The following is a 56,853-nucleotide window of genomic DNA, read 5'->3' as shown; positions in this document are numbered from 1 at the left end:
GGCCAAGCTGGTGCGCGACGACATGCTGGCCATGATCCTGCGCGGCGAACTGCAACCGGGCCAGCGCATCAACGAGCCCGATGTCGCGTCGCGCCTGGGCATCTCCCGCGTGCCTGTGCGCGAAGCCCTGCGTGAACTCGAAAGCACCGGCCTGGTGGTCGCGCGCAAGCATGCCGGCGTGTTCGTGCGCGAACCGGACGCCGAGGAAGTGCGCGAGCTGTACGAGATGCGCGGGCTGCTCGACGGCTATGCCGGCCGGCGCGTGGCGTGCCTCGCGACCGCCGCGCGCATCGCGCTGGCCGATGTGCTGGATGCCTCGATCGTCCGCATGAACGACGCCTTCGCGGCGCACGACGTACAGCGCTACTACCGCGAGAACCTGCACTTCCACTGGACCATCGTCGATGCGGCCGGCAACCACGCGCTGGCCGCCACCTACCAGGGCATCGTGCAGAAGCTGCACCTGTCTCGCCTGAAGAATCTCTCGCAAGACACCGGCATGCGAGCCTCGATCGCTGACCACACGAAGATCGCGCGCGCCTTGCGCAAGGGCGACATGGCGCGCTGCGAGGACCTGATGGCACGCCACGTGGGCGACGCCTACGACCGCCTGCAGCGCACGAGGCGTTGAACTCCGGCACAGCCGCATTCATCGAGCCAAGGAGACAGTCCATGCAACGCCGCGCCTTCAGTCTCGCGCTTCCCTCGGTCGCCTTGCTCGGGCTTCATGGATTGGCCCGGGCACAGTCTTTCCCGGCCAGGCCCATCCGCTACATCGTGCCGGTCTCGGCAGGCGGCGGCAGCGACATGGTGGGCCGCACGGTGACCGAGCGCTGGGGCAAGTTGCTGAACCAGGCCTTCGTGGTGGACAACCAGGGCGGCGGCGGGGGCGTGATCGCATCGCAAGCCACGGCGCGCGCGCCGGCCGATGGCTACACGCTCATGCAGGGTTACGTCGCCACGCACGGAACCAGCCCGGCCACGCGCAAGCTGCCCTACGACGCGGTCAAGGACTTCACGCCGATCGGCATGATCGGCGGCACACCCAACGTGCTCGTCATCAACGTGGACGTGCCGGCGAAGGACTTCACGCAGTTCATCGCGCATGCCAAGGCCAATCCCGGCAAGCTCAGCTACGGCTCGGCTGGCCAGGGCTCGCTCACGCACCTGACGATGGAACTGTTCAAGGCGCAGACCGGCCTGGAGATGACGCACGTGCCCTACCGCGGCATCGCGCCGGCCTTCACCGACCTGCTCGGCGGGCAGACGCAGGCGATGTTCCCCGGCCTGGCCGCGGCCATGCAATACATCAAGTCGGGGCGCGTGCGCGCCATCGCCGTCACCGGCAAGACGCGCCACCCGCAGATACCGGAGGTGCCGACGCTGGAAGAACTTGGCCTGGCCGGCTTCGACGCCATGCAGTGGTATGGCGTGGTTGGCCCGGCGGGCATTCCGCCGGACGTGGTGCAGCGACTCAACGAGACGCTCAACGCCGTGCTCCAGGCGCCCGACATGGGCGAGAAGCTGTCGATCGAGGCGATCCAGCCGATGCCGATGTCGTCGCAGGAGTTTGGCGACTACATCCGTGCCGACGTCGCGCGCTGGACGCAGCTCGCCCGTGAAAAGAACATCCAACTCGATAACTAGGCACCCACCCCGATGGCTCGCAATACCCAGGTCGCGGCAGACCACGACGCCCCGCCCATCACCCGCATCCTGGCCGAGTTCGTGGCAGGCCATCCATCGCGCGGCTGGAGCGATGCAGTGGACCACGAGGCGCATCGCACTTTCCTCAACTGGCTGGGCTGCGCGGTGGGCGCCGCGCGGCACGAGGCCGTCGAGGCTGCTTTGGCGGCGGTGCGGGAGCTTCAGCCCGCGCCGCAAGCCACCGTGCTCGGCCGCGCGGACAAGGCCGACATGGCCAGCGCGGCGATGCTCAACGGCATCAGCTCGCACACCTTCGACTTCGACGACACGCACCTCAAGACCATCATCCACCCGGCAGGTCCGGTGGCCTCGGCGCTGCTGGCGTTGGCCGAGCACATCGGTTCGAGCGGACGCGAGGTGCTCGACGCGCTGGTGCTGGGCATCGACGTGGCCTGCCGCCTGGGCAACACCGTCTACCCGGACCACTACGACCGCGGCTGGCACATCACCGGCACCACCGGCATGCTCGGCGCGGCCGCCGGTTGCGCGCGCCTGCTCGGCCTCAATGCGGAGCGCACGGCCATGGCGCTCGGCATCGCGGCGTCGCAACCGATCGGCCTGCGCGAACAGTTCGGCACCATGACCAAGCCCTTCCACCCCGGCGGCGCAGCGCGTGCCGGCCTGATGGCCGCGTTGATGGCCAGGCATGGCTACACCGCGAGTCCGCGGGCGCTCGAGGCGCCGCGCGGCTGGGCGCAGGTCGTGTCGACGAAGCACGCGTGGAACGAAGTCACCGACGCGTTGGGCCAGCGCTTCGAGATCTCCTTCAACAGCTACAAGCCCTTTGCCTGCGGCATCGTGATCCATCCGAGCATCGATGCCTGCGTGCAGCTGCGTGAGCGCGGCATCGCGCCGGACTCGGTCGAGCGCATCGAACTCAAGGTGCACTCGCTGGTGCTCGAACTGACGGGCAAGAAGGAGCCTGCCGATGGCTTGCAAGGCAAGTTCAGCGTCTACCACGGGTGCGCGGCCGGGCTGATCTTCGGCCGTGCGGCGGAGGAGGAGTTCGCCGACGACATCGTGTCGCGTGCCGACGTGGTGGCGCTGCGCCGCAAGGTGGTGGCCACGGTGGACGACAGCATCGGCGAGGCGAGCGCGGACGTGACGGCGGTGCTTGCCGACGGGCGGCGGGAGCATGTGTTCGTGGAACACGCGATCGGCTCCTTGCAACGTCCGATGAGCGATGGGGACCTGGAGCGCAAGTTCCATGGCTTGTCGGATGCAGTGCTGGGTGCTCGACAGTGCGACGGCCTGTTGAAGGCTTGCTGGTCGCTGGGCGAAGCGCCGGATGTGCGCGGCTTGTGCAGTCTGGCTCGGCCGCAGGGCGATGGAAGCGTGGAATGAAATTGCTGCAAGGTTCACGACGTCTGCTGCCGGTCGAGGCTCTTCAGCTCGGGCGCGATCACGCCGACGGCGTACTCTGCTCCGCGAATGTCCCCCGGCCTGCGGCCTCCTCCTTTATTTCGCTGCGCAGAGCACACCATCGACGTGATCTGGATGCGCAGTTGTTGATCGATCAACGCAACACGTTCGGATTCGCGGGCACACGCCGCACGTTCTGCGCTTCAGCCGCGCTCATGCTGGTCGGGTGCGCAGCCACGCGACGTGACCCGCGGGCGGGCGCCATCGCCGAACTCGGCAGCACGGGCACGCTGCGCGCGGCCATCAACTTCGGCAATCCGATCCTCGCCAGCCGAGGTGCGGACGGCGCGCCGCGTGGCGTGTCGGTGGACCTCGCGCGCGAGGCGGCGCGACGGCTCGGGCTGGCTGTCGAACTGATCCCCTTCAGCTCGGCCGGCAGCGTCGTCGATGCGGTCAAGACGCGCACGGTCGACCTCGCTTTCGTCGCCATCGACCCGGTCCGCGCGGCCGACATGGAGTACACCGCGCCCTACGTGATCATCGAGGGCGCCTACCTCGTGCGCAACGACTCCCCGCTGCGGCGCAACGAGGACGTGGACCGCGCCGGCACACGCATCGCCGTGGGCCGCGGCAGTGCGTACGACCTGTTCCTCACGCGCGAGATCAAGTCGGCGACGCTGGTGCGCGCTGCGACCTCGCCTGCCGTCACCGACCTTTTCCTATCGCAGAACCTGGAGGTTGCCGCTGGCGTCAAGCAACAGCTGGAAGCGGACGCCAAGCGCGTCGGCGACGTGCGCTTGCTGCCGGGTCGCTTCATGGTGATCGAGCAGGCCATCGGCGTGCCCAAGGGCCGCACCGCCGCGCAGGCATGGCTCGGCGGCTTCATCGAGGAGATGAAGGCTTCCGGCTTTGTCGCGGCCTCGCTGCAGCGGCATGGCATCGAAGGCGCCGCGGTGGCGCCGACGCGTACCGCAACCTGAACCGCCCCCTCCACCTCTTGCCGGGATGCCCTCATGACCTGTTCGCGACGCGTGGCGATGGCCGCATTGGCCGCCAGCTTCACACTGCCACTTCGCGCTCTGGCACAGGGCGCATGGCCGACCCGGCCGATCCGGCTGGTCATTCCGCTTGCACCGGGCAGCGCCGTCGACAACGCGGCCCGCGTCGTGATGCAGAAGATGTCGGAAGGGCTCGGCCAGGCCTTCGTGATCGAGAACATCCCCGGCTCGGCCGGACTCATCGGCGCCGAGAAGGTGGCGCGCGCCGCGCCGGACGGCTACACGCTGGGCGGCTTCAACGACAGCGTGCTGACCATGGTGCCCAACATGCAGTCGCACATGACATGGAACGCACTCACCGACTTCGAGCCGGTGTCGCTGGTCGGCACGGTGGAATGGGGCCTGGTCGTGAAAGCCGACGCGCCCTGGCGCTCGCTCGCGGACTTCATCGCGGCGGCCAAGGCTGCGCCCGGCAAGCTGAGCTATGGCTCGGGCGGCAACGGCAGCCCGCAGCACATCGGCATGGCGCTGCTGTGCGGCCAGGTCGGCATCGACCTGCTGCATGTGCCTTACAAGGGCGCGACGCCCGCCGCGATCGCGGCCGCGGCGGGCGAAGTCGATGTGTGCATGCAGGGACTGGGCACGGTGGTCTCGCTGCTGCAGGCGGGCAGGCTGCGCCTGCTGGCGGTGTCCTCGGCCACGCGGCAGCCGCAGTTTCCGGACGTGCCGACCTTTGCAGAAGCCGGCACGCCGGGCTTCACCTTCAACTCCTGGTTTGCGCTGGTGGCCCCTGCGGGAACGCCTAAGGAAATCGTGGCTCGCCTCAATGCCGAGATCGCCAGGGTGCTGGCTGATCCGGCGATGAAGGAGAGGCTGTCGTCCATCGGCGTGACGCCGCGCGGCATGCCTGCGGTGGAGTTCGGGGAGGCCCTCAAGACGCAGTACGCGCTCTACCGCAAGCTGATCACGGACCGCGGGATCAAACCCGAATGAAAGGCCCCGGCGAGACCATCATGAATACCTTTCGCGTTTCACAAGTCGCGCTGCAGCGCTTCATCGAGGCGGTCTTCGTCAACGAGGGCTTGCCGCCGGCCGATGCCGCCACGGTGGCAGGCCTCATGGCCGAGGCCGACCTGCAAGGCAGCGACGGGCACGGCGTGATCCGGCTGCTGCCCTATCTCAAGCGGCTGCGCGCGGGCGGCATCAACAAGCATCCGGACATCCGGGTCGTGCATGAACGCGCGGCGATGGCAGTGGTCGATGGCGACAACGGAATGGGGCACCTGGTCGTCACGCGGGCGGTGGACATCGCCATCGAGAAGGCGCGCAGCGCCGGCGTGGCCTGGGTGGGCACGCGCTTCAGCAACCATGCGGGGCCCGCCTCGCTGTATGCGCGCCGGCCGCTGCAGCACGACATGCTCGGGCTCTACTTCGCCGTCGGCAATGCCAACCACCTGCCGCCTTGGGGCGGCACCGAGGCGCTGCTGTCGACCAACCCGATCGCAGCCGGCATCCCGGCCGGCGACGAGCCGCCCGTGGTGCTGGACATGGCGACGACGGTGGCCGCGTACGGCAAGGTCAAGGCGCTGGCCAAGCGCGGCGAGCAGATGCCGCCGGGCTGGATGGTGGACCGGCAGGGCGAACCGCTGCTCGACCCGGCGCGCTCGAACGAAGGCTTCCTGCTGCCGATCGGCGGCTACAAGGGCTATGGGCTCGCGCTCATCGTCGGCCTGCTGGCCGGCACGCTGGGCGGCGCGGCGATGGGCCGTGACGTCATCGACTTCAACGCCGACCATGTCTCCGTCACGAACACCGGGCAGGCGATCCTGGTCATCGACCTGGCGGCCTTCGGCGACCCTGCCGTGTTCAAGCAGGCGGTCGACACGCTGGTGCGCGACATCCGCGGCAGCGAGCGCATGGCGCACGTCGAGCGCATCTGGCTGCCAGGCGAACAGAGCTTCGACAAGCGCCGCAGGCATGCGCAGGAGGGCACCCCGCTTGCGCCGGCGCTGCTCGACGAACTCGACGCACTGGCCGCGGACATTGGTATCGCGCCGCTCGCGCGGCTTGCGCCGGCCTGACCCTCCCCTTGTCCACCCCCTCCCCCGCACACCAACCAAGAGGACTTTCTTTCCATGAATCGTTCGATCAAGTTCACCGCCGCAGCCGCCCTTCTCGCTGCGCTGGCCCTTCCGGCCCTGGCACAGAACGTCAAGGTGACGCCGCTGGGCGGCATCGACGGCGAGTTCTGCCCGCAGGACCGCGCCCTCGTCTTCGAGGACCCGAACGGCACGCGCATCCTCTACGACCCGGGCCGCACGGTGGCCGGCGCAAACGATCCGCGCCTGGGCAAGATCGACATCATCCTGGTCAGCCACATGCATGGCGACCACGTCGGCAATGCCCACAACAAGGAGCCGAACTCGGGCACCTGCGCGAGCCCTGACCTGTCGGTCTCGGCCCTGCCGAACACCCTCGCCGTGGAGATTGCGCTCGCCAAGAAGTCGAAGATCGTCACCGGGAGCGAGATGCCGCCCTTCTTCGCGGCCAAGCTCAAGGCCAATGGCGGCGATCCGGCCAACGCGATGCTGGCTCGCTTCGGCGGCAGCGTGGTGGTGGGCGGCGTGCGCATCGCGACGGTGCTGGCGCTGCACAGCAACGGCGTGGACCCGGACTTCATCGGCGGTGACCTGGGCAAGGCCATGAAGGACGCGGGCATCGCCGGCAACGTCGGCTCCGCGACGGGCTATGTGCTCACATTCAGCAACGGCCTCGTGGCCTACCTCTCCGGCGACACCGGCATCCTGGCCGACCAGGAACGGGTGGTGCGCGATCTCTACCACGCGAAGCTCGCCGTCATGAACATCGGCGACGGCTTCACCACCGGCCCGGCCGAGGCGGCCTACGTGATGAACGAATTGGTCAAGCCCGCCTCCGTCATCGTCTCGCATGCGAACGAAGTGGGCACCGTGGGCGGCAAGGTGCGCCCGGGGAGCAAGACGGAGGCCTTCCTGAAGGCGGCGAAGATGCCGGCCTATGTGCCGCTGTCAGGCAAGACGCTGGTGTTCGATGGCGACGGGAAGGCCGTGGCGACAAACTGAACGCTGAGGAAGGCGGCGCCACCCCGCCGGGGCCGCGGTACTGCGGAGTTCCAAATACACGAAGGCGTAACTCTGAAGTCCGTTATCGTTCGCCCCTCTCGACGGCATGTGGTCCGTCGCCGGATTGGGTTGAACCTTGGCGCTTCTCGACTTCGACGTTCTCATCATTGGCAGCGGACTTTCTGGCCTTAGCGCCGCGGTTCATCTGGCCCGCACGCACCGTGTGGCCGTCATCACCAAGCGTGCCCTCGGCGACGGCGCGAGCCAATGGGCACAGGGCGGCATTGCCGCAGTGCTGGCTCAAAGCGACAGCATCGATTCGCATGTGCAGGACACGCTGGTCGCAGGCGCGGGCCTGTGCGACCTCGCGGCCACGCGCTTCGTCGTGGAACACGCGCCCGAGGCCATCGCCTGGCTGCAGACGCTCGGCGTCCCGTTCACCGAGGAGAACGGGTTGCTGCACCTCACGCGCGAAGGCGGCCACAGCGAGCGTCGCATCGTTCATGTGACCGACGCCACCGGCGCGGCGGTGCAGCGCTGCCTCATCGATGTGGTGCGGCACACGCCCAACATCACGCTCTTCGAAGGCCACATGCTCGTCGACCTCATCACGGGCGCCAGGCTCGGGCTTGCCGATGCGGGATGCATGGGCGTCCATGCGCTGGACGTGGCTGCCGGCGAAGTCCTGACCTTTCGGGCGCCACACACCATCCTCGCCACGGGCGGCGCCGGCAAGGTCTATCTCTACACGACCAACCCGGACACGGCCACGGGCGACGGCATCGCCGCCGCGTGGCGCGCCGGCTGCCGCGTGTCGAACATGGAATTCATCCAGTTCCATCCCACCTGCCTGCACCACCCGTTCGCGAAGTCCTTCCTCATCAGCGAAGCGGTGCGCGGCGAGGGCGGGCAACTCAAGCTGCCTGCTTCGGCGGGCGGTGCGCGCTTCATGCCCGAACACGACGAGCGGGCTGAACTCGCGCCGCGCGACGTGGTCGCGCGCGCCATCGATTTCGAGATGAAGAAGCACGGGCTCGACTGCGTGCACCTCGACATCTCGCACCAGAGCCCGGCCTTCCTGGAGGCGCACTTCCCCAACATCCTGGCGCGCTGCGCGACGCTCGGCATCGACATCACGCGCGAACCGATTCCCGTGGTGCCAGCGGCCCACTACACCTGCGGCGGCGTGGTGGTGGATCTGGCCGGACACACCGACGTGCCTGGCCTCTACGCCATCGGCGAAACCGCCTGCACCGGCCTGCATGGCGCCAACCGCCTGGCCAGCAACTCGCTGGTCGAGTGCATGGTGTTCGCACGCGCGGCTGCGCAGGCCATCGCCACCGAGCCGCCACGCGCCCTGCCTGACCTGCCGACCTGGGACCACAGCCGCGTCACCGATGCCGACGAGGTCGTCGTCATCTCGCACAACTGGGACGAGTTGCGCCGCTTCATGTGGGACTACGTGGGCATCGTGCGCACCAACAAGCGACTGGAGCGTGCGGCGCATCGCATCGCCCTGCTGTCGCGGGAGATCGACGAGTTCTACGGCAACTTCCGCATCACGCCCGACCTGCTCGAACTGCGCAACCTGGTGCAGGTGGCGGACCTCATCGTGCGCTGCGCGCTTGCGCGGCACGAAAGCCGCGGGCTGCACTTCAGCCGCGACTATCCAGGGCTAGCCGATGTCGCCGAGCCGACCGTGCTGCTGCCCGACGAGCGCTGACCCCCGCCTCCCTTCCGTCCACTTTCCAATCCTTGAAGAAAAGGCTGCCACGCCATGTTCCGCACACTCCTGAAATCCAAGATCCACCGTGTCGCCGTGACCGACTGCGAGTTGCACTACGAAGGCTCCTGCGCCATCGACGAAGACTTGCTGGATGCCGCCAACCTCTCCGAGAACGAGCAGGTGTACATCTGGAACATCAACAACGGCGAGCGCTTCGTGACCTATGCGATCCGGGGCGAGCGAGGCACGGGGATCATCTCGGTCAACGGCTCCGCCGCGCGCAAGGCCTCGGTGGGCGACCTGATCATCATTGCCGCCTTCGGCCTCGTGCCGGAGGACCAGGTGGGCTCGCACAGGCCGAAGCTGGTGTTCGTCGATGGGGCCAACCGCATCCAGGAGCAGCGCGGCCATGTCCCCGTGCAGGCGGCATCCCATGACACGGTCCCGGCCTGAACACCACGCCCAGTGCATCCGCGCATGTCGATTGCCATCACCCCCGAAGGGACCCGTCCCGACGCCACCCTTCCGCCCCCATCGCCACCTTCGCCGCGCAAGCCCCTGAGCCTGCCGCGCCTGGCAGACATGCACGCACGCGGCGAGAAGATCACGATGCTCACCGCCTACGACGCCACCTTCGCTGCGATGGCAGATGCAGCGGGCGTCGAATGCCTGCTCGTCGGCGATTCGCTCGGCATGGTGTGCCAGGGCCTGCACAGCACCGTGGGTGTCACGCTCGACACCATGCGCTACCACACGGAATGCGTCGCGCGCGGCCTGCACCGTGTGCAGGGAACGGCGTGGCTCATTGCGGACCTGCCCTTCGGCAGCTACCAGGAATCGCGCGAGCAGGCGCTGCGCAGCGCGACCGTCCTGATGCAGGCGGGCGCGCACATGGTGAAGCTCGAGGGCGGCGGATGGACGGCAGAGACGATCCGGTTCCTCGCGGAGCGCGGCATCCCGGTCTGCGCGCACCTCGGACTCACGCCCCAGACGGTGCATGCACTGGGCGGCTACCGCGTCCAGGGCAGGAGCGAGGAGGCAGCAGCGCAACTGCGCCTGCATGCGCTCGAACTGCAGGACGCCGGCGCGGCCATGCTGGTGCTGGAAATGGTGCCCGCTGCGCTGGCCGGAGCACTCACGCTAGAGCTGTCCCGCTGCGCCACCATCGGCATCGGTGCCGGCAAGGCCACGGCCGGACAGGTGCTTGTGTTGCACGACATGCTCGGCATCCACCTCGGCAAGCCGCCGAAGTTCGTGCGCAATTTCATGGCCGAAAGCGGCGGCATCGCGCAGGCACTGCAGGCCTACGTGCGCGCCGTGAAGGACCGCAGCTTTCCCGATGACCGGCTGCACGCCTGGTAAGCATCCCCCTCCTTGAGACACCCGCAACCCATGCATATCGCAAGAACCATCGAAGACCTGCGCGACCGCCTCGGCGCCTTTCGTCACCCAGCCTTCGTGCCCACGATGGGCAACCTTCATGACGGCCACCTGGACCTGGTGCAGCAAGCCAGGCCGCTGGGCGACGTCACTGTGGCCAGCATCTTCGTCAACCGCCTGCAGTTCCTGCCGCACGAGGACTTCGATACCTATCCGCGCACCTGGAACAGCGATTGCGACAAGCTGCGCGCAGCCGGCTGCGACCTGCTGTTCGCGCCCGACGAAAAGGCCCTCTACCCGGAGCCGCAAGCCTGCAAGGTGCATCCCGATCCCGCGCTGGGCGACATCCTGGAAGGCCACTTCCGGCCCGGTTTCTTCGTGGGTGTCTGCACGGTGGTGATGAAGCTCTTCTCCTGCGTGCAGCCGCGCGTGGCGATGTTCGGCAAGAAGGACTACCAGCAGCTCATGGTGATCCGCCACATGGTTCGGCAGTTCGCGCTGCCCATCGAGGTTGTCGGTGTCGAGACGCGACGTGCGGCGGGCGGCCTTGCGCTGTCCTCGCGCAATGGCTACCTCAGCGATGCCGAGCGTGCCGAAGCCGTCGAGCTTTCAAAGGCATTGCAGGCCATGGCCGAGGCAGTGCGCACCGGAGAGCGGGACTTCAGCGCCATCGAAACCCGCGCCATCGCTTCGTTGCAAGAACGCGGCTGGCAACCCGACTACATGGCGCTGCGCCGGCGCGCCGACCTGCAGGCGGCTGCGCCGGGAGAACCGCTGGTGGCCCTCGCCGCAGCGCGGCTGGGCGCGACGCGCCTCATCGACAACCTCGAGATCGACACCTGAGGCCCGGGACGGGCGATCAGGCCGCGCCGATCCCGGCGATCAGGCCGCCGGCCGGCAGCCCCTTCTTGAGGCCTGCGGTGAACGCCAGCATGCGGTCGATCGGTACGCGCGCACGCAGCCCCAGTGCGGCATCGACCTGCACTTCGCCCATGCCCGTCTCGAGCACGCGCGCCACGTCGGCCAGGCCGTTCATCGCCATCCAGGGGCAATGCGCGCAGCTCTTGCAGGTGGCGCCGTTGCCGGAAGTGGGCGCCTCGATGAAGGTCTTGCCGGGATTGAGCGTGCGCAGCTTGTGCAGCATGCCGGTGTCGGTCGCGACGATGAATTCCTTCGCATCCATCCGCCGCGCGGCATTCAGGATCGCGGAGGTCGAGCCGACCGCGTCCGCCAGCGCGATCACGTCGGCCGGCGATTCGGGATGCACGAGCACGCGGGCCGCGGGGTGGTCCTTCATGAGCAGTTCGAGTTCGAGCGCCTTGAACTCGTCGTGCACGATGCACGCGCCCTGCCAGCTCAGCATGTCCGCACCCGTTTCGCGGCGGATGTAGTCGCCCAGGTGGCGGTCGGGCGCCCAGAGGATCTTGCAGCCCTGCGCGTGCAATGCGCGCACCACGTCCAGCGCACAGCTCGACGTGACCAGCCAGTCGGCCCGCGCCTTCACGGCGGCGCTGGTGTTGGCATACACGACCACGGTCCGGTCGGGGTGCGCATCGCAGAAGGCGCTGAACGCATCCGCGGGGCAGCCGAGGTCGAGCGAGCAGTTTGCATCGAGGTCGGGCATCAGCACGCGCTTGTCGGGCGACAGGATCTTGGCCGTCTCGCCCATGAAGCGCACGCCCGACACCACCAGCGTGCGTGCCGCGTGGTCGCGGCCAAAGCGCGCCATCTCGAGCGAGTCGCTGACGAGGCCGCCGGTTTCCTCCGCGAGGTCCTGCAGGTCCGGATGCACGTAGTAGTGCGACACCATCACCGCATCGCGTTCGCGCAGCAGGTGACGGATGCGTTCCTTCAATGCGAGGCGCTCGGACGGCGTTGGCTCCGCAGGCACGCGCGCCCAGGCGTGCCGCGTGCCGCAGGCGTCCGCACTCTCGGCGTTCAACGCAACGGGTTGTTCGTAGTCGACGTCGAAGACTGTTGAATCCATCGATCAGTCCTCCTTGAAGCGCATCGAGTAGTCGATCGCCTTCACATCCTTGGTGAGCGCACCGACCGAGATGCGGTCGACGCCCGTTTCCGCAAGTGTGCGAATGCCGGCCAGGGTCACTCCGCCGGAGATCTCGAGCACGGCACGCGCTTGCCCGGCCGCCTCGTTGCGACGGACGGCTTCGCGCAAGGTCGGCAGGTCCATGTTGTCGAGCAGCACCATGCGCGCACCGTGGGCCAGCGCCTCGTCGAGTTGCGCCAGGGTCTCGACCTCGATCTCGACGAAGCTGGCGCGCGCGGCGACCTGCGCGGCGGCGCGCAGGGCCTGCGCCACGCCGCCGGCGGCCACGATGTGGTTCTCCTTGATCAGGATCGCGTCGTAGAGGCCGATGCGGTGGTTCGTGCCGCCGCCGGTGCGCACGGCGTACTTCTGCGCCAGGCGCAGGCCGGGCAAGGTCTTGCGCGTGTCGACGATCCGCGCGCGCGTGCCCTGCACCGCATCGACATATCGCGCCGTGCACGTCGCCACGGCGCTGAGCAGTTGCAGGAAGTTGAGCGCCGTGCGCTCCGCGGTCAGCAGGCAGCGGGCGTCGCCCGAAATCGTCAGCACAGTCTTCTCGGCCGCGACATGCTGGCCCTCCACGCAATGCCAGGTCACTTGCGCCTGCGGGTCGAGTTGCCGCACCACCGCTTCGACCCACGGGGCGCCGCACAGCACGGCGGCCTCGCGCGTCACTACCTGCGCTGTCGCGCGCTTGCCGGCGGCCACCAGGCTGGCGGTCAGGTCACCATCGCCCGCGTCCTCGCTCAAGGCGCGCCGTGCATCGGCCATCGCAAGCTCGGTCACGCTGGCGATGGAGAAATCAAAGAGATCGGTCATGAATGAGTGCCGCGCGGAATGCGGCAAGCTGGCTTGGGGAGGTGGCCATTTTGACGCCTTGCAAAGTGCCCGGTACGTAGCTTTATCGGTCGCTTCCGTGCGCGCGCGTCGCAGCGATGGCGGCGCGTTCCATCTTGTTTCAAGTGCAACGTGCTACGCCAAACCTGCGTCACTACACTGGGGAAGGGCTGGTGGCGATCAGCCAGCCCGCCCTCCTTCCACCCCCAAGACAGTGAGACATCCTTGAAATTCCAGACCTTCCGGCTGTCGCTCCTCGTGAGCGCCGCCCTGCTTTCCAGCGTCGCCGTGCAGGCGGCATCCCAGGCGCCCGTCGCCGCCGAAAACGGCATGGTCGTGAGCGCGCAGCACCTGGCCACCAAGGTCGGCGTCGACGTGCTCAAGCGCGGCGGCAATGCCGTCGACGCGGCGGTTGCCGTGGGCTATGCGCTGGCGGTGGTTTATCCCGCAGCCGGCAACCTGGGCGGCGGCGGCTTCATGACCGTGCAGCTGGCCGACGGCCGCAAGACCTTCCTCGATTTCCGCGAGAAGGCCCCGCTGGGCGCCACGGCCAACATGTACCTCGACAAGGATGGCAATGTCGTCAAGGGACTGAGCACCAAGGGCCACCTCGCGGTCGGCGTGCCGGGCAGCGTCTCGGGCATGGAATACGCGCGCGAGAAGTACGGCACCATGAAGCGCGCCGCGCTGCTCGCCCCGTCCATCCAGCTGGCCGACAAGGGCTTCGTGCTCGAGCAGGGCGACATCGACCTGCTCAACACCTCGACGGCCGATTTCAAGGACGACGCAGCAACGGGCGCCATCTTCCTGAACAGGGGCGAGCCCTTCACGGCCGGCCAGAAGCTCGTGCAGAAGGACCTCGCGAAGACGTTGAAGACCATCAGCGCCAAGGGCACGGACGGCTTCTACAAGGGCTGGGTGGCCGATGCCATCGTGGCGTCGAGCAAGTCTGGCAAGGGCCTGATCACGCAGGCCGACCTCGACCAGTACAAGACCCGCGAAATGCCGCCCGTCGAGTGCGACTACCGTGGCTATCACGTCGTGTCGGCGCCCCCGCCCAGCTCGGGCGGCGTGATCATCTGCGAGATGCTCAACGTCCTCGAAGGCTATCCGCTCAAGGACCTGGGCTATCTCTCGGCGCAGGCCGTGCACTACCAGATCGAGGCCATGCGCCACGCCTACGTGGACCGCAACAGCTACCTGGGCGACCCGGACTTCGTGAAGAACCCGCTCGACCGCCTGCTCGACAAGGGCTATGCCGAGAAGCTCCGCGCCGCCATCGACCCGAAGAAGGCCGGTGTCTCCAAGGAGATCAAGCCGGGCGTCGCGCCGCATGAAGGCAGCAACACCACGCACTACTCCATCGCCGACAAGTGGGGCAACGCGGTGTCGGTGACCTACACGCTGAACGACTGGTTCGGCGCCAAGGTCACGGCGCCGAGCACCGGCGTGCTGCTCAACGACGAGATGGACGACTTCACCTCGAAGATCGGCGTGCCGAACCTGTACGGCCTGGTGCAGGGCGAGGCCAACGCCATCGCGCCCGGCAAGCGCCCGCTGAGTTCCATGAGTCCCACCATCGTCAGCAAGGACGGCAAGCCCGTCATGGTGGTCGGAACGCCGGGCGGCAGCCGCATCATCACGGCCGTGATGCTGACGATGATCAACGCCATCGACTACGGGATGAACGTGCAGGAGGCCGTCGACGCGCCCCGCTTCCACCAGCAATGGCTGCCCGACGTGACCAACGTCGAGACCTATGCGCTCAGCCCCGACACGCGCAAGCTGCTGGTCGACATGGGCCACAACCTCGGCGAGCCGCAACCGGCCAACCACCTCGCGGCGATCATCGTCGGCGCGCCGTCGCTCGGGGGCAAGCCGGTGGCGAACAACCGGTTCTACGGGGCAAACGATCCGCGCCGCAATACGGGGCTTGCGGCGGGGTATTGATCGCGCGCCGCGGCGCCGCGCGCATGGCCATGCCGATGAAAGGCAAGGCCATGCGCCCCACCCCCGGGGTCCCGGCACGGGATCGACTGTGTGGGCCTCAGTTCGCCGCAGGTCAGAGGGGAGCGGGCTGACTCCGCAGGTGCTCCGCCAGGAATGACATGCCGGCTTCGTATCCAAACGGTCCGAGTCCACAAATGACGCCCGTCGCGGCCAGCGAGACGTAGCTCTTGTGATACATCGGTTCGCGACGATGGATGTTCGTGATGTGCACCTCGACTATGGGTAGTTGCGACGCCTTCAGGGCATCGAGGATCGCCATCGATGTGAACGAGTAGGCCGCAGGATTGAAAACAATCCCCGCCATGGTCTTGCGCGCCTCGTGAATCCAGTCGACCAGTTGCCCCTCGTGGTTCGACTGTCTGAAGTCCACTTCGAGTCCGAGGCGCTTCCCGACTGCCTTGCACCGCTCCTCGACCTGCACGAGCGTCGTGTGACCGTAGATGTGGGGCTCGCGTTCGCCGAGCAGATTCAGGTTGGGGCCATTCAGAATCAATATCTTTGCCATGATTTCCCTGATCGAGATGAGTTGTGTCCGTCAATGTCGAGGCCGAATTGCTTCGTCTTCGGCCACCGTTGCTTGCGTGCGGGCGGGCGCTTCAGGGACCGCCGTGGAACAGCTTCGCGGGGCCGGTGACGAGCCAGGGAAAGAAGACCATCAGGAACATGATCAGGAACTGGGCGATCATGAACGGCAACACGCCCTTGGTCACGGTGTCCATTGACATTCGACCGACCCCGGCCACCACGTTGAGCACCACGCCAACCGGCGGCGTGACCAGCCCGATGGCGTTGTTCATGATGAACATGACGCCAAAGTAGACCGGATCGATGTGGGCGGCCACGACCACCGGCATCAGCACTGGCGTGAGGATGAGGATGGTCGGCGTCATGTCCATCGCGGTGCCGACGATCATGACCAGCACCATGATCGCCACCATCAGCGTGATGGGGCTGCCTAGGAAGGGTTCGAGCATGCCCACCACCTTTCCGGGCAGGTCCGCCACAGTGATGAGCCAGGCCGAGACCATGGCTGCGGCCACCAGGAACATCACCACCGCGGTGGTCTTGGCCGCCGCCTTGAAGATGCCGTACAGCTGGGACAGCTTCAGGCCACGGTAGATGACAGTCGCGACGAACAGCGCGTAAACCGCGGCCACCACGCCGGCTTCGGTCGGCGTGAACACTCCCATGCGCAAGCCGACCAGGATGATCACCGGCAGCATCAGCGCCCAGCCACAGCGGCGCATCGTGGCCAGCAGTTCCTTCAGCGGCTTGCGCGGCGGCGGCACCACGCCTTCGTTGCGGGCGACGATGGCCCAGGTGATCCACAACGCCAGTCCCATCAGCAGGCCGGGCGTGATGCCGGCCATGAACAGCTTGGAGATCGACACGTTGGCAGTGACGCCGAAAATGACCAGGCCAATCGACGGGGGCAGCACCGGCGCAATCACGCCGGATGCGGCGATCAGGCCGGCAGCCCGCTGCGGCGCGTGGCCGGCGGCCACCATCATCGGCAGTAGCATGGCGGTCAGTGCGGCGGCGTCGGCCACGGCGCTGCCCGACAGTGCAGACAGCATGATCGACGCGACGATGGTCACGTAGCCCAAACCGCCACGAATGTGGCCGACCAGCGCCATCGCGAATTCGACGATGCGCTTCGAGAGCCCGCCCTCGTTCATGATTTCGCCAGCCAGCAGGAAGAAGGGCACCGCCAGCAGCGGGTAGTTGTCGGCGCCGCCCAGCAGGTTCTGCGCAAGGATCTGGGCCTCGAAGATGTCCAGGTGCCACATCAGCGCCACGCCGCTGACCAGCAGCGCGAACGAGATCGGAATGCCGATTGCCATCGCCAGCAGCAGCGACCCGAGGAAGATGGTGAGTGTCATGGTGGCTTGCTCGGATCAGTGTTGTTTGGTGAAGTCGTCGCCATGCGGCCGGTTGAGGGCAGCCAGGTCTTCGGACTCCTGGACCATCACCAGATCGGCGTCTTTCATGTGGCCGGTGAACAGCAGCCACAGGTCCAGCAGCAGCACGATGGATGCGCACACCGCGAAAGCCACGCCGGCTGCGTGCAACACGGCCATCGGCAACTGGGTGGAAGGCGCCAGCACGTCCATGTTGATGGCGGTCTGTTCCAGCGCGCCCCTGAACACCAGGTAGCAGACGTACAGCATGCACAGGTGACCCAGCACGAGGCAGATCTTCTTGCCCATGGGCGGAAGACGCGACACCAGGGCGTCGGTGCCGAGGTGGGTGTGCTCGCGCAGCGCGACCACGCAGCCCATGAAGGTGATCCACACGAACAGCCAACGCGAGATTTCCTCGGACTGCGTGATCGACGAATTGAAGACGTAGCGCAGCACGACGTTGCCGAAGACCAGCGCCACCATGACCATGAGCGCCACGGCCATCAGGGCGGTGACCGCCCGACAGAAAGAATCGACCAGCTTGACTACCATGCCTGCTCCTCGATGGGACTCTTTGGCGCGTCGGCTTTCCGCCGACGCCAAAGGGCCTCCAGGTGACTACCGGCTCCAGGACTCAAGCCTGGAGCCGTCTCGAAATTTTCCGGAATCAGAACTTGGAGACGCGATCCAGTTCGGTCTTGAACAGGGTCATCACGGCCGGGTCGTACGAAGCGGAGAACTTGTCGTAGACCGGCTTGACTTCGGTGCGCATGCGGGCCACTTCGGCAGGTGCGACGGCGTTGTATGCCATGCCCTTGGCCTGGAGTTCGACCAGCGCTTTTCCAGCGGCTTCGCGGCTCGCCGTGCGCTGGTAGTTCTGTGCTTCCGTAGCGGCTTCCTGCAGCAGCTTGTGCTCCGCCGGCGACAGCTTGTCCCAGAAGCGCCTGCTGATCTGGATCGGATTGGTCGCATACACGTGGTTCGTACCACTGACGTACTTCTGGACCTCGTAGAACTTGCTCGACAGGATCACCGAATACGGGTTCTCCTCCCCGTCCACGGCCTTGCTTTCGAGGGCGTTGTACAGCTCGGCGAAGGGCATCGGGAGCGGGTTGGCCTTGAAGGTCTTGAAGGTCTCCAGGAACACCGGATTCGGGATGACGCGGAGCTTCAGTCCGTCCAGGTCTTCACCTTTCGTGATGGGCCGCTTGCTGTTGGTGACATTGCGAAAACCCAGGTCGAAGAACCCCAGGATGACGATGCCCTTGTCCGCCAGTTTCGCGCTGAGCATCTTGCCCAGCGGGCCGTCGACCATTGCATCGGCCTGCTGGGCATTGCTGAAAAGGAAGGGGAAGTCGAAGAGTCCGAATTCCTTGATGACACCTGTCAGCGAGGTGGTGGACGCTACGAGCATCTCCTGCACGCCGCCCTGCAGCGCGGATTGCTGTTGCAGTTCATTGCCGAGTTGGCTGCTTGCGAATTCCTTGACAGTGATCTTGCCGCCGCTCTTGGCTGCAACGAGCTCGGCGAACTTCTTGACACCCCAACTGGTCGGATGGTCGGTGTTGTTCAGGTGGCCAAATCGAATGGTCCGTTCCTGAACGTCCTGTGCTTGAACAAGCGTTGTGGCGACTAGCAGTGCGAGACTGCCTGCCAGTTTCAAGAGATTCGATGCCATGAAGGTCTCCTTTGGTGGTGGAAATGAACCGGGTGAATGCCCCGGGCGCGTTTTGTGGCGCGAGACAAGAAAGTTCTGACTGACGTGTCGAAGGGCCGTCGGTCGGTAGCGTGGGTTCACGAGCGGATCAGCGCGCGGCCGTGAATGCCGGGGCATCGGCGACGTCGACCGGTGTGGCCGAACATGACAACTGGTAGAAGCCACGTTCTGCTCCCGGGGCAGCGCCCATCTCGAGCAGCGATTCGCTGCTGAGTTCGCGTTCCGACAGGGCGCGCAAGGCGCCTGCTTCGTAGCCGCAAGCAATCAGGACCCAGTCGGCGGTCCGGTCGGCGTTTCCGCGAATCTTCTGTTCCTCGGTGGCGGGAACAGGTGGCGTCTCGTGACGCAGAAGATGAAGTCCGGCCAGGCCGCGCTCGAACGGAATGTGTCTGGCAATGCGGCCAATCGCGGCGCGCAATGCCTGGTCTTGGCCGGATGCAGGTGACAGGCGGATCGCGAGGGCGTTTTGTGCGGGGTTGATGCCGCAACTCTCCAGCACGCGGCATTGGCTTCGAACCATATTGCGATGGTGCGGCATCAGTCTCTGGGACCATGGCGTGGGCGCGTTCAGCCGCGCCACGTACGCCGGCGATGCGAGCACCTGATAGTCATCCAGCTCGTACATCACGAAGATTCCTTCCCCGCCGTCGGCGCTTCTCCAGCGCGTCGCGCGACGGAATCCCGGAATGCCAAGCCGCTCGGGAAAGTGCTCATGCGTATGCCAATGCTCGAACTCCGACCTGTGCGAGTGCGACATGTCCCACCACATTGCCAAGGCAGCTTTACCGATAAGCGACATGGGCGCGCTCCAAACCTTGCATCGAAATGAAGTCTCCGTTGTCACTGCCACGAGGGCGACCGTTGAGCCGTTGCCGGTCGTCGACCGCGTTGAGCCGCGGCGATGCGGCATCGAAATGTTATTGAATCGTCAGATGATGTGCAATGTATTTAATGATCGTGGTATTCTCTGATTGCCAGCGGTGCGGTTCAATCCAAACACTGTGTTCAACTTCGATCTCCTCCAGGAGCGACCCGTGTCAACCGACATCTCTCTCGATTCCCCAGACAGCGCCACCATCGGCGAGACCGCCTATCGCCGCATCCGCTCCGACATCGTGCTGGGCCGGTTGACGCCAGGGCGCCGCCTGCCGCTGGAGCGAATGAAAGAGGCTTACGGCGCCAGCGTCGGCACGTTGCGCGAGCTCTTCAGCCGCCTTGCCACGGAAGGCTTGCTCGTGGCCGAAGGCGCGCGCGGCTTCCAGGTCAGCGCGGTCTCGTCAGCCGACCTTCGCGATGTGGCATCGATGCGCCTGCTTCTGGAGAGCCACGGACTCAAGGAGTCATTCCAGCGCGGCGACCTCGAATGGGAAGGCCGCGTGGTTGCGGCGTACCACAAGCTCGCCACGATGGAAAAGAGGATGGCGGCCAACGATCCTGCTCCCCCGGAAACCTGGCGCCAGTACGACTGGGCCTTTCACGTTGCGCTGATCTCCGCATGCGATTCCCCCTTGCTGCTGCAGACCTACGCGTCGATCTGCGACAAGTACTTGCGCTACCAGATGATCGCCGCCATCTTCCGGGGCCAGGAGGCGGCCGACGAGCACCACATCCTGCTCGAGAGCGCACTTGCCCGTGACTGGCAGCGCGCGCAGCAGACGCTGCTCACTCACGTCGAGGATTGCGTCACGCAAATGGCATCGGTGCTGGACGCCGCCTGAAGCGGATTCCCGTGAGGAGCGCATGGCATCGTCTTGCGCCGTGGCATTGGATGGGATGCGGCGCACGAGGGGATCGAAACCGAAGCACGCGCCGGATTCCTGGCCGAAGCAGAATCGTTCCACGATCGCGTGCGCTTCGGCTGGGACCGCGATGGCGTTCCGGTCGAAGTCGCCCTGTAGCTCACGTCGTACGAAGTCCTTTCATCGACCGCCTACGTCAGTCACCTGAACGCGGCATCGGGACTGGAACCCGCCAGGCCGCTCCGTTGCACCAAGGTGCGATACCGTGGCGGGCCATCGTGGCGGATGATGGCCGCGGTCCTTCATCCCCAAAGCCTCAAAGGAGCACCGATGGCTACCGCAGCGAAGCCGAACATCCTGTTCATCATGGCCGACGATATCGGCTGGTTCAACGTCAGCGCCTACAACCTCGGCGTGATGGGTTACCGGACACCGAACATCGACCGCATTGCCCGGCAGGGTGCGATGTTCACCGACTTCTATGGCCAGCAGAGCTGCACGGCGGGGCGGGCGGCTTTCATCACAGGCCAGACGCCCATCCGCACCGGCCTCACCAAGGTGGGCATGCCCGGGGCGACGCTGGGGCTGAGCGCCGAGGACCCTTCGGTCGCCGAGTTCCTCAAGGGCTTCGGCTATGCCACGGGCCAATTCGGGAAGAACCATCTCGGCGACCGCAACGAGCATCTCCCGACCGTCCACGGCTTCGACGAATTCTTCGGCAACCTCTATCACCTCAACGCCGAGGAAGAGCCCGAGTACGAAAACTACCCCAAGGACCCGGCGTTCCGGAAGAGGTTTGGCCCGCGCGGCGTGATGAGGTGCAAGGCGACCGACAAGGATGACGCGACCGTCGACGAGCAATTCGGCAAGGTGGGCAAGCAGGTCATCGAGAACACGGGCCCGCTCACGCGCAAGCGCATGGAAACGGTCGACGAGGAGTTCATCGGCGCGGCCCTGGATTTCATGGACCGCAAGACGAAGGAAGGCGGTCCCTGGTTCTGCTACTTCAATCCGACCCGCATGCACGTGTTCACCCACCTCAAGGAGTCGTCGAGGGGAAAGAGCGGCTTTGGCCTGTATCCCGACGGGATGGTCGAGCTGGACGGCTATGTCGGCGAGCTGCTTCAGAAGCTCGATGACCTGGGTGTCGCCGACAACACCGTCGTCGTCTTCACGACGGACAACGGCGCCGAGGTCCTGTCATGGCCGGACGGCGGGGCAACACCGTTCCGCGGCGAAAAGGACACCAACTGGGAAGGCGGCTGGCGCATTCCCTGCGTCATGCGCTGGCCAGGCGTCATCGAGCCTGGCCGTGTCATCAATGACATCTGCTCGCTCCAGGACTTCATTCCCACCTTTGCGGCCGCCAGTGGCGAGCCCGAACTCGTGGAGAAGGTCAAGAAGGGCTACAAGATCGGCGAGAAGACTTTCAAGGTGCACCTGGACGGCTACAACCTGCTGCCGTTCCTGTCGGGCAAGGAAGAAGAATGCCCTCGCCAGGGATTCCTCTACTGGAGTGACGACGGCGACATGATGGCGGTGCGCATGGGACGCTACAAGGTCGTCTTCGCGGAGCAGCGCAGCAAGGGGCTGGATGTGTGGCGCGAGCCGCTTTCGCCGATGCGCATTCCCAAGTTCTTCGACCTGCGTTCCGACCCGTTCGAACGCGGCGAGGAGAGCTTCAAGTACAACGACTGGTTCACGGAAAACATCTTCCTCCAATATGCAGCGCCGCCACTGCTTGCAAAGTGGCTGGAGAGCTTCAAGGAGTTCCCGCCCCGCGCAAGGGCGGCGAGCTTCAGCATCGACCAGGTTGTCGAAAAGCTGATGCCGAAGAGTTGAACGGCGAGCTTCCGCAAGGCCCGCGCCTCACATCAGCATCTCACATCACTTCGCCGCCCGACACGGATATCGACTGCCCCGTGACGGACGCTGCCCCGTCGCCACACAGCCAGCGCACCGCATTCGCCACCTCGCCCGGCTGCACGATGCGCTGCTGCGGGTTGACGGACGCGAATTCGGCCATCGCTTCATCGGCGCTGCGCCCTGTCTTGGCGACCACGTTGGCGACGCTGTCGCGCAGGATGTCGGTGTCGGTGTAGCCCGGGCACACGGCGTTGACCGTGATGCCCTTGCGCGCGACTTCGAGTGCGAGCGAGCGCGTCAGGCCGACCACGCCATGCTTGGCGGCCGTGTAGGCGGCGACGTAGGCATAGCCGCGCTGGCCCGCCGTGCTCGCGATGTTGACGATGCGGCCCCAGCGGGCCTGCAGCATGTCGGGCAAGGCGGCTTGTGCGCAGAGGAAGGTGCCGGTGAGGTTGACGGCCAGCATGCGCTGCCAGAGTTCGAGCGAGGTCTTCTGGAAGGGCGCGCTCTCCGCCTGGCCGGCGTTGTTGACGAGCACCGCCACCGGGCCGAGCGCCGCGCGTGCCCCGGCGAAGGCGGCGGCCACCGATGCCGGGTCGGCCACGTCGGCCACCGCGATGAAGTGGCCGCTGCCGGGGAGTTGATCGGCCAGACGTTGCAGGGTCTCGCGCTGGCGGCCGAGCAAGGTGAGCCTGGCGCCGTCGGCCGCGAGCGTGCGGGCGATCTCGGCGCCGATGCCGCGCGCCGCGCCTGTGACGACGGCGTGGCGGTCGTGAAGGGATTGCATGTCTGTCATTTCTTCCTGGGAGTGGGCGCGCGATCCCACGTCGTCGCGGTCACGCCGCGTTCGCGCAGCTTGAATTTCTGGAGCTTGCCGTTCTCGGTGCGCGGCAAGTCTTCGACGATGTCGATGTAGCGAGGGATGGCGAAGTACGGCAGGCGGCCTTCGCAGAAGCTGGCGAGTTCGGCCACGTCGAGGCGGCTGCCGGGCTGCATGATCAGCGAGGCCATGACTTCGTCCTCGGCCAGTTCCGAGCGCACCGGGTACACCGCGACGGTCGCGACCGCCGGATGGCTCAGCAGCACCTGCTCCACTTCGTACGAGGAGATGTTCTCGCCGCGCCGGCGAATCGCGTCCTTCATGCGGTCGATGAAGCGGAAGGCGCCGTCGGGCTCGCGCACCACGCGGTCGCCGGTGTGGAACCAGAGGTTGCGCCACGCCTCCACGGTCTTGTCGGGCATGTCGAAGTAGCCGGTGGCGAAGGCGAAGGGCTCGTCGGCGCGCAGCAGCAACTCGCCCGCTTCGCCATCGGGCAATGCGGCGTCGGCCTCGTCGGCAACGCGGGCATCGAAGCCGGGTTGCAGCCAGCCCATGACGCCGGTTCGCGGCGCGTCGGGGCGCGTGGCGATGACGAAGTTGGTCTCGGTGGAGCCGTAGCCTTCGAGCAGTTGCACGCCGGTGCGTCGGCGAAAGTCCGCACCGGCCTGCGCGGGAACGCCGGGGCCGAGTCCGATGCGCACACGGTGCGACCGCTCGCCCTCGCCTTCGGGCTGCGCCAGCAGAATGGGCACCATCGCGCCGAGCAGGTACACCACCGTGGCGCCGCAGGCCTGCATCACTGGCCAGAACCCGGAAGCAGAGAAGCGCGGCGCGAAGACCACCTCGGCGCCGGTGAGTGCGGCTTGCGCGAAGGTGTTGAGGGCGTTGATGTGGAAGAGCGGGAGCGTGGTGCACAGCACGTCGTCGGCGCCCACGCCGAGGATGCGCGCGGTATTCGCGCCCCACCAATGGAACTGCGCATGCGGGCAGGTCACGCCCTTGGCCGGGCCGGTAGTGCCGGAGGTGTAGAGGATGGCGAGCGTGTCGCCCGGCTGCACGCCGGCTGCCTCGACGGCGTCGCCGTCATCGGGCATGCGGACAACGGGGACACCGCCGATGCCTTGTGCGGCTTCCGCGGGCTCGCCCACGGTCCAGATCGAGGCAAGCCCGGTTTGCGACAGGTCGGCCGTCTGCAATCTTTCGGCCAGCGCATCCTCGATGACCAGCAGACGCGCACCGCTGTTGGCCAGGAAGTACTGGAGTTGCGGGCCCATCGACGCGGTGTTGATTGGCACCGAAACGGCGCCGATCCATCCGCACGCGAGGAACACTTCGAGGCATTCGACGCGGTTGCCGCACATGAGCGCCACGCGGTCGCCGCGTTGCACACCGGCGCGTTGAAGTGCGCCTGCGCGGCGGGCCACGATGCCGGCGGCCTCGGCATGCGTCCAGCGCGTGCCGGCGATCGAGAGCAAGGGCTTGTCGCCGAAGCGCGCTGCGAGGCCTTGCAGCATGGCCGGCAGTGTGCGAGCGGGCGGGTGCAAGGCTTCGGTTGCCTTCATGCGCGGCCTCGCGCGATCGCCTGTCGATCAGTCATCGTCATGCGTGCCACCGCCCAGATAGGTGGCCTGCACGCGCGGGTCGCCGGCGAGCGCCTGGGACGCGCCGTGCAGCGCGATCTCGCCCGTTTCCAGCACATAGCCTTCGTCGGAACTCTCCAGCGCGGCGCGCGCGTTCTGCTCCACCAGCAGGATCGACACGCCATCGTCGCGCAGCTTGCGCACGATGGTGAGGATGTCGCGCACCACCAGCGGCGCGAGGCCGAGGCTGGGCTCGTCGAGCATCAGGAGGCGCGGCGCCGACATCAGCGCGCGGCCGACCGCGAGCATCTGCCGCTCGCCGCCGGAGAGCGTATTGGCGCGCTGTGATTTGCGTTCGGCCAGGCGCGGAAAGCGGTCGTACACCGACTGCAGCCGCTTCTTCAGCGCATCGCTGCGCAGGCGCTGGGTGTAGGCGCCGAGTTGCAGGTTGTCGAGTACGGTGAGTTCACCGAACAGCTCCCGTTTTTCCGGCACGAGGCAGAGGCCGCGTTCCACCCGCGACTCCACGTCCAGGCCGTGCATGTCCTCGCCTTCGAACTTGAGGATGCCCTTGGAAGGCAGCAGGCCCATCGCCGCGGCGAGCAAGGTCGTCTTGCCCGCGCCGTTGGGGCCGATGACCGAGATGATCTGGCCCTTCTCGAGCGACAGCGACACGCCGCGCACCGCGTCGACCTGCCCATAGGACACATGCAGGTCGCCGATCTCCAGCATGGCTGTCATTGCAGTGCCTCCCGTTCCGCGATGGACGCTTCGCTCATGCCACGCTCCCCAGATAAGCCGCCTGCACACGCTCATCCGCGCGCACCGCCGAGGGCACGCCCTCGACCAGCTTGGAGCCGAAGTTCATCACGACCAGACGGTCCACCAGTTTCATCACGAAGTCCATGTCATGTTCGACGATCAGGATCGTCACGCCTTCCTCGCGCAGCTTGCGCAGCAGGTCGCCGAGGGCCATCTTTTCCTTGCGGCGCAGGCCGGCGGCAGGTTCGTCGAGCACCAGCAGCACCGGGTCCGCCGCGAGTGCGCGCGCGATCTCCAGGATGCGTTGCGTGCCCAGCGGCAGGCTGCCCGCGAGTTCATGCGCGCGGTCGCCCAGGCCGATGCGGTCCAGTTGCCGCTTGGCTTCCTGCAGGATCTGGCGTTCCTCCGCGCGGTCGAGCCGCAAGCCCGCCTTGAGCACGCCAGCCTGGGTGCGCGAATGGGCGCCGAGCGCGACGTTGTCGAGCAGGCTCATCTGCGGACGCAGCTTCACATGCTGGAAGGTGCGCGCCAGGCCCAGCCGCGCCACCTCACGCTGCGGCATGCCCGCGATGTCGCGCTCGAGGAAACGCACCTGTCCGGCTGTCATCGGCAGCGTGCAGGTCAACAGGTTGAACATCGTCGACTTGCCAGCGCCGTTCGGGCCGATCAGCCCGATGATCTCGCCCGCGTTCACGTCGAAGCTCACTTCGTTCACCGCTACCAGGCCACCGAAGCGCTTGACCGCGCCGTTGACCGACAGGATGCGCGTGCCGCGCGCCGGTAGCTGGCGATGCGGCAGCGGCTCGACCGGCGCTGCGAGCTTCTCGTCCGGGCGCGGCGCGGCGAAGCGGCCCTGCGTCAGCTTGCGCACGAAGCCCATCAACCCGCCGCGCGCAAAGTGCACCAGCAGGATGAACAGCGCCGCGAAGGTTATGGATTCGAGCTGGCCGGCGCGCTGCGTCAGCATCGGCAGCACATCCTGAAGCGCGTTCTTCAGCACCAGCACCAGGCCCGATCCCACCACCGCACCCGCCAGTTGCCCGAGCCCGCCAGACACCGCCATCAGCAGGTACTCGATGCTGGCCCGGACGTCGAAAGGCGCAGGGCTGACGAAGCGGTTCATGTGCGCGTACAACCAGCCGGCCAGTGCCGCGAACAGGGCCGCCAGTACGAACAGCGACAGGCGCACGCGATAGGCATCCGCGCCTACGCTGGCCAGCAGCGTCGCGCCGCCACGCAGGCTGCGGATCGCGCGGCCGGGCCGCGATGCCAGCAGGTTGTAGCTGAACAGGATCGCCAAGCCAACGATGAACCAGATCAGGTAGTAAATGGCGCGCGGCTCGACCAACGACCAGCCCGCCACGCTCAACGGCGGAATGTTCGACAAACCGGTATGGCGGCCCAGCGCATCGACGTTGCCGAACAGCATCGCGATCGACAGGCCCCAGGCGATGGTCGACAGTGGCAGGAAGTGCCCGCCCAGCCGCAGCGTGAGCATGCCGATCGCCAGCGCAGACAAGCCTGTCAGCAACAGCGCGAACAACAGCCCGATCCACGGCGACATGCCTTGCGCCGTCGTCAGCCAGGCCGTCGCATAGGCTGCGATGCCGACGAAGGCGGCCTGCCCGAAGGAGGTCGCGCCGCCCACCCCGGTCAGCAGCACCAGCCCCAGGGCCACGAGTGCGCCGATGCCGATGTCGTTCATCAACGACACGGTGAAGTTGCCGAGGAGCAGGGGCGCCACCGCGATGGCAAGAATCACAACGCCGATCAACAAGCGGAAGTTGGTCTTGTGATTCATTGATCCAACTCCTCTTCATCCTCTTCCACATGCGACGTGAGGAACGAACGCAGCATCAGCACCGGAATGAGCAGGCTGAACACGATCACATCCTTCAGCGCCCCGCTCCAGAACGAAGCGAAGCTCTCCACCAGACCGACGGCCAGGGCGCCGACAGCAGTCATCGGATAGCTCACGAGCCCGCCGATGATCGCGGCCACGAAAGCCTTCAGGCCGATGATGAAGCCGGAGTCGTAGTACATCGTCGTCACTGGCGCGATCAGGATGCCGATGAGACCCGCCAGCAGCGAGGCGCAGCCGTAGGCCAGCATGGCGGTGCGCGCCGGCCGGATGCCCACGAGCCGCGCGCCCACGCGATTGACGGCGGTGGCGCGCAGCGCCTTGCCGGCCACCGTGCGCTCGAACACCAGGAAGAACAAGCCGCTGAGCACGAGGGCCGAGGTCACCATCAGGATCACCTGCCCGCTCACCGTGAAGCCATCGCCCAGCGTGAGCATGCCGGATGCCAGCGGTTGCGTGCGCGAACCTTCGGGCCCGAAGAACAGCAGGCCCAGCCCCGACAGCAGGAAGTGCAGCGCCAACGAGACGATGAGCAGCACCAGCACCGAAGCATCCGCGATCGGCTGGAACACCACCCGCGCCAGCAGCGGCGCGATGGGCACCACCAGCAGCACCGAGGCCGCGATCTGCAGCGCCGCCGGCATGCCTGCGCGCGCGGCCAGCCAGGCCAGCAGGCAGGGCACCGCGGGGAGCAATCCCCATGCCGCCACTGCCTTGGGGATTCGCGCGTATTCGCCGCGCCGCACCAGGCTGCCCACCTCGGTCAGCGTGGCCAGCAAGGCCAACGTCAGCACCAGGCCGATGGTCGGCGGCGTGCGGCCGGTCTCGAAGGCTGCCAGCGTCAGCGCCGCGAAAGCGGCCACGTCGCCGAAGGGCACGAACACCACCCGCGTGACCGAGAAGATCAGCACCAGCCCGAGGCCGGCAAGCAGATAGACGGCACCGTTGGCCAGGCCGTCGATGCCCAGGATGAGGGCCACGTCCCAGGTCATTGAAGCGCTCCCTTTTTATTCATGTCAGCAGCGCGCATTCAGGGGGCCAGCTTCCACTTGCCGTCTTCGAGCTTGACGATCACCCGTGCGCGTTCGTCGACGCCGGAGATGTCGCCCGGCTTGAAGGTGTAGACGCCATGCGTGCCCACCACTTCCTTGGTGCTGAAGATCGCGTCGCGCAGCGCCACGCGGAACTCCGGCGTGCCCGGCTCGCCCTTGGCCCGTGCGGCGGCATCCGCAAACACCAGCCAGCCGTCGAAGGAATAGGCCGAGAACGCGTCGGTCGTCGGCGCGTTGTTGACCTTCTGGAAGACTTGGCGGAAGTCCAGGCCGATCTTCTTGGTGGGGTTGCTGTCGGGCAGTTGCTCCGCCACGATGATCGGGCCGGTCGGCATCAGGGCGCCCTGCCCGGCCGCGCCGACCACACGCACGAAGTCGGGGTTGATCAGGCCGTGCTGGCCGTACACGCCGCCCTTGTAGCCGCGCTCCTGCAACGCGAGGAAGGGCAGCGCGCCGGGCGTGCCCGCGCCGCCGGTCATCACTGCATCGGGCTTGAGCGCGACGATCTTCAGCACCTGGCCGGTGACCGACGCGTCGGCGCGTGCATAACGCTCGTTGCTCACCACCGTGATTCCGGCCTTGGGCGCGGCCTTCATCAGCGCGGTGTAGACCAGGTCGCCCCAGGCATCGGTGAAGCCGATGTAGCCGACCGTCTTCACGTTGTTGCGCTTCATGCGCTCGACCACCGCGTCGATCATGAGCTGCGTTGGCTGCGCGACCGTCACGACCCAGGGGTTGTCGGCCGCGTCGAGCAGGATGGGCGTGAGGCCGATCATCGGCGTCTTGGTTTCCTTGGCGACCTGCGCCATCGCGATGGCGGCCGGCACGCCCGAGGTGCCCATGATCACGTCGCACTTCTCTTCCTCGATCAGCTTGCGCGCATTGCGCCCGGCCGTGGTCGGATCGGAGCCGTCGTCGAGCACGATGAGTTGCACCTTGCGCCCGTTGATCTCGCTCTTGTAGGCCTGCGCGGCAGCCATGCCCTTCGAGTAGGGCACGCCGAGCGACGAGTTGGGGCCGGACAGCGAAACGCTCAGCCCGACCTTGAGATCGGCCGCCAGTGCGCTCGCGGCGAACACGGTCATCACGGCCGCCGCCACCGCGCTGCGGGTCAGGGTCTGCATCAAGCGATTCATTGAAAAACTCCTCGTGGGGTTGGGGTTCGGAAAATCAGGATTCAGATGAACAGTTGCACGGCCGGCAAGGCGCGCTCGGCACCGAGCAGGTCCACGCGCTTCTGCCGGATGCGCAAGCCATCCGCGGTGCGAACCAGGGTGTGCTGGTAGCTGCCGGCGAGCATCAGTTGCTGCTCGCCGCGCGCCTCGACGTAGAGGAAGGGTGTGCGCAGCATGGCCGTGCCCGCGTCAACATCGATGCGCTCGATGGTGGCCGCCTGCAGCACATGCTGGCAATGGCTGGGCGGATGCTGCGAATGCGCGCGCGGATCTTTCAGTCGCTCGATGCGCACCTGGAGCAGCAGCTTGTCTTCATAGGCAAGCGAGTTGTGCGAGTGCGGGTCCTGCTGCATGCGGCCGAGCAGCGGCACCCAGTAGCGGCCGTCGTCGGCGAACAGGTCGAGCCACTCGTCGAAGCGTCGTTCGTCGAGCAATGCGGCCTCGTGCGCGACGAAGCCGCGCAGCGAAGTCTCATCGAAGGTCTGGGCGGCCGCGACGGTGTTCAAGCTGCAGTCTCCATGCCCAGCGTCATGAACCGCGCCCAGGCGCGGAACTGGTTGCGCATCAGCAGTTCGTTGGTGCCGTTGGTGTCCTGCGCGGCCACATCGAATTCGCCAGCCTTGAAGTCGCGATGCAGGCTCACCCATTCGTTGCCTTCGGCGCGCAGCCCTTGCTGCATGCTCTCGAACAGATGCACGTCGTCATGCGCGACCATCGACATCGGCGAGAACACGAGCCGGTTGTAGCTCATGGCGCGCTCGAACAGCACATCCGGCGCACCGGCCGCACGAAACGCGTAGGCCTCCACCAGCGTGCGGTTCGCGGCCAGCGGCCGGATCACGCGAATGGCTTGCGGCGCCCCCTTCACCGACAGGCTCGGAAACAGCACCGAGTTCTGTGGTGACCGCTGCAGGATCTCGGTTGCGCGCTCCGCGCCGTGGGCCGCGCGCATCGCCGCTTCATAGTCGGGCAGTTGCGCATAGTTGGAATGGATGCTGAAGTTGATCCCCAGCACGCTGTGCCCATGCGCGAACACCCGTCCGCCCATCTTGTCGAAGAAATCGTAGCCCGAGCCGAACGGCAGGATCTGCTCCATCGCCATCGGCTTGGGCTCATCGGCCGCGCGGTCTTTCCACACCGTGTTGGCCGCCCGCGTGGCCGACTCGTGCGTCGACATCGGATGCACCGTGTCGTTGATGTTCTCGAGGTACATCTTCCAGTTGCAATGGATGATGTTGCGCATCGCACCGCCGGCCAGCGTGAGCTTGCCTTCTGGCGAGCGATCGACCATGTTGTCGATGGCGCGCAGCACCTCGCCGAAGTAGTCCTCGAAGCCCGGCCCGTCATCCCCGAGCCGCACGAACACGAACTCGCGATACACGGCCACATGCGTCACCGCGGTCAGCCCCTGCCCCGACTCGCATTCCTTCAGCCGCGTGCCTTCGTACCCGCTCTTGATCGGGATCGCGAGCGGCGACCCGTCGAGCTTGTAGGTCCATGCGTGGTACGGACAGCGAAAGAACTTGCCGGTGTTGCCACAGGTGTCGCTGACCAGTTGCGTGCCCTTGTGCGCGCAGCGGTTGTAGAAAACGCGGATGCCGCCATCGGCCTGGCGCACCATCAAGAGCGGCTTGCCGGCAATGTCCTGCGCCAGAAAGTCGCCCGCGTTCGGCACTTGGCTCGCATGCCCGAGATAGTTCCAGGTGTTGGCGAAGAAGTGCTCCTGCTCCAGCGCGAACAGTTCATCGCTCAGATACAGGTCGCGATGGACGCGGTCCTCCTGTACGAGTGCGCGGATCGCGTCGGGATGGTCGCGGTAGTTCATGCGGCGGCGACACCGGTGACGGTGACGATCGATCGCGCGACGGACCCGGGAGCGACAGCAGCGAGCGCGCCCATTGAACACCCTGAGCCCGGCATGCGGTGCGCGACGGGTGCCGCCTCTGTGCCGCCGAGCAGCGCAGGGGAGCCGCGAAGCGGCCGGCACAGTGAAGGCACCCGGCGCGCACCGCATGACGGGCGCCCGTTCCAACGACACCGAACCAAGGATGAAGGCGTAGACATAAAAGTCAGGGAACCAGCTTCCACTGCCCCTTCTCCATCCGCACGATCACCACAGCCCGCTGGTCCGACCCATACCGGTTGTCCGGCTTGAAGTTGTAGACCCCGTGCGTCCCCACCAGCTCCTTCGTACTCACGATCGCATCGCGCAGGGCCGCACGATACTGCGGCGTTCCCGGCTCCACCTTCACGCGCGACGCAGCATCCGCCAGCAGCAGGTACGCGTCATAGGTGTACGAAGAAAACGCGTCCGTCGGCACGGAACCATTCGTCTTCTGGTAGGCCGCCCGGAACCCCATTGACACCTTCTTGATCGGATTGGCGTCCGGCAGCTGGTCCGCCACCAGCACCGGCCCGCTCGGCACCTGCAAGCCCTCGATGGATGCACCGCCCACCCGCACGAAATCCGCGTTGATCAGCCCGTGCGTCCCGTAGATCTGCCCCTTGTAGCCCCGCTCCGCCAATGCGAGATAAGGCAGCGCCCCCGGCGTCCCCGAGTTCCCCGCGAATACCGCGTCCGGTCGCTGCGCCACGATCTTCAACACCTGCCCCGCCACCGATGAGTCCGACCGCGCATAACGCTCGTTCGCAACGATCTTGATGCCCGCCGGCTCCGCGCTCTTCACCAGCGAGTCATAAGCCAGGTCGCCCAGCGCATCGGAGAAACCGATGAAGGCCACTGTCTTCACTCCCTGCTTCTTCATGCGCTCCACCACCGCCGCCACCATCAGCGGAAACGGCTGCGACACCGTCACCGTCCATGCACCCTCGGGGCCTGGAATGACCACCGGCGTCGGCGAGATCAACGGCGTGTTCAGCTCGTTCGCCACCGCCGCGATCGCCATCGCACCCGGCACGCCCGAGGTGCCGATCAGCACGTCCACCTTGTCGTCCACCACCAGCTTGCGCGCATTGCGCCCGGCGGTCGTCGGGTCCGACGCATCGTCCAGCACGATCAGCTCGACCTTGCGGCCGCCGATCGTCGGATGCTCCGCGATAGCCGCGCGAATGCCCTTCTCATACGGAATGCCGAGCGCTGCGACCGGCCCCGACAGCGAACTGACCAAGCCGATCTTCAGGTCCGCCGCAAAGGCCTGCGCCACGCCCAGCGCCAGCGCAGCGGCAACGAACAGGCGTGCAGGTTGTTTCATGGTCACGGCACCAGCTTCCACTGGCCCTTTTCAAGCTTGACGATCACGCGCGAGCGCTCGTCCGACCCGTAGCGGTTGTCCGGCTTGAAGTTGTAGACGCTGTGCGTGCCCACCAACTCCTTCGTGCTCACGATCGCATCGCGCAAGGCCACCCGGTATTGCGGCGTGCCCGGCTCGCCCTTGGTGCGCGAAGCCGCATCGAGCATCACCAGCCAGCCGTCGAAGGAATAGGCGGAGAACGCATCGGTCGGTGCCGCGCCGTTGGCCTTCTGGTAGGCCGCGCGGAAGTCCATCGACACCTTGCGCATCGGATTGCCTTCGGGCAACTGCTCGGCCACGATCACAGGCCCCGTAGGCGCCAGCAGTCCTTCGACCGACGGCCCGCCCACGCGCACGAAGTCAGGGTTGATCAAGGCATGCGTGCCGTAGATCTGGCCCTTGTAGCCACGATCGGTCAGCGCCAGGTAGGGCAGCGCGCCGGGCGTGCCCGAGGTGCCGGTGATGACCGCGTCAGGCCGCAATGCGACGATCTTCAGCACCTGCCCTGCCACCGAGGTATCCGAACGCGCATAGCGCTCGTTGCTCACCACCTTGATGCCGGCCGGCTCGGCGCTCTTGTTCAGCGCGTCGTAGACCAGGTCGCCCCACGCGTCCGAGAAGCCGATGTAGCCGACCGTCTTCACGCCCGACTTCTTCATCCGCTCGACCACCGCGCTCACCATCAGCGGCGCGGGCTGCGGAAGCGTGACCATCCACGCGCCCTCCTCGCCCGGCAGGTTGGCGTTGGCAATCGAGATCAGCGGCGTCTTCGTCTCGCGGGCCACGGCCGCGATGGCCAGCGCGCCCGGAGAACCGGCCGTGCCGATGATCAAGTCGACCTTGTCTTCCTCGATCATCTTGCGGGCATTGCGCGCGGCCGTCGTCGGATCGGACGCGTCGTCGAGCTGCACCATCGTGATCTTGTGGCCCGCCACTTCCGACTTGTAGGCCATGCCGGCCTTGATGCCCTTTTCATAAGGGATGCCCAGCGAGGACACCGGGCCCGAGAGCGAGGTGATGAAGCCGACCTTGAGGTCGGCCGCAAAAGCATTGACGACGGCAAGCGCGCCGAGGCCCAGCGCCAGGCCAGTTCGGATGCAGAGGCGGGATGAGGATTTCATGGCGTTCCTTGGGTGGAGGTCGAACGGAAAATGCACAACAATATGATTTGTAAATTGTTTAGCTCTAAACAATATTAACGAAGCAATTCGCGGGCCACAAGAGGAACTACCGCTAGAGCGCGAGGCTGCCGACGCTGGTGCCGCCGCAGACGTACAGCACCTGCCCGGTCACGAAGCTGTTGGCCGGGTCGGCGAAGAAACTCACCGCGCGGGCCACGTCGGCGGATTCGCCGAGTCGCTTGACCGGCACCGATGCTGCAAGCGCGCGTTCCTTGTCGCTGCCCTCCTGCACCACGTCAAAGAACATGTCGGTGCGAATCGGACCCGGCGCGACAACGTTGACGGTGATGCCTTCCGGCGCCAGTTCCAGCGCCCAGGTGCGCGCCATGCCCAGCATGCCGGCCTTGGTCGCGGAGTAGCTGGTGCGCGTGGCCAGGCCGACCGCGGCGCGCGACGACAGCAGCACCACGCGGCCGAAGCGCTGTGTCCGCATCGTCGGCAGCGTGGCCTGCACCAGCTGGATGGCGCAGCCGAGGTGCAGGTCGACCAGCGCATCCAGGTCGTCGAGCTTCACGTCGGCCAGCAAGGCGGCGCGGATCACGCCGGCGTTGTGCACCACCGTGTTCACGTCGAATTGGTGCGCGAGCTGGTGCACCGCCTGGCCGGTGGCCGCGCGGTCCATCAGGTCGACCTCGATGCTGTGCATCTTCGGATGCGCGATGTCGCTCTTGCGGCGCGCGAGCGAGATGACTTCATAGTCCCTGGCGAGCAGGTCCTCGCAGATGGCCTTGCCGATGCCGGCGCTGCCGCCAGTGACTGCTGCAACCTTGCGGATGGTCATGGTTCAGCCCTCCACCAGCGCCAGCACGCGCAAGGGGCTGCCGCTGCCCTTCTGGATCTTCAACGGCGGGCAGATCAGCACCGCGCCAGCGGGCGGGAGCTGGTCGAGGTTGCAGAGGCACTGCAAGCCGTAGCGTCCGGCGCCGTGCATGTAGTAGTGGCAAGGGTACGGCGGGCGCAGGTGATAGCCCTGGCCCGCATCGGTGCCGATGGCCTCGGAGCCGAAGCCGAGCACGTCGCGCTGCTCTACCATGAAGCGCACCGCCTCGGAACTCGGGCCGGGTGTGTGCTGTCCGGTCTCGTCGAAGTTCTGGTAGGCCTCGGGGTCCTGGCGCTGCGACCAGTCGGTGCGCATCAGCACCCACGCGCCCTTGGGGATGCGGCCATGCGCGGCTTCGTAGCGCTCGATGTCCTCGACGGTCATCAGGTAGTCGTGGTTGGCCTTCACCTGTTCCGAGCAGTCGATGACGCAGGCCGGCGCGACGAAGTGCTGCACGGGAATCGTGTCGACCGAGTTGTTCGGCAGGTCCTTGCCGGAGATCCAGTGGATCGGTGCGTCGAAGTGGGTGCCGGTGTGCTCGCCGCAGGAGAAGTTGTTCCAGTACCAGCCCGGGCCGCGCTCGTCGTAGTGCGAGACCTCCTCGATGCGGAAGGGCCAGCACTGGCCCATCTCGGGCGGCAGCGCGATCTGCGGGAACTCGGGGGTGAGCGTCTGCGTGAGGTCGACCACGCGGATGCGGCCGGTCTGCATGGCGCTCACCAGGCCGCCGAGCAGTTCGGCGGCGGATGCGAGGGTGCTTGTCGTCATTTGTTCGAATCCTTGGAGTTCAACTGCCACCGGCCGCGAGTTCGCGTTCAAGCACCTTCGGGTTGTCACGCCAGCGTTCCAGCCATTCCTGCGCCACGTCGCCGGGGTAGACGTCCTCGACGCCATCGCGCAGCGCCTTCACGATCGCATTCGCCAGCGTGCCCGACAGCAGCTTGGGCGGTGGCACATGCTGGTTCCACTCGTCGTCGATCGGGCCGGGGAAGACATTGATCACGCGGATGCCGGCCGGCCGCATCTCGGCGCGCAGGCATTGCGCGAGCGAATATGCCGCGGCCTTCGATGCGCTGAAGGTGCCGTGCGGCGGGAAGTTGCTCAGCGCATAGACCGAGAGCAGGTTGACCCATGCGGTCGCGCCGGTCTCGCCATCGGCGGAGCGCCCTTTGAGTGCCGGACCGAACTCCTGCGCCAGTCGCAGCAGGCCGAAGTAGTTGATGTCCATCTCGGCCTTGGCCACGTCGGTGCCGCGCCGCGCGCCGATGCCGAAGGTGCGGTGCACCTCGGCGTTGTTGATGACGATGTCGACCTTGCCGCCGATCTCGCCGGCCAGTTCGGTCACCGAGCGGCCGTTGGTCAGGTCGAGCGGGACCAGCGTCACCTGCGGCAGCGCCGTGATGTCTTCCAGGCCACCCGTCTTCTTCCATGGTTCCGCATGGCCGACCCACACGATGTCGGCGCCGGCCTTGACCAGCGCGCGGACCAGGGCTTGGCCCACTTCCGTCTTGCCGTCTGTCACCAGCACCTTGCGGAATTTCGGGTCGCTGGTCATTTCACGCAGCATCTTGTCATCGGCCATATGGGCGCTCCCTTCGTTCGGAAATCCAATCAATACCGCTTGTCCTGCCCGGTCCAGCCGGGCGCCGACGCGCACGCGCGTGGGTGCATCGCCGACCTCGCCGTGCATGTGGACCATCAGCGTCGGGCCGGCGTCCAGATGCACGAGGCCGAGGCGCCAGGGCAGGCGCTCGCGGAAGTACATGTCGTTGCTGTGGTGCAGCGTGGTGGTGGCCAGCAAGTTGCCTTCACCTGACTGCTCACGCCAACGCAGGGCAGCCGACAGACACTTGTGGCAGGCCTCGCGCGGCGGGTACTGCACGGTCCCGCACTCCTTGCACTCCTGCAGTTCGAAGCGGCCTTCCGCTGCGGCGGCGGTGATGCCGAGCGCGACGCGTCCGCGTGCCCATGGGGGCAGGTTCATCTGCCGCGTGCGCAGGACCGGGTTCTTGCGCTTGGGGCGCATCAAGGGCATCGTCATGCGGGCCTCCCGAGGATGACCGCGCCAGTACACAGGCAGCGGTCGTAGGTCACCATGCCGAAGCCGGCGACGAGACCGAGCCGAGCGTCCTTCACCGCGCGTGGCCCGGCTGCGTCGGTGAGCTGGCGGATCGTCTCCGTCATGCCCAGGAAGCCGCCTGCCGCGCCGGCCTGTCCGGCAGACAACTGGCCCCCGCTCGTGTTGTTCGGAAAGCTGCCCTCGAACGTCATGCCATGCGACTGCACGAAGGCCGAGCCCTCGCCCTTCTCGCAAAAGCCCAGGTCTTCGAACTGCATCATCACGATCACCGGGTAGTCGTCGTAGGTCTGCACGAAGTCGAGCGCCTCCGGCTTGATGTCGGCTTGCGCATAGAGGTCGTCGCGGTCGACGCGCCAGCCGCCGCGCGTCATCACCGGGTCTTCGCTGAAGGCGTTGTGACGCTCGATGGCGCCGCGGATCATGGCGTGCGGCAAGCCCAGGTCGCGCGCCCGTTCCTCGCTCATCACGAGGAAGGCCTCCGCGCCGGCGCACGGCATCACGCAGTCGAACAGGTGGATCGGGTCGGAGATCGGCCGCGCGGCCATGTACTCGTCGAGCGTCAATGGCTTCCTGAACATCGCGTGCGGATTGCCGAGCGCGTTGGTACGCTGGTCGACGGCGATGCGACCGAAGTCCTCGCGCTTTGCGCCATAGGTGCGCATGTAGTTCGCCGTGATGAAGGCGAAGATCGAGTTGGGTCCGCCGGCGCCGTAGGGATAGGTTGCATCGCGCGCGAAGTTGCTGAAGGCGCCCAGCGTCTGGCGGAAGGAGTCGACATGGTTGGTGTCGGCGGCCACGCAGGCCACCACATCCGCATCGCCCGACTGCACCGCACGCGCGGCGCGGCGCAGGCACATCACGCCGGACGCTCCGCCCGTGGGCACGTGGTCGAGCCAGCGCGGCGACAGGCCCAGGTGCTGCGTCACGCCAACGGCCGTGTCGGGCACCAGCGAGAAGCTGCTGAGGCACAGGCCGTCGATCTGTTCCTTCTTCAGCCCACTCGCCTTCACCAGCGCATCGACCGCATGGCCGATGAACCAGTGCGCGGTGCGGGTCGAGTAGCGGATGTAGGGGACGGTGACCGGCACGGCCACTGCAACGCCCTCGTAGGACATTCGCCTGGTCATGAATGCCTCCGCGTTCGGCACATCGCGTCCTCGCTGCCCGCCATGGGGGCTTTCACATGCTGGCGCGGTCCTGCGATGCTCATGCCTGCCTCTTCTTCATCGACCGCGTGTCGATGCAATTGGCCTGCCCCGGCAAGGCGTGCGCAAGCTCTTTCAGTTGCCCGCGCTGGATCTTCTGCGACGGCGTCAGCGGCAAGGCATCGACGAAGGCGACATAGCCGGGCGCCTTGTAGTAGGCCAGTTGCGACAGCGCATGCGCGACGATGCTGGCCGCGAGTTCAGCCGACGAGGTGGCGTCTTCACGCATCACGATGCAGGCCAGCACCTCGTCGCCGCGCACCGGGTCCGGCGTCGCCGCAACCGCGGATGTCTTCACCGCGGGGTGCTGGTTCAGCACGCTCTCCACCTCCACCGCCGAGATGTTCTCGCCGCTGCGGCGGATCACGTTCTTCTTGCGGTCGACAAAGAAGAAGTTGCCGTCCGCGTCCCGGCGCACCAGGTCGCCGGTGTGGAACCAGCCATCGGCCCAGGCCTCGCGCGTGGCTTCGGCGTCCTTCAGGTAGCCCGAGAAGAAATAGCGGCGCGGATCGCCGCCGGCCGAACGCACCAGCAACTCGCCCGGCGCATCGCCGACGGCATCGTGGCCATCTTCATCGACAAGGCGCACCTCGAGGAAATCGGGCTGGCGGCCGAAGCAACTGCTACCCACAAGGCGTGGCTCGCGGTTCGCCATCACGCAGGCACCGGCGCCAGTCTCGGTCATGGCCCAGGCCTCGACCAGCGGGAAGCCGAAGCGCTGCTCGAAGGGTGCGTGGTTCTTGCGGTCCACGCCGGCGCCGAAGCCCCAGCGGATCGCATGCTCCCGGTCCGCGGGCGAAGGCGGCGCGCTCAGCAGCATCGCCGGCATCACGCCCAGGTAATGCGCGATGGTCGCGCCGCTTTCACGCGCGCTCTGCAGCCAGCTCTTCGGATGGAAACGGTCCAGCTGCACCAGGCAGCCGCCGGCCACCAGCACCACCATGGTCGAGAACGCCATCGCGTTCATGTGGTTCAACGGCAGCGGCGTGATGACGCGCTCCGTGTCGCGGCGGATGCTGCACACGCCATCGAGCGCCGCATACCACTCGCCGGCACGCAGGAAGTAGCAGTTGTCGAGGATGCAGCCCTTGGGCCGGCCGGTGGTGCCCGAGGTGTAGAGCAAGCCGCACTCGGTGCCAGCACCGATGGCTCCGTCCATGCGCGGCGGCACCGTGGGGGCGCGCGGCACTGCGCCATCGGCCGACATGGTGTTGAAGGGCACGCCGGCCTGCGCCGCGGCGGAACGCAAGTCCGCCGCGCGCTCCGGCAAGGTCACCGCCAGGCCGATCTCGCTGTGGCCGATCAGGTAGGTCAGTTCAGCCGAGCGCATCTCCGCATTGATGGGCACCACGCTCACGCCCAATGCATTGAGCGCAAACCAGTGGAAGATGAAAGCGGGCCGGTTTTCCAGCAACAGGCCGACCCGGTGGCCATGGCCCCAGCCGGCAGCGCGGTACGCAGCGCGCAGGCGCTCGACTTCGGCAGCGGCAGCGCTCCAGCGGATGGCGCCCGCGTCGATGCCGTAGGCGGCGGCAGTCACGGATTCGGTGAACAGGAAATCCGCATCCGGCGTGCGCGCAGCGGTGGCGCGGAAGACGTCGTAGACAGTGGCGTGCATGGGCTCGATCAGATGAACAACTGCACCGCCGGCAGGGCCGCGTCGCAATTGAGAAGGTTCACGCGCTTGAGCGTCATGCGCAGCGCGCCATCGCTCAAGGTGAGGTGATGGAAGAAGGTGCCGACGTAGAACTGCAATTCGTCGCCTTGCGACTCCGTGTAGTGGAACTCGGTGCGCACGATGAACTTGTTGCCGGCTTCGTCGAAGGACTCCACGGTCGGCGTCTGCAACAGGTGATGGCAGCGGCTGGGCGGCTGCTGCGAGAAGGCACGCGGGCTCTTCAGGCGCTCGATGCGCAGGTCGCGCAGCAGCTTGTCCTCGTACATGTGCGAGGTGTGCTGGTAGCCGTCTTCCTGGTCGGGGACCAGCGGCAACCAGTAGAAGGCGTCGTCGGTGAAGAGCGCGTTCCACTCTTCATAGCGCTTGGCGTCGAGCAGGCGGCACTCGCGAACGACGAAGTCGATGAGGTCCTGGCGGGTAACAGCGGTCATGCTTCGGCCTTCTCCGCCACGCTCGCCATGTTCGCCGTCATGTGGCGTTCCCATGCGCGGTACTGGTTGCGCATGGAAATCTCGCTGGTGCCGATGGCGGTCACGTCCTTCTGGTCGACCTCCGCCGTATCGAAGTTGCGATGCAGGCTGACCCATTCGTTGCCACTGGCGTGCAGGCCGGCCTGGATGCCGCGATAGGCCTGCAGGTCGTCATGGCCGACGACGGAGAAAGGCGAATTGATGAGCCGGTTGTACATCGTGGTCCGATGCAGCAACTCCGGCGGCGCGCCCTTCAGGCGAAAGGTCCAGCTCTCGACCAATGTCTTGTCGACCGCGATCGGCTTGACCACGCGGATCGACTGGATCGCGCCCTTGATCGTGAGGTTCGGGTAGTACACCGTGTTGTGCCGCGCGAGGCCCAGGATCTGCTGGGTGCGCTCCGGCCCGTACTTCGCCTGCATGGCCGCGTCGTATTCCGGAATCGCCGAATACTTGCTGTGGATGCTGTAGTGCACGCCCGAGAAACTGTGGCCGTTGTCGAACACGCGCACGCCCATATCCTCGAAGAACTTGTAGTCCGACATGAAGGGCACGAACTGCTCGATGGCCATCGGCTTGGGCTCTTCCGCCGGCTTGCCCGACCACATGGTCTTGGCGGTGCCGGCGGACGACTCGTGCGCCACCATCGGATGCATGGTGTCGTTGAGGTTCTCGATGAACATCTTCCAGTTGCACTGGTGCATGAAGCGCAGGCAACCGCCGGCAATCTCCAGTTCGCCCTCGGGCGAGCGGTCGGCCATGTTGTCGATGGAACTCAGCGAGTCGCCGAAGAACTCCTCGAAGTCCGGGCCCGTGTCGTTCAGCTTGACGAAGATGAAGCCGCGATAGAGCCGCACGTTCTTCACCTGCGTGAGTCCCTTGGACGATTCGCACTGGCTCAGTTGCGTGCCTTCGTAGCCGTTCTTCAACGGGATCGACAGCAGCGAGCCATCGGTCTTGAAGGTCCACGCGTGATACGGGCAGCGGAAGAACTTGCCGGTGTTGCCGCAGGGCGCGCTGACGAGGCGCGAGCCCTTGTGGGCGCAGCGGTTCATCATCACGCGCACGGAGCCATCGGTGTGGCGCACCACGATCAGCGGGCGGCCGCCGATCTCGTTGCTGATGTAGTCGCCGGGCTTGGGCAACTGGCTGTCGTGGCCGACGTAGTTCCAGGTGTTCGCGAAGAAGTGTTCCTGCTCCAGGTCGAACAATTCCTGGTTGATGTAGAGGTCGCGGTGCACGCGGTCGGGCTGCACCAGCGCGCGAATCGCTTCGGGATTTCCGCGGTAGGTCGTCATGTGGGGTCTCCTGAATTCTTCCTAGACATCCAGCACCAGCCGCGCACCCTTGGCACGCGAGATGCAGATCTGGATCACGTTGCCGGCGGCCTTCTCGCTGGCCATCAGCACGTAGTCGCGATGGTCGATCTCGCCTTCCATCACCGGCGTCGCGCACACGCCGCATTCGCCGCGCTTGCAGTCGTACATCGGGTCACAGCCCTCGTCGATCATGCAGTCGAGGATGGTCCTGTCGGCCGGCACGGTGAAGGTCTTGCCCGACATCGCGAGCACGACTTCGAAGGGATGGTCGCCCTCTTCCACGGCCGGCGTGGTGAAGAGTTCGAAGTGCACGCGGTCGTGCGTCCAGCCGCGCTTTTGCGTGGCGGCAAGCACGGCGTCGAGCATGACCTTGGGGCCGCAGACATAAAGCTGGTCTTGAGACTCGCAGCCGTCGAGCAATGCCTCGATGTTCAACGGCGCGCCAGCCTCGACGTCGGTGTGGACGATGAGGTCGCCAGCGAGCAACGCGTCCAGTTCCGGCAGGAAGGCCATCAACTCGCGGCTGCGGCCGGCATAGTGCATGCGCACCGGCGCGCCTTGCACCTTGCGTTGCGCGGCCATGCTGATCATCGGCGTGATGCCGATGCCGCCGGCGATCAGCACCGCCCGCGCCGCGCCGTCGTGCACCGGAAAGTCGTTCTTCGGCACCTCGATGGTCAGTGCGTCGCCTTCCTTCAGGGTCTGGTGCATGAAACGCGAGCCGCCGCGGCCGCCATCCTCGATGCGCACGGCAATCACGTATTCATGCGGCGCCTCGGTCGCGCCCTGCTTCGCTTCAGGATTGATGAGCGAGTAGTGACGCCAATCTTCCTTGCCATCGGGCAGCGCGACCTTCACGCGGATATGCGCGCCGGCCGTGAAGCCGGGCAGCGCGGAACCGTCGTCGGTCCGCAGCCGGAACATGCGGATCAGCGGATTGAGTTGCCGCGCCTCCGCGACGCGCAACGTGAGGGTGGGAAGTGGTTCGTGTGACATCGTGCCTCTCTTCTGTCGTTGTCAGGCGAGCGCGTAGTGGGCCAGCACGGCGCGCAGCTGGTGGCCATGCTCGTCGGCAAGGGCCGCATCGCGCAGTTCCCGCAAGGTGGCGGGTGCCAGCGCACTGCCGGCGCGTCGGGCGGCGCCCATCACCAGCGTGTAGTTGCGCAAGCCGCGTTCGTGCGTGTCGCTGTAGCCCTTTACCAGACGCTGGCATTCCGCAATCTCGAGCGCCAGCGCCGGGTTGATCGCGGCGGTTTGCGCGATGCGCTCCAGCCATTCTTCGATGAGCTGGTTCTCTTCCGCGAACCGCGTGGTGGAACGGCGCCAGCGCGCGGCCGCTGCCACGCAACGCAGCATCAGGTAGCCATGCAGCGAACTGGTCTGGATCACGCGACCCTTTTGCGTCATGCGCTCGACAAAGCGGCGCGGCATGCCCGAGTTCATCAACCAGCGGCCGACGCCACCGGGCAACGTCTCGCAGATCTCCTGCAGGCGCGGATGCATGTATTCGTTGATGGCCATCACCTGGTCGGCCTGCACGCCGGTCTCGTCGCGCACGCGGTCGAAGCGGGTGGCACGTGTCTTCAGGGCGGCGACGCGCGCGGTGTCTTCATACGACATCCACAGCGCCAGATGGCGCGCGGTGCTCTCGGCGAGCCTGCCGCCATCGTCGATGCGCAGCGCGTGGATCTTGCACATGCGGTCGAGGAAGGTGCCCGCATAGGCCGTGTCCTGGTAGTCGATCAGCCGGCGCACGCCTTCGAGCAGGATCGGTTGGGCGGACACGGGGAAATCCTTCTGCACGCGCTCAACCAATGCCCGCACTGCCGGATGGCTGGGCGCTGGCGCCGCGCGCGCAGGCAACGCTGCCGCCGCCGCATCGGCTTCCGACCCCGACTGCACTCGCTCGAACGCACCACCAAACGCCTTCAGGCTCGGCTTCACGCCAACGCCGCCCCGCTCCACCGTCGCCTCGAACTGCGCACGGCTGAAAGGCAAGGCACCCGAGCCCGCCAGCGCGCCGAACAGCACCGCGCTGATCACGCTGCCCGCCTGCTCGGCCGCTTGCGCCATGTCGAAGCGGATGAAGCGCTTGGCCGCCTTCTGCGCATGCGCGACCAATTGCTCGCTGTCCACGCGCCCATCGCCCATCGCCGACTTCTCGGCAATCGAATACACGCGATGGGTAGAGGCGACCAGCGTGGTGCGGTCCTGCGTGACCAGCCCGCGCTGCACCGCGCGTCCCGCTTCCATCAGTTCCGATGCCAGCACCAGGTCGACGTCGCCAGGCAGCGGCATCAGCGCCAGCACGGGATGGCCGCCATCGGCCTTGGCGCGTGCCTCGGGATAAAGCTCGACGTAGTAGATGGTGGCGCCGGTGCGCTGCGCCACGCCGGGCACGGAAGTGGTTTGCGCGATGTAGCCGTTGTGCTCGCCGAGGTCGACGATCCAGTCGGCCAGCACGCCGCCGCCCTCTCCGCCCATGGCCAGGATGGCGATCTTGATGGGTTGTGTGGAATTCATGAAGACTTCAGAAGGCGAAACGTTCGCGGCGCCGGGCATCGCCGCGCTGCATCCAGCCGATGACGGAAGAGCGCACGCGTTCGCGCAGGCGGTCCCACTTGTTGGGATTGCTCACGACCTGCGCCTTGTAGAACGACGGGCACAGCACTGCCGCATGCGACACGTCGCCACAGTTGCCGCAGCCGACGCAGCTATCGAGCACGGTCGCAATCGGGTCGGTGCGCAGCGGATCGGGGTTGGGCTTGATCGAGAGCGACGGGCAGCCCGACAGGCGGATGCACGAGTGGTCGCCCGTGCAGGTGTCGGAATCGATGCCGAACTTCTCGCGAACCACCCGCTTGCCTTCGGCCACGGCCTTGCGCACCAGCGGCTTCTCCCGGCGCTGCTTGTTGAGCATGCATTCCGATTGCGCGATCAGCACCTTCGGGCCCTTCTCCTTCGTCGTCAGGGCTTCGCGCAACAGGTCGCGCATGCCGGCCACGTCGTAGGTGCGGCGGATGGTCTTGACCCACTTCACGCCGACGCCTCGCACGGCCTGCTCGATCGCGTGGCCGGTGCTGCGCGTGGGATTGATCGCCGTCGACGACAGGATGTCCTGCCCGCCCGTGGCCGAGGTGTAGTTGTTGTCGACCACGATGGTCAGGTTGTCGCTGCGATTGAACACCGCGTTGGCAATGCCGCTGGTCAGCCCGTTGTGCCAGAAGCCGCCGTCGCCCATCATCGAGATCGCCCGCTTGCCCGCGGGCACGTTGAGCGCAGACGCACCGGCCGCGCCCAGGCCATAGCCCATGGTCGTGTTGCCGAGGTGGAACGGCGGCAGGATCGAGAACAGGTGGCAGCCGATGTCGGCGCTGATGTGGTGCGGACCGAGTTCGCGCTCGACCAGCTTCATCGCGCTGAAGATCGGCCGCTCCGGACAGCCGGTGCAGAAGCCCGGCGGGCGCGCATGCACGCTATCGTCCAACGGACGCGAGGGCTCCGGCGCAGCATCGACACCGATGTTGGCCACGGCCGTGAGCGGAATGACCCTGCGCACCGGCGCGACCACCGGCAGCGGCGCGATGCGTTCATAGCGCTCGAAGAATGTGCGTGCGCCCTTGAGCAACACCGCGGCCGTGTATTCGCCAGCCACCGGCAGCATGTCCTTGCCGTGCAGCGCGGCATCGACGCCGGCTTGCCGCAGGATCGTCGCGAGGTTCTGCTCGATGAAGTTGGGCTGCCCTTCCTCGACGAGCAGCACCGCGCGCTTGCCCTTGCAGAAGCGCAGCACTTCGCTGTCGATCACCGGGTAGGCCACGTTCATCACGTACAGCGGCACTTTCGAGTTGCCGTACACGTCGGCCAGCCCGAGCCGCTCGAGCGCGCGCACCAGCGTGTTGTAGCTGCCGCCCTGCACGATCACGCCGATGTCGTCCGCGCCTTCGTTGAAGAACTCGTTGAGCTTGCGCTCCTCGATGAAGCGAACTGCGGCAGGCCAGCGGTCGCGCACCTTTTCCTGCTCGTGCACGAAGCTGGCAGGCGGCAGCACGATGCGGCTCACGTCGCGCTGCGGCGACTCCATCGCCTCCTTCAGCGTGAACTTCGGCGGCACGTTGTCGGATGCGACGAACTGCCCGTGCACGTGGCAGGCGCGGATGCGCAATTGCAGCATCACCGGCGTGTTGCTCGCCTCGGAAAGATCGAAGCCCTGCTTCACGGCATCGACGATCGAGGGCAGGTTGGGCCGCGGATCGAGCAGCCACATCTGCGACTTCATCGCAAAGGCATGGCTGCGCTCCTGCATGATCGACGAGCCCTCGCCGTAGTCCTCGCCCACGATGATGAGCGCGCCGCCGGTCACGCCGCCGGACGCCAGGTTGGCCAGCGCATCGGAGGCCACATTGGTGCCCACGGTCGCCTTGAAGGTCACGGCGCCGCGCAGCGGATAGTTGACCGATGCCGCCAGCGTCGCCGCCGCCGTCGCTTCGCTCGCACTGTTCTCGAAGCGGATGCCCTGTTCGGCCAGGATGTCCTGCGCATCGGCCAGCACATCCATCAGGTGCGAGATCGGCGCGCCCTGGTAGCCGGCGACATAGGCCACGCCCGATTCCAGCAAACCCTTGGTCACCGCCAGAATGCCCTCGCCGCTGAAAATGTCTCCGGCGCCGAGCCTCAGCTTCTTTACTTCCTCGACAAAAGACCGCTCAGCCATAGTGCTCCTTGAAAACCCTCGGACGCGCTCGCCCGAAGTGCGTATATTCTTTAGATCTGAATGTATGCACAATCATGAATAACCCTAGAAACGCAAGCACCGTGCCAGCTTCGACTCGACGCAAACAGGCTGTTTCGGCGCCGCTGCCGGTGCCCCGGCACTTCGTCGACGACTACCTGCCGGCGCTGCTCGCGCAGGCCAGCCACCTGATCTCCTCGGAGTTCCACAAGGTGGCGCGGCAGCATGGTTTTTCGATCTCGGAGTGGCGCGTGATGGCCACGCTGGCAGGCGGCGACCCGATCAGCATTGGCCGCCTTGCGCAGGTCGCGGTGATGAAGCAACCGACCGTCACGCGCATGCTGGACCGCATGGCCAGCAAGGGCCATGTGGAGCGCCTGCCCCATGACAGTGACCGGCGCATCACCTTGGTGCGCATCACCGACGCAGGCGAGCGCACCGTCAAGCACCTGATGGAACTGGCGCGCGAACATGAGCATCGCGTGCTGGAGCCTTTCGGCCTGCAGAGCGCCGAGGTGCTGAAGAACACGTTGCGGCGGATGATCGAGCTGCATGAGGATGCAGGCGCCGCAGTAGAAGACGAAGAGGATTGACGCCGCGCCGGCTTGCTCATTCGAGCCGGTCGAGGAAGTCGAGGATCGCTTCGGCGAAGGCGTCGGGCAACTGGTCGGGTAAGGGCACCATCCCGCCTTCGATATCGACGATGCGTGCATCACGCAGATACGCCGCCAGTTCAGCGGCATGCGGCGACGCAAAGGGGTCGCCGGGGGCACGCAGCAACAGCACCGGTTGCCTGATACGGCCGATCCGCTCCTCCATCCGATATGACGCCACCGCGCGATGGCCGCCTTCGAGATCGCTCCGCACCTTCAGCGCATCAAGCACGAACGCCTCCAGCAAGTCAGCGCGGTCCGCCGGATAGAAGCCCTGCCGGTTGCGCCACATCTGCAGCAGGTGCGCGCCGTCCCCGCTGCGGGTGACCGCGTCGATGGGCTTGCTCGTGGCACGCGCGGCACGAAAGGCCGCATCGGTGAACGGCGTGGAAGAAAGCACCAGCGACCCCACGCGCTCCGGCCATGCCGCAGCCAGTTCGACCGCGATCACGCCGCCGGTGTGGTGCCCCACGACATGCGCTTTCTCGATCCCCAGCGAAGCCAGCAGTTCCACCGCGACAGACGCCCAATGCTCGATCGTCGGCGCCCACGGCGCGGGCGCCGAATCGCCGAACCCGACCGTGTCCATCGCCACCGCTAAATAGCGCCGGCCGACCAAGGGCAGGACCGCGCGGTACTCGGCCCAACTTCGCGGCGTCTGGTGCAGGAACAACACGGCCGGCGCACTCGCCTCGCCGGCACAGGCGTAGTGAACCTGCCCGACCGACAGGTCCGCAAACGCGCGGCGAATGTCCGGGCCGTTCACGCGCTGCCTCGCTAATCCTGCGTCGCCGTCGCCGGCGGGCGCCACAGCCCGGCATGCTTCAACATGCCCAGCGTGCGCAACAGCACGTCGCTGCGGTAGGCGCCGACGTCGCGGCCGGCATAGTCGTAGAAGCCGCTGCCGGTCTTCAACCCCAGGCGCCCTTCGCTCATCATCTTGTCCAGGATGGCCGGTGCCTTGTAGCGGTTGGCGTCGATCGATGCCGACATCTCGCGGCTCGCGTGATGCAGGATGTCGCTGCCGCCGAAGTCGATGAACTCCACCACGCCCAGCGCCGCGAATCGCAGGCCCAGTCCAAACCGCGTGGCCTTGTCGATCTCTTCCGCAGTGGCCGCGCCCTCCTCGATCATCCGCGCCGCCTCGTTCATCACGAGCGCCTGCAGCCGCGGCACGATGTAGCCCGGGGTCGGTCCGCACACCACCGGCAGCTTGCCGATCTCCTCCATCAGCGCCTTGGCGCGCGCGAGCACTGCTGGGTCGGTGCCGGCGTGATAGCTCAGCTCCACCACCGGAATCACGTACGCCGGATTGAGCCAATGAATATTGAGAAAGCGCTCGGGGCGTTTCACGAATTCGGCGATCTGCGTGACCAGGATGCTGCTCGTGGTCGAGGTCAGGATGGCGTCGTCGCGGCAATGCGCATTGATGTGCTCGAAGGCCTCGCGCTTGGCTTGCAGCGTTTCCGGCACGCCTTCGAACACCAGCTCCGCTGCAGACAGCGCACGCGGCGCATCGACCGCGCGCACCACGTCGATGCGGGCCACGATGCCGGCCACTTGATCGCGCGCCAGCACACCCAGCGACGCCAGTCCGCCGAGGCTCGATTCAACCTCTGCAAGCACCTCTTCATGCAACTTCCGCCAGGCCTCGTCGCTGCGCTCGCGCAAGTCGACCAGCGACACGCGATGGCCCGCATACGCGAACGCAATCGCGATGCCGCGCCCCATGCGTCCGGCACCCACCGCCACCACGCGCGGCCCAGGCACCCGCGCGGAATCAGACGCCGTCATGCAGGCGCTCCTTCAGCGCATCGCGGTTCAGCCCGTTCAGCCCCAGCGCGTCGAAGGTGCGCGGCCCTTTGCGCAGGTCGCGCCCGAGGAAGCCACCGACGATCGCCAGCAAGCCATGCGCGATCGGCGCATCGACGCCGGCATGGCGAGCGGCCGACGCCAGGAAAGCCAGGCCAAGCTCGGTGTCTTCCGTGATGTAGCGATGACCGTAGAGGTCGATGTTCTCGCGCCAGTCGCCCGACTTCACGAGTTGCTTGTGCGCGTCACCGTACATCCACTTGTCGTTGTTGTAGTGGTCGGCCAGCGGATAGTGCGGGCCCGCATGGCCGAAGGCCTCGCGCACAGCGATGCGCTCGTTGTCGAGCTGGTCGGTCACGGCGCGCACCGCCTTCTGCGTGCCTTCGTTGTGGATGTCCCAACGCTCGAAGTGCTGCAGCGGCGCGGCGTTCATCACCATCAGCGGCGGGTGGATGACTGGGCCGGCATTCATCAGGGCGCCAGACAGCGCGTCGCCGCAGCCATGCACGCTGGGGTAGGCCTGCCGGATCACCTCGATCGCCTCCTTCTCCTTGCGCGCCGGGTACACGCCGGTGGGCAGGTGAATCGCGCGGATCGTCACGTTGACTTCGCGCTCGCCGTGCTTGCGTGCCAGGTAAGGCAGCGTGCCGGTTTCGGCCCAGGCGACGTCAGCCTTGCTGCCGGCTTCGCGGGCGATCTGCGCCATCACGTAGCTGCCGAAGGTGCCCGGCGGCAGGAACACCACCTGCCCGTCCACCAGGTGCGGCGCCATGGCGCGCGCTATGTCGGCCTGCGCGATGGCAGGCGACGGGATCAGGATGAGCTGCGCGCCGCGCATCGCTTCGCCGATGTCGGCGGTGGCCTTCGCGATCGCCACGTCGCGCGCGCCCTCCGCATCCTTCAGGTGAATGGAACCCGCCGCGATGACGGCCCCCAGCGCCGCCGCATCGCGCCGCCAGAGGCGAACCTCATGGCCGGCCTCGGACAGGTCGGCGGCGGCGGCGTAGCAGCCATGGCCTCCGCCCAGGATTGCAATTTTCATGAAGCTATACCTCACAGGATTCGAGATGGATGGTTCTCTGCCGCCGGTCGCGCCAGGTGACGGTACATTACTTTTCACATGTTTAGATGTCAATCAGTTTCGGCCCGCATGAGGTTCGGCAATCCGAAGCGGAGTTGCAACGGCGCCCTGCGCCAACGGCCCGGGTCGCGTACGCTCGCGTTTTGCAAAGCAATGGGGATCGCGCATGGCCAGCTTCAAGAACTACCGCGTCGGCAAGTCCTTCCACCTCGCAGACATCAAGCCAGGCGCGACGCCCTTTGCCGAAGGCTCACGCAGCGCGCAGGTCGAGCAGCTCGACGCGCTCGCGCTCCAACTCGACGAACTGCAGAACCTGCTGCATGCCGAAGGCAGCCGCAAGATCCTGCTGGTGCTGCAGGGCACGGACACCAGCGGCAAGGACGGCACCATCCGCTGGGTGTTCTCGCGCACCTCGCCGCTGGGCGTGCGCGTGGCCGCCTTCAAGGCCCCGTCGCTCGAGGAAAAGGCGCGCGATTTCCTCTGGCGCTGCCATGCCGTGGTGCCGCGCACGGGTGAAATCATGGTGTGGAACCGCAGCCACTATGAAGACGTGCTGGTGCCGGTCGTGGAAGGCTGGATCGACAAGAAGGCCACCGAGCGCCGCTACGCACAGATCAACGACTTCGAACGCCTCCTCAGCGAAACCGGCACGGTGGTCATCAAGTGCATGCTGCACATCAGCAAGGAGACCCAGCGCGAACGCCTGCAGGATCGCATCGACACGCCCGGCAAGCACTGGAAGTTCGATCTCAGCGACCTCGATGCCCGCAAGAAGTGGGACGACTACCAGCGCGCCTACGACAAGTTGCTGGCGGCTACTTCGACCCGGCATGCACCCTGGTACGTGATCCCGTCCGACAGCAAGACACACCGCAACCTCATGATCGCGCGGCTCCTGATCAAGACGCTCCAGCAGATGAAGCTGAAGGAAGCGCCGGACGACCCGGCGCTCAAGGGACTGATCGTCGAGTAGGCTCGCGCGGGCCCGCCGCGGCAGCAACTTTCGTGTTGCGCGGGGAAACAACGCAACGCCTGGGATGTCTGTACAAAGAGACGGTCCCGCGTCATATTCGGCTCAGCGCCACCTGTAGGACACATCCCTACAACCCGCCGCCCTCCCTACCGCGCAGCCCGGCGCTTGAACCCAAGGAAGACTTTCGGATGCCCAAGCTCATTGTGATGACCCATCCGGGCAAGACCAAGCTGGTCCCGCTGGCCGCGGCCGACACCCGGATCGGTCGCGCCAACAGCAACGACGTCGTCATCGATTCGGACCGCGTCAGCCGCTTCCACGCGACCTTGACCGTCGAAAGCGGCGCCGTCTGGATCCGCGACCTCGACAGCAGCAACGGCACCTTCGTCAATGGCCATCGCATCACGTCGCGCGCACTGTCCAACGGCGACACCATCCTCATCGGCGACTGCCAGATGCGCTTCCTTGCTGGCGAACAGAACGTGACGCCCGCCGAAGCTCTGCGGCTCATGACGATTCCGGGCGCGCTGATGGACTTGGACAAGCTGCGCAAGCCCGGGCCGCGTTGACACGCGCGAAAACCCTAGAAGCTGTGCCGCAAGCCCAGGTCGACGCCCCGTGAGCTGCGCCCGGGTTCGGTGATCGAATTGTTCAACGCGACCGCCGAATTGCCGCTGTTGCGCAGATAGGCCACCGTGCCATAGGCCGCCGTCCGCTTCGAGAGGTTGTAGACATAGCCCAGCGCCACCTTCTTGGCCCGCGGGTCCGTGACCTCGTCGGTGCCGTTCGACGAATACGAAACCTTCAACTGGTGCGGTCCCACCGGAATCACGGCGCCGACGATGTAGCTCGTGCTCTTCACGGAGACGAATTGCTTGCGCTCATCGACGAAGTAACCCGCCGTCATTCGCACGACGCCGAAATCGTAGAAAGCGCCGATGTTGTAGACATCGATATCCCCGGTAGTGGCTGTTTGCGCGTACTTGGTCTTCCCGGTCGCCACGGCAATGCCGAACGGTCCGCCGCTCCAGCCGATGCGCGCCTGGTAGCCATTGCCATCCTGCGCGTTGGGCATGTGCGAGATGTTCTCCCCCATGAACACCTGAACCTCTCCGAATACGCCGCCCAGATCTCCCGGCAGGAAGTAGCCCACCATGTTGGAGGCCCGCGTCGACGTCACCCCGGCGATCGACATGGAATAGGGCAACGATGCGCCCACGCCGCTGGTTCCGAAGGGGTCCGTCTGGTCCCGGTTGCGGAAGGTCGCCGTGAAATCCCGGCCCATCCGGATCTCGCCCCAAAAGTCCATCAGGCTGACCGTGGCGCGCCGGCTGAAGCTCATGAAGTCGGCACTCGTCGCACCGCTCGGCTGATTGTTGGTGTTGCCGGCGGTGCCGGTGCCGGTGTCGACCTGGAGCCCGGTTTCAAGCCAGAAGCCCGCCCCGAGCCCCCCGCCCAGATCCTGCACGCCCCTGAAACCCAGCCGCGACTGCACGTTGCCGTTGCTCGCGAGTTGGATCGTGTGTGCGGCGCTGCCGGAGCCATAGGCCACGAGTATGTCGGCGATGCCGAACAGCGTCAGGCTGCTGCCCGAGACCGGCCCCTGCCCCGTGCCCGATTGCGCCATGGCCTGGTGCGCCAGCAAAAGGTTGGCGAGGACCAGCACTCCGATCTTCTTCATGTCTTCTCCCTCGTTGGTGCTTGCACCTTGGTGTAGTCGGCAGCCCCTCGTTCGCTCGCACCGGAAGCGAGTCGCGTGGCAAGTTCAGGCATGCACGGCGCGCGCGTTCGAGTAATCGGCGGCCCTGTCGCCCCGGGCGCGTACTTTGGACCAAGCGCCAAGGGGCGTCAACCCGACTGGCGGCAACGGGCGGAAGCCTGTCTAGGCGACATCCACAGGCATCGGGAAAAGCGGAGCCAGAAAGCAAAAACGCCCCGTGAGGGGCGTTTCTACTTGGCTAGCTGGCGGAACCGGAGTCCGTCATCCTAGCGTCTGACAAGATTCAACAACATTCACTTTTTTCGAGGTATGACAGTAACTTAGCGTTCTTTATCGTCCAAAGAAGGCTTGCTACATCCGTTGAGATCCGGCCTAATATCGTGGGTAGAAACATGGGTAGATGGCAACACGATGGCAGGCGGTATCAACAAACTTTCGGCAGTGGCGGTGCAGCGGGCAAGGGCGCCCGGCTACTACGGCGACGGCGGCGGATTGTGGCTTCAGATCAGCAAGCTTGGCGGTAAGTCTTGGGTCTATCGCTTCACTCTGCACGGCAAGGCTCGGGAGATGGGACTTGGGCCAGTGCACACCGTGACGCTTGCAGAAGCGCGAACAAAGGCAGAGGGTCATCGCAAGCTAGTTGCCGATGGCCGTGACCCCATTGCAGCACGCAAAGCCGAAGATCAACGCTTGAGGCTTGAGACGGCGAAGGCGAAGACCTTTGCTGAATGCGCAACCGCATACGTCGATGCGAATCGGGCAGGATGGAAAAACGAGAAGCACGCTAAACAGTGGAGCGCAACTCTCGAAACTTACGCGTTCCCGAAGATCGGACAGCTTTCAGTTGCCGCGATTGATACCGGGTTGGTGCTTGCAGTGCTCCAACAAGAAGTTGGCGACGACAAAGCGCAGCTTTGGTACGCGAAGACCGAAACGGCAAGCCGCTTGCGCGGTCGCATCGAATCTGTCCTCGATTGGGCCGCGTTTCGCGGCTACCGGCAAGGCGACAACCCGGCACGGTGGAAAGGCCACCTTGACAACGAACTGCCAGCCAGGAACAAGGTCGCCAAAGTTGAGCACCATGCGGCCCTCCCGTATGCCCACATGGGCGCGTTTATGAGCGAACTGCGCCAGCGTGAAGGCGTCTCCGCTCGTGCGCTTGAGTTCGCCACCCTCACCGCCGCTAGGTCTGGCGAAGTGCGCTGCGCACTGTGGGCAGAGATAGACCTGCAGGCGAAGACTTGGACAGTGCCAGCCGAACGAATGAAGGCACGCAAAGAGCATCGCGTCCCACTATCGACGCAAGCCGTGAAATTGCTGGAGGCTCTGCCTCGCGTTGAGGGTTGCGACTACATTTTTCCAGCACCTCGCAAGGGTCCACTCTCCGACATGGCCTTGACCGCAGTGCTGCGGCGCATGGAACGCGGCGATCTGACACAGCATGGCTTCCGTTCCACGTTCCGCGACTGGGCTGGCGAGACAACGGCATACCCGCGCGAAGTGATCGAGCACGCCCTCACGCACCAGTTGAAGGACAAAGCCGAAGCCGCCTACCAACGCGGCGACTTGCTCGCAAAGCGTGCCCGATTGATGGCCGATTGGGCGAAGTTCTGCGGCACCGTGCAGGCCCCTACTGTGGGCAATGTTGTCGCAATCAATCAGGAAGCGGCGTGATGCGCCACGCCAGCGTTATCGGGCACCAACCATGATTCACAAGCCTGAAGATTTGCCGCATGAGGCGCGAACTGCACTTACCGCATCCCCGAAGACGGAATACTTAATCGAATGCGTCCCAATGCCGCCTGAAAAAAAAGTTGGCAGGCGAGAAAATCCACAGCAACTAAAAGCTGTAGATAAAGCCGCTAGAGCATTTGTGAATAGTGAACACACGACCGCATACGCGGCGGCGAAGTTCCATTTGCTCGACCATTCCAATAGTATCTTCCCAGAAAATCGAATTAACGATTTCGCGAAGCGCATCAGAATTCGCGCGAAAGAATTAAGATCTGAATAACTGCAAGAGTTATTCCCCGTGTCCGACCTAGACGGAGCCCCGGATACAAGGGCATAGTTCATCCATGCAGCGGCGTCCCGTCGCATCGTATTGGACTCAACTTATGACCCCTACTCTCCTTCGCCTGCCCGGCGCGCTCAGCATGAGCGGCAACACGCGTAGCACCCACTATTTGCGAATCAAGCAAGGCTTGCTAACGCCTCCAGTGAAGCTAGGCGAGCGATGCGCTGCATGGCCCGCGCATGAACTGGAAGCGATTAATGCGGCACGCATTGCCGGCAAATCTGACCGTGAAATCCGAAGTCTTGTTGCAACGTTATTAAAGCAACGGGTTAACTAGTCGGATGAGTTTGTGACGCCAAAATTAGACATACCGTTGATCGAAAACATTCCTCAAGACGGACTTGTTTTTGAGATAGCCAACGACGTTTTCAACAATTCGTACCGACCTATAAAGGTAGTTTCGGTCTGCACGGCCCTTGCGCTTATGGCGGGTATTTGTGGGCGTTCCCACAGCATCAAAGGGAGGGGTTTGAACTTGTGGCTTTTACTCCTTGCTGGCAGTGGCACAGGAAAGAACAGCATTTCTGAATCCATTAATCGACTATTGGCGCATGTTCAAAAATCTGTTCCCGCTGCGGGCGATTTCGTTGGAGCGGCCAGCTACGCGAGTCCTCAAGCGTTAGTGCGGCACCTTACTAATCATCCGTCAGTGGTTAGTCACTATGGCGAAGTAGGAATTTTTCTACAGCAACTGTGCAGCCCTCGCGCAAACGAAAACGCGAAGGGTCTTCTTCGCCTCATGTTGGATCTATTCACCAATTCTGGACCGAATGGCGTTATTCGACCAACAGTGTACTCGGACAACACAAAGAATACGACAACCATTTATAGACCTGCATTCAGCTTTATTGGGGATTCAACGCCCTCCGAGTTTTATAAAGCATTCAGCGAAGACCAGGTTAAATCCGGCTTAATACCTCGTTTCACCATCCTCGAACACAGCGGCGATATTCCGCCGGCAAACGAATTCCGTTACACCAATCCAAGACTAATTAAGGGACTTGACACCCTCTGTGCCCACACACTGCAACTCAACAGCCAAGGCTTCACGCAAGAGGTACTGTTGGACCCGAATGCGGCCAAGGCGTTTGCGGATGCCGAAGAGTTCTACCTGAAAACTGTCAACTCAGATGCACCAGAGCTGACAAAACTACTTTGGACTCGACGCATTGAAAAAGCATATCGCATCGCCTCGCTATTTGCCGTAGGAGTTAATGCATACACTCCAATCATTAATTTAGAACAGGCCAGATGGGCCCTTGAGGTTGAATTTCAATCAACCACACGATTAATTACGGCGTTTGAGTCGGGCGAAGTCGGAGAACAGGCAATTTCTGAAACGGCCCAACAGCATAAAGTTCGAGCAGTAGTTAAAGAGTGGTTCACTAAGCCTTGGGCGGAATTGCAACGATACAAGGTTGGAAGCATAGCGATGCAGCTTCACGGCATCGTTCCACATTCCTACATATCGAAGCGGTTGACAAGCGATGCCGCCTTTAAGCACGCAAAAAACGGCGCGACCGCAACGATTAGGCGAACCATAGATGAACTGCAAACGTGTGGCGAACTAAGGCGAATTTCCGTGGCAGATGCAAACGTTAAGTTTGATTCGACCGCGACATGCTACATGCTCACCAATTACAAGGACTATTTGAGTGAACCGGCAAATCACATTCCATCATTTTTCTAGACATCTGAAGAGGCTTCTACGGCCAAGCGCGGGCTAACTCCATGATTTCATTGGATTTCTAACTTCTAGCGCTTTTAAATTGATTCACTCCAAAGGGCAACGAGATGTCACATGAACCGGGTATTGAATGAGTATTAGAAGTGTTAGATTATTAGAAATTGAATGAAATCAACAGGTTAGCCAGATTTGGCACTCAGAAATTCATCAGATCGTCTAGATCGTCGCCTGCGGGCAAATAAGCAAGGAACATGCATCATATGAAGATTACGAAACCTAGCCGATATGAATCGTCGCTAGCCGTTCATCAACATTATATTGCCACATCATGAATGACAAATTTTACCCTGACGATGCAAGAGATATTGAATTAGATCCAAGATTGCAAAAGTTGTTTGCAAAGCTTTGGTTCAAACATCATTACATAACGTCGCTGAGAAAAGATGAACACGATATGTCTCCGCGTTTAG

Annotated in this window: 52 protein-coding genes (1 of these 52 only partly in view); 20 read left to right on the top strand and 32 right to left on the bottom strand. The window is 65.4% G+C overall.

What is annotated here, in order from left to right; translation table 11 throughout:
- The 3 genes in view from HCU76_RS20920 to HCU76_RS20910 are tightly spaced (at most 41 nt apart) and all read left to right on the top strand, a layout consistent with a single transcriptional unit that may run on beyond the window.
- A protein-coding gene (locus HCU76_RS20920; protein WP_218510542.1) for a GntR family transcriptional regulator crosses the window boundary here: on the top strand, positions 1-631 show its 3' portion. Its footprint begins 62 nt before the window's first position; the window shows 631 of its 693 coding nt (coding positions 63-693); the start codon falls outside the window, past its left edge; the stop codon is at positions 629-631.
- A 41-nt stretch (positions 632-672) separates the two neighbouring features.
- Positions 673-1,647, top strand: coding sequence for a tripartite tricarboxylate transporter substrate binding protein (locus HCU76_RS20915; protein WP_218510541.1), 975 nt, complete (start codon positions 673-675; stop codon positions 1,645-1,647).
- A 12-nt stretch (positions 1,648-1,659) separates the two neighbouring features.
- Positions 1,660-3,051, top strand: coding sequence for an MmgE/PrpD family protein (locus HCU76_RS20910; RefSeq protein ID WP_218510540.1), 1,392 nt, complete (start codon positions 1,660-1,662; stop codon positions 3,049-3,051).
- Between the two features lie 14 nt (positions 3,052-3,065).
- Here HCU76_RS20910 and HCU76_RS20905 read toward each other — a convergent pair whose 3' ends face one another.
- The gene (locus HCU76_RS20905; RefSeq protein ID WP_218510539.1) at positions 3,066-3,227 is read right to left on the bottom strand and encodes a hypothetical protein; all 162 of its coding nucleotides are present in this window, start codon (positions 3,225-3,227) and stop codon (positions 3,066-3,068) included.
- Between the two features lie 57 nt (positions 3,228-3,284).
- On the opposite strand from HCU76_RS20905, the gene HCU76_RS20900 reads away from it, so the two are divergent.
- The 8 genes from HCU76_RS20900 (at position 3,285) to panC (ending at position 11,117) form a co-directional block, all read left to right on the top strand.
- Positions 3,285-4,049, top strand: coding sequence for an ABC transporter substrate-binding protein (locus HCU76_RS20900; RefSeq protein ID WP_218510604.1), 765 nt, complete (start codon positions 3,285-3,287; stop codon positions 4,047-4,049).
- A gap of 33 nt (positions 4,050-4,082) precedes the next feature.
- On the top strand, positions 4,083-5,060 hold the full coding sequence (locus HCU76_RS20895; protein ID WP_218510538.1) for a tripartite tricarboxylate transporter substrate binding protein: 978 nt from the start codon (positions 4,083-4,085) through the stop codon (positions 5,058-5,060).
- Positions 5,061-5,080: 20 nt separating this feature from the next.
- Positions 5,081-6,148 carry an Ldh family oxidoreductase gene (locus HCU76_RS20890; protein ID WP_218510537.1) on the top strand — a complete coding sequence of 356 codons (1,068 nt, stop codon included), beginning with the start codon at positions 5,081-5,083 and terminating at the stop codon, positions 6,146-6,148.
- 54 nt (positions 6,149-6,202) lie between these two features.
- On the top strand, positions 6,203-7,168 hold the full coding sequence (locus tag HCU76_RS20885) for an MBL fold metallo-hydrolase (RefSeq protein ID WP_218510536.1): 966 nt from the start codon (positions 6,203-6,205) through the stop codon (positions 7,166-7,168).
- A gap of 136 nt (positions 7,169-7,304) precedes the next feature.
- Positions 7,305-8,891: an L-aspartate oxidase gene (gene nadB / locus HCU76_RS20880; RefSeq protein ID WP_218510535.1), complete on the top strand. Its 1,587-nt coding sequence runs from the start codon at positions 7,305-7,307 to the stop codon at positions 8,889-8,891.
- A 54-nt stretch (positions 8,892-8,945) separates the two neighbouring features.
- Complete coding sequence (panD, locus tag HCU76_RS20875) at positions 8,946-9,347, top strand: aspartate 1-decarboxylase (RefSeq protein ID WP_218510534.1); 402 nt, start codon at positions 8,946-8,948, stop codon at positions 9,345-9,347.
- A gap of 24 nt (positions 9,348-9,371) precedes the next feature.
- Complete coding sequence (gene panB / locus HCU76_RS20870) at positions 9,372-10,256, top strand: 3-methyl-2-oxobutanoate hydroxymethyltransferase (RefSeq protein WP_218510533.1); 885 nt, start codon at positions 9,372-9,374, stop codon at positions 10,254-10,256.
- A 30-nt stretch (positions 10,257-10,286) separates the two neighbouring features.
- Entirely contained in the window at positions 10,287-11,117 is an 831-nt protein-coding gene (panC, locus tag HCU76_RS20865) for a pantoate--beta-alanine ligase (RefSeq protein ID WP_218510532.1), read from the top strand.
- A gap of 16 nt (positions 11,118-11,133) precedes the next feature.
- Here the strand turns inward: panC and nadA are convergent, their stop codons facing one another.
- Entirely contained in the window at positions 11,134-12,261 is a 1,128-nt protein-coding gene (gene nadA / locus HCU76_RS20860) for a quinolinate synthase NadA (RefSeq protein WP_218510531.1), read from the bottom strand.
- A 3-nt stretch (positions 12,262-12,264) separates the two neighbouring features.
- Positions 12,265-13,140 (bottom strand): carboxylating nicotinate-nucleotide diphosphorylase, encoded by an 876-nt coding sequence (gene nadC / locus HCU76_RS20855; protein ID WP_213954154.1) that lies wholly within the window; start codon positions 13,138-13,140, stop codon positions 12,265-12,267.
- 348 nt (positions 13,141-13,488) lie between these two features.
- Here nadC and ggt point away from each other — a divergent pair, with 348 nt between their 5' ends.
- Entirely contained in the window at positions 13,489-15,108 is a 1,620-nt protein-coding gene (ggt, locus tag HCU76_RS20850; protein ID WP_218510603.1) for a gamma-glutamyltransferase, read from the top strand.
- Between the two features lie 112 nt (positions 15,109-15,220).
- Here ggt and aroQ read toward each other — a convergent pair whose 3' ends face one another.
- From aroQ to HCU76_RS20825, 5 genes are all read right to left on the bottom strand, one after another.
- Positions 15,221-15,673 (bottom strand): type II 3-dehydroquinate dehydratase, encoded by a 453-nt coding sequence (gene aroQ / locus HCU76_RS20845; RefSeq protein ID WP_218510530.1) that lies wholly within the window; start codon positions 15,671-15,673, stop codon positions 15,221-15,223.
- 91 nt (positions 15,674-15,764) lie between these two features.
- Entirely contained in the window at positions 15,765-17,051 is a 1,287-nt protein-coding gene (locus HCU76_RS20840) for a TRAP transporter large permease (RefSeq protein WP_218510529.1), read from the bottom strand.
- Between the two features lie 15 nt (positions 17,052-17,066).
- On the bottom strand, positions 17,067-17,624 hold the full coding sequence (locus HCU76_RS20835) for a TRAP transporter small permease (RefSeq protein ID WP_218510528.1): 558 nt from the start codon (positions 17,622-17,624) through the stop codon (positions 17,067-17,069).
- Positions 17,625-17,739: 115 nt separating this feature from the next.
- Positions 17,740-18,750: a TRAP transporter substrate-binding protein gene (locus HCU76_RS20830; RefSeq protein WP_213954150.1), complete on the bottom strand. Its 1,011-nt coding sequence runs from the start codon at positions 18,748-18,750 to the stop codon at positions 17,740-17,742.
- 127 nt (positions 18,751-18,877) lie between these two features.
- Entirely contained in the window at positions 18,878-19,588 is a 711-nt protein-coding gene (locus tag HCU76_RS20825) for a hypothetical protein (RefSeq protein WP_218510527.1), read from the bottom strand.
- A gap of 235 nt (positions 19,589-19,823) precedes the next feature.
- On the opposite strand from HCU76_RS20825, the gene HCU76_RS20820 reads away from it, so the two are divergent.
- Positions 19,824-20,507: a GntR family transcriptional regulator gene (locus tag HCU76_RS20820; protein WP_213954148.1), complete on the top strand. Its 684-nt coding sequence runs from the start codon at positions 19,824-19,826 to the stop codon at positions 20,505-20,507.
- Between the two features lie 351 nt (positions 20,508-20,858).
- Positions 20,859-22,370, top strand: a complete 1,512-nt coding sequence (locus tag HCU76_RS20815) for an arylsulfatase (protein ID WP_218510526.1) — start codon at positions 20,859-20,861, stop codon at positions 22,368-22,370.
- Positions 22,371-22,410: 40 nt separating this feature from the next.
- On the opposite strand, the gene HCU76_RS20810 is transcribed toward HCU76_RS20815, so the two are convergent.
- The 20 genes from HCU76_RS20810 to HCU76_RS20715 form a co-directional block, all read right to left on the bottom strand.
- Positions 22,411-23,181: an SDR family NAD(P)-dependent oxidoreductase gene (locus tag HCU76_RS20810; protein WP_218510525.1), complete on the bottom strand. Its 771-nt coding sequence runs from the start codon at positions 23,179-23,181 to the stop codon at positions 22,411-22,413.
- A 5-nt stretch (positions 23,182-23,186) separates the two neighbouring features.
- The gene (locus HCU76_RS20805; RefSeq protein ID WP_218510524.1) at positions 23,187-24,776 is read right to left on the bottom strand and encodes an ATP-dependent acyl-CoA ligase; all 1,590 of its coding nucleotides are present in this window, start codon (positions 24,774-24,776) and stop codon (positions 23,187-23,189) included.
- Between the two features lie 27 nt (positions 24,777-24,803).
- Positions 24,804-25,535: an ABC transporter ATP-binding protein gene (locus tag HCU76_RS20800; protein WP_213954143.1), complete on the bottom strand. Its 732-nt coding sequence runs from the start codon at positions 25,533-25,535 to the stop codon at positions 24,804-24,806.
- A gap of 34 nt (positions 25,536-25,569) precedes the next feature.
- Complete coding sequence (locus HCU76_RS20795) at positions 25,570-27,357, bottom strand: ATP-binding cassette domain-containing protein (protein ID WP_213954142.1); 1,788 nt, start codon at positions 27,355-27,357, stop codon at positions 25,570-25,572.
- Complete coding sequence (locus HCU76_RS20790) at positions 27,354-28,409, bottom strand: branched-chain amino acid ABC transporter permease (protein ID WP_218510523.1); 1,056 nt, start codon at positions 28,407-28,409, stop codon at positions 27,354-27,356. The genes HCU76_RS20795 and HCU76_RS20790 overlap by 4 nt, the downstream gene beginning before the upstream one ends.
- Before the next feature lie 38 nt (positions 28,410-28,447).
- Positions 28,448-29,605 carry an ABC transporter substrate-binding protein gene (locus HCU76_RS20785; protein WP_218510522.1) on the bottom strand — a complete coding sequence of 386 codons (1,158 nt, stop codon included), beginning with the start codon at positions 29,603-29,605 and terminating at the stop codon, positions 28,448-28,450.
- A 41-nt stretch (positions 29,606-29,646) separates the two neighbouring features.
- Positions 29,647-30,150, bottom strand: coding sequence for an aromatic-ring-hydroxylating dioxygenase subunit beta (locus tag HCU76_RS20780; RefSeq protein WP_256354313.1), 504 nt, complete (start codon positions 30,148-30,150; stop codon positions 29,647-29,649).
- Positions 30,147-31,469: an aromatic ring-hydroxylating dioxygenase subunit alpha gene (locus HCU76_RS20775; protein WP_218510521.1), complete on the bottom strand. Its 1,323-nt coding sequence runs from the start codon at positions 31,467-31,469 to the stop codon at positions 30,147-30,149. Before HCU76_RS20775 ends, HCU76_RS20780 begins: the two co-directional genes overlap by 4 nt.
- Before the next feature lie 244 nt (positions 31,470-31,713).
- Positions 31,714-32,856 carry an ABC transporter substrate-binding protein gene (locus HCU76_RS20770; protein ID WP_213954138.1) on the bottom strand — a complete coding sequence of 381 codons (1,143 nt, stop codon included), beginning with the start codon at positions 32,854-32,856 and terminating at the stop codon, positions 31,714-31,716.
- A gap of 2 nt (positions 32,857-32,858) precedes the next feature.
- Positions 32,859-34,016 carry an ABC transporter substrate-binding protein gene (locus HCU76_RS20765; RefSeq protein WP_218510520.1) on the bottom strand — a complete coding sequence of 386 codons (1,158 nt, stop codon included), beginning with the start codon at positions 34,014-34,016 and terminating at the stop codon, positions 32,859-32,861.
- A 112-nt stretch (positions 34,017-34,128) separates the two neighbouring features.
- Positions 34,129-34,857 carry an SDR family oxidoreductase gene (locus HCU76_RS20760; protein ID WP_218510519.1) on the bottom strand — a complete coding sequence of 243 codons (729 nt, stop codon included), beginning with the start codon at positions 34,855-34,857 and terminating at the stop codon, positions 34,129-34,131.
- A gap of 3 nt (positions 34,858-34,860) precedes the next feature.
- Complete coding sequence (locus HCU76_RS20755) at positions 34,861-35,664, bottom strand: cyclase family protein (protein WP_218510518.1); 804 nt, start codon at positions 35,662-35,664, stop codon at positions 34,861-34,863.
- 19 nt (positions 35,665-35,683) lie between these two features.
- Positions 35,684-36,937 carry an SDR family NAD(P)-dependent oxidoreductase gene (locus tag HCU76_RS20750; protein ID WP_218510517.1) on the bottom strand — a complete coding sequence of 418 codons (1,254 nt, stop codon included), beginning with the start codon at positions 36,935-36,937 and terminating at the stop codon, positions 35,684-35,686.
- On the bottom strand, positions 36,934-38,103 hold the full coding sequence (locus HCU76_RS20745; RefSeq protein WP_218510516.1) for a thiolase family protein: 1,170 nt from the start codon (positions 38,101-38,103) through the stop codon (positions 36,934-36,936). Before HCU76_RS20745 ends, HCU76_RS20750 begins: the two co-directional genes overlap by 4 nt.
- Positions 38,104-38,182: 79 nt before the next feature.
- Positions 38,183-39,799 (bottom strand): AMP-binding protein, encoded by a 1,617-nt coding sequence (locus tag HCU76_RS20740; protein ID WP_218510515.1) that lies wholly within the window; start codon positions 39,797-39,799, stop codon positions 38,183-38,185.
- A gap of 8 nt (positions 39,800-39,807) precedes the next feature.
- On the bottom strand, positions 39,808-40,290 hold the full coding sequence (locus HCU76_RS20735; RefSeq protein WP_218510514.1) for an aromatic-ring-hydroxylating dioxygenase subunit beta: 483 nt from the start codon (positions 40,288-40,290) through the stop codon (positions 39,808-39,810).
- Entirely contained in the window at positions 40,287-41,627 is a 1,341-nt protein-coding gene (locus tag HCU76_RS20730) for an aromatic ring-hydroxylating dioxygenase subunit alpha (protein WP_218510513.1), read from the bottom strand. Before HCU76_RS20730 ends, HCU76_RS20735 begins: the two co-directional genes overlap by 4 nt.
- Positions 41,628-41,648: 21 nt before the next feature.
- Positions 41,649-42,644 carry a PDR/VanB family oxidoreductase gene (locus HCU76_RS20725; RefSeq protein ID WP_218510512.1) on the bottom strand — a complete coding sequence of 332 codons (996 nt, stop codon included), beginning with the start codon at positions 42,642-42,644 and terminating at the stop codon, positions 41,649-41,651.
- Between the two features lie 21 nt (positions 42,645-42,665).
- Complete coding sequence (locus tag HCU76_RS20720; RefSeq protein ID WP_213954128.1) at positions 42,666-44,171, bottom strand: indolepyruvate oxidoreductase subunit beta family protein; 1,506 nt, start codon at positions 44,169-44,171, stop codon at positions 42,666-42,668.
- A gap of 7 nt (positions 44,172-44,178) precedes the next feature.
- Positions 44,179-46,362, bottom strand: coding sequence for an indolepyruvate ferredoxin oxidoreductase subunit alpha (locus tag HCU76_RS20715; RefSeq protein ID WP_213954127.1), 2,184 nt, complete (start codon positions 46,360-46,362; stop codon positions 44,179-44,181).
- A gap of 101 nt (positions 46,363-46,463) precedes the next feature.
- Here HCU76_RS20715 and HCU76_RS20710 point away from each other — a divergent pair, with 101 nt between their 5' ends.
- Positions 46,464-46,973: a MarR family winged helix-turn-helix transcriptional regulator gene (locus HCU76_RS20710; RefSeq protein ID WP_371319870.1), complete on the top strand. Its 510-nt coding sequence runs from the start codon at positions 46,464-46,466 to the stop codon at positions 46,971-46,973.
- Between the two features lie 16 nt (positions 46,974-46,989).
- On the opposite strand, the gene HCU76_RS20705 is transcribed toward HCU76_RS20710, so the two are convergent.
- The 3 genes from HCU76_RS20705 to HCU76_RS20695 are packed head-to-tail and all read right to left on the bottom strand — an operon-like array spanning position 46,990 to position 49,887.
- Entirely contained in the window at positions 46,990-47,844 is an 855-nt protein-coding gene (locus HCU76_RS20705) for an alpha/beta fold hydrolase (protein ID WP_371319869.1), read from the bottom strand.
- Positions 47,811-48,827: a 3-hydroxybutyryl-CoA dehydrogenase gene (locus HCU76_RS20700; protein ID WP_218510510.1), complete on the bottom strand. Its 1,017-nt coding sequence runs from the start codon at positions 48,825-48,827 to the stop codon at positions 47,811-47,813. Before HCU76_RS20700 ends, HCU76_RS20705 begins: the two co-directional genes overlap by 34 nt.
- The gene (locus HCU76_RS20695; protein ID WP_213954124.1) at positions 48,814-49,887 is read right to left on the bottom strand and encodes an NAD/NADP-dependent octopine/nopaline dehydrogenase family protein; all 1,074 of its coding nucleotides are present in this window, start codon (positions 49,885-49,887) and stop codon (positions 48,814-48,816) included. Before HCU76_RS20695 ends, HCU76_RS20700 begins: the two co-directional genes overlap by 14 nt.
- 205 nt (positions 49,888-50,092) lie before the next feature.
- Here HCU76_RS20695 and HCU76_RS20690 point away from each other — a divergent pair, with 205 nt between their 5' ends.
- Positions 50,093-50,899, top strand: coding sequence for a PPK2 family polyphosphate kinase (locus HCU76_RS20690; RefSeq protein WP_213954123.1), 807 nt, complete (start codon positions 50,093-50,095; stop codon positions 50,897-50,899).
- 188 nt (positions 50,900-51,087) lie between these two features.
- Positions 51,088-51,468, top strand: a complete 381-nt coding sequence (locus HCU76_RS20685) for an FHA domain-containing protein (protein WP_213954122.1) — start codon at positions 51,088-51,090, stop codon at positions 51,466-51,468.
- Between the two features lie 14 nt (positions 51,469-51,482).
- On the opposite strand, the gene HCU76_RS20680 is transcribed toward HCU76_RS20685, so the two are convergent.
- Positions 51,483-52,580 (bottom strand): porin, encoded by a 1,098-nt coding sequence (locus tag HCU76_RS20680; RefSeq protein ID WP_218510509.1) that lies wholly within the window; start codon positions 52,578-52,580, stop codon positions 51,483-51,485.
- Between the two features lie 450 nt (positions 52,581-53,030).
- On the opposite strand from HCU76_RS20680, the gene HCU76_RS20675 reads away from it, so the two are divergent.
- From HCU76_RS20675 to HCU76_RS20665, 3 genes are all read left to right on the top strand, one after another.
- A complete protein-coding gene (locus HCU76_RS20675; RefSeq protein ID WP_218510508.1) occupies positions 53,031-54,293 on the top strand; it encodes a site-specific integrase in 1,263 nt (420 codons plus the stop codon).
- Positions 54,294-54,324: 31 nt separating this feature from the next.
- Positions 54,325-54,633: a hypothetical protein gene (locus HCU76_RS20670; RefSeq protein WP_218510507.1), complete on the top strand. Its 309-nt coding sequence runs from the start codon at positions 54,325-54,327 to the stop codon at positions 54,631-54,633.
- A 376-nt stretch (positions 54,634-55,009) separates the two neighbouring features.
- Entirely contained in the window at positions 55,010-56,386 is a 1,377-nt protein-coding gene (locus tag HCU76_RS20665; RefSeq protein ID WP_218510506.1) for a hypothetical protein, read from the top strand.
- Positions 56,387-56,853 lie beyond the last annotated feature (467 nt).

The sequence above is a fragment of the Variovorax sp. dw_308 genome (assembly GCF_019207085.1).
Taxonomy (GTDB): Bacteria; Pseudomonadota; Gammaproteobacteria; order Burkholderiales; family Burkholderiaceae_C; genus Variovorax.
This window is presented reverse-complemented; position numbering and strand designations above follow the sequence as displayed.

Bases quoted from the DNA above. Each gene is read 5' to 3' on its own strand.
- HCU76_RS20915 (WP_218510541.1), top strand. From the start codon at position 673: ATGCAACGCCGCGCCTTCAGTCTCGCGCTTCCCTCGGTCGCCTTGCTC.
- HCU76_RS20910 (WP_218510540.1), top strand. From the start codon at position 1,660: ATGGCTCGCAATACCCAGGTCGCGGCAGACCACGACGCCCCGCCCATC.
- HCU76_RS20900 (WP_218510604.1), top strand. From the start codon at position 3,285: ATGCTGGTCGGGTGCGCAGCCACGCGACGTGACCCGCGGGCGGGCGCC.
- HCU76_RS20895 (WP_218510538.1), top strand. From the start codon at position 4,083: ATGACCTGTTCGCGACGCGTGGCGATGGCCGCATTGGCCGCCAGCTTC.
- HCU76_RS20890 (WP_218510537.1), top strand. From the start codon at position 5,081: ATGAATACCTTTCGCGTTTCACAAGTCGCGCTGCAGCGCTTCATCGAG.
- HCU76_RS20885 (WP_218510536.1), top strand. From the start codon at position 6,203: ATGAATCGTTCGATCAAGTTCACCGCCGCAGCCGCCCTTCTCGCTGCG.
- panD (WP_218510534.1), top strand. From the start codon at position 8,946: ATGTTCCGCACACTCCTGAAATCCAAGATCCACCGTGTCGCCGTGACC.
- panB (WP_218510533.1), top strand. From the start codon at position 9,372: ATGTCGATTGCCATCACCCCCGAAGGGACCCGTCCCGACGCCACCCTT.
- panC (WP_218510532.1), top strand. From the start codon at position 10,287: ATGCATATCGCAAGAACCATCGAAGACCTGCGCGACCGCCTCGGCGCC.
- nadA (WP_218510531.1), bottom strand. From the start codon at position 12,261: ATGGATTCAACAGTCTTCGACGTCGACTACGAACAACCCGTTGCGTTG.
- nadC (WP_213954154.1), bottom strand. From the start codon at position 13,140: ATGACCGATCTCTTTGATTTCTCCATCGCCAGCGTGACCGAGCTTGCG.
- ggt (WP_218510603.1), top strand. From the start codon at position 13,489: ATGGTCGTGAGCGCGCAGCACCTGGCCACCAAGGTCGGCGTCGACGTG.
- aroQ (WP_218510530.1), bottom strand. From the start codon at position 15,673: ATGGCAAAGATATTGATTCTGAATGGCCCCAACCTGAATCTGCTCGGC.
- HCU76_RS20840 (WP_218510529.1), bottom strand. From the start codon at position 17,051: ATGACACTCACCATCTTCCTCGGGTCGCTGCTGCTGGCGATGGCAATC.
- HCU76_RS20835 (WP_218510528.1), bottom strand. From the start codon at position 17,624: ATGGTAGTCAAGCTGGTCGATTCTTTCTGTCGGGCGGTCACCGCCCTG.
- HCU76_RS20830 (WP_213954150.1), bottom strand. From the start codon at position 18,750: ATGGCATCGAATCTCTTGAAACTGGCAGGCAGTCTCGCACTGCTAGTC.
- HCU76_RS20825 (WP_218510527.1), bottom strand. From the start codon at position 19,588: ATGTCGCTTATCGGTAAAGCTGCCTTGGCAATGTGGTGGGACATGTCG.
- HCU76_RS20815 (WP_218510526.1), top strand. From the start codon at position 20,859: ATGGCTACCGCAGCGAAGCCGAACATCCTGTTCATCATGGCCGACGAT.
- HCU76_RS20810 (WP_218510525.1), bottom strand. From the start codon at position 23,181: ATGCAATCCCTTCACGACCGCCACGCCGTCGTCACAGGCGCGGCGCGC.
- HCU76_RS20805 (WP_218510524.1), bottom strand. From the start codon at position 24,776: ATGAAGGCAACCGAAGCCTTGCACCCGCCCGCTCGCACACTGCCGGCC.
- HCU76_RS20800 (WP_213954143.1), bottom strand. From the start codon at position 25,535: ATGACAGCCATGCTGGAGATCGGCGACCTGCATGTGTCCTATGGGCAG.
- HCU76_RS20795 (WP_213954142.1), bottom strand. From the start codon at position 27,357: ATGAATCACAAGACCAACTTCCGCTTGTTGATCGGCGTTGTGATTCTT.
- HCU76_RS20790 (WP_218510523.1), bottom strand. From the start codon at position 28,409: ATGACCTGGGACGTGGCCCTCATCCTGGGCATCGACGGCCTGGCCAAC.
- HCU76_RS20785 (WP_218510522.1), bottom strand. From the start codon at position 29,605: ATGAATCGCTTGATGCAGACCCTGACCCGCAGCGCGGTGGCGGCGGCC.
- HCU76_RS20775 (WP_218510521.1), bottom strand. From the start codon at position 31,469: ATGAACTACCGCGACCATCCCGACGCGATCCGCGCACTCGTACAGGAG.
- HCU76_RS20770 (WP_213954138.1), bottom strand. From the start codon at position 32,856: ATGAAACAACCTGCACGCCTGTTCGTTGCCGCTGCGCTGGCGCTGGGC.
- HCU76_RS20765 (WP_218510520.1), bottom strand. From the start codon at position 34,016: ATGAAATCCTCATCCCGCCTCTGCATCCGAACTGGCCTGGCGCTGGGC.
- HCU76_RS20760 (WP_218510519.1), bottom strand. From the start codon at position 34,857: ATGACCATCCGCAAGGTTGCAGCAGTCACTGGCGGCAGCGCCGGCATC.
- HCU76_RS20755 (WP_218510518.1), bottom strand. From the start codon at position 35,664: ATGACGACAAGCACCCTCGCATCCGCCGCCGAACTGCTCGGCGGCCTG.
- HCU76_RS20750 (WP_218510517.1), bottom strand. From the start codon at position 36,937: ATGACGATGCCCTTGATGCGCCCCAAGCGCAAGAACCCGGTCCTGCGC.
- HCU76_RS20745 (WP_218510516.1), bottom strand. From the start codon at position 38,103: ATGACCAGGCGAATGTCCTACGAGGGCGTTGCAGTGGCCGTGCCGGTC.
- HCU76_RS20740 (WP_218510515.1), bottom strand. From the start codon at position 39,799: ATGCACGCCACTGTCTACGACGTCTTCCGCGCCACCGCTGCGCGCACG.
- HCU76_RS20735 (WP_218510514.1), bottom strand. From the start codon at position 40,290: ATGACCGCTGTTACCCGCCAGGACCTCATCGACTTCGTCGTTCGCGAG.
- HCU76_RS20730 (WP_218510513.1), bottom strand. From the start codon at position 41,627: ATGACGACCTACCGCGGAAATCCCGAAGCGATTCGCGCGCTGGTGCAG.
- HCU76_RS20725 (WP_218510512.1), bottom strand. From the start codon at position 42,644: ATGTCACACGAACCACTTCCCACCCTCACGTTGCGCGTCGCGGAGGCG.
- HCU76_RS20720 (WP_213954128.1), bottom strand. From the start codon at position 44,171: ATGAATTCCACACAACCCATCAAGATCGCCATCCTGGCCATGGGCGGA.
- HCU76_RS20715 (WP_213954127.1), bottom strand. From the start codon at position 46,362: ATGGCTGAGCGGTCTTTTGTCGAGGAAGTAAAGAAGCTGAGGCTCGGC.
- HCU76_RS20700 (WP_218510510.1), bottom strand. From the start codon at position 48,827: ATGACGGCGTCTGATTCCGCGCGGGTGCCTGGGCCGCGCGTGGTGGCG.
- HCU76_RS20695 (WP_213954124.1), bottom strand. From the start codon at position 49,887: ATGAAAATTGCAATCCTGGGCGGAGGCCATGGCTGCTACGCCGCCGCC.
- HCU76_RS20690 (WP_213954123.1), top strand. From the start codon at position 50,093: ATGGCCAGCTTCAAGAACTACCGCGTCGGCAAGTCCTTCCACCTCGCA.
- HCU76_RS20685 (WP_213954122.1), top strand. From the start codon at position 51,088: ATGCCCAAGCTCATTGTGATGACCCATCCGGGCAAGACCAAGCTGGTC.
- HCU76_RS20680 (WP_218510509.1), bottom strand. From the start codon at position 52,580: ATGAAGAAGATCGGAGTGCTGGTCCTCGCCAACCTTTTGCTGGCGCAC.
- HCU76_RS20675 (WP_218510508.1), top strand. From the start codon at position 53,031: ATGGCAGGCGGTATCAACAAACTTTCGGCAGTGGCGGTGCAGCGGGCA.
- HCU76_RS20670 (WP_218510507.1), top strand. From the start codon at position 54,325: ATGATTCACAAGCCTGAAGATTTGCCGCATGAGGCGCGAACTGCACTT.